Source organism: Mycobacterium sp. KBS0706 (assembly GCF_005938675.2).
Lineage (GTDB): Bacteria > Pseudomonadota > Alphaproteobacteria > DSM-16000 > Inquilinaceae > Inquilinus.
The window spans coordinates 1-45455 of record NZ_VCCH02000066.1 but is presented as its reverse complement, the minus strand read 5'-3'; the positions used below and the strand labels follow the sequence as shown (position 1 = coordinate 45455).

46 protein-coding genes and 1 tRNA gene are annotated in these 45455 nt (G+C 68.3%); 27 read left to right on the top strand and 20 right to left on the bottom strand.

Going from position 1 to position 45455, the window contains the following annotated elements:
- The 6 genes from FFK22_RS28790 to FFK22_RS28765 all read left to right on the top strand — a co-directional run.
- The coding region (locus FFK22_RS28790; protein WP_143956885.1) for an aldehyde dehydrogenase at positions 1-1326 on the top strand (1326 nt) is incomplete at its 5' end.
- Complete coding sequence (locus FFK22_RS28785) at positions 1323-1850, top strand: hypothetical protein (RefSeq protein ID WP_138891431.1); 528 nt, start codon at positions 1323-1325, stop codon at positions 1848-1850. The genes FFK22_RS28790 and FFK22_RS28785, both read left to right, overlap by 4 nt.
- Positions 1847-3469: a GMC family oxidoreductase gene (locus FFK22_RS28780; protein ID WP_138891430.1), complete on the top strand. Its 1623-nt coding sequence runs from the start codon at positions 1847-1849 to the stop codon at positions 3467-3469. The genes FFK22_RS28785 and FFK22_RS28780 overlap by 4 nt, the downstream gene beginning before the upstream one ends.
- A gap of 19 nt (positions 3470-3488) precedes the next feature.
- The gene (locus tag FFK22_RS28775) at positions 3489-4598 is read left to right on the top strand and encodes a DSD1 family PLP-dependent enzyme (protein WP_138891429.1); all 1110 of its coding nucleotides are present in this window, start codon (positions 3489-3491) and stop codon (positions 4596-4598) included.
- Positions 4599-4719: 121 nt separating this feature from the next.
- On the top strand, positions 4720-5010 hold the full coding sequence (locus FFK22_RS28770; RefSeq protein WP_138891428.1) for a DUF1778 domain-containing protein: 291 nt from the start codon (positions 4720-4722) through the stop codon (positions 5008-5010).
- A complete protein-coding gene (locus tag FFK22_RS28765; protein WP_138891427.1) occupies positions 5007-5513 on the top strand; it encodes a GNAT family N-acetyltransferase in 507 nt (168 codons plus the stop codon). Before FFK22_RS28770 ends, FFK22_RS28765 begins: the two co-directional genes overlap by 4 nt.
- A 384-nt stretch (positions 5514-5897) precedes the next feature.
- Here FFK22_RS28765 and FFK22_RS28760 read toward each other — a convergent pair whose 3' ends face one another.
- Together FFK22_RS28760 and FFK22_RS28755 are read right to left on the bottom strand one after the other, a co-directional pair.
- Positions 5898-6761 carry a class I SAM-dependent methyltransferase gene (locus FFK22_RS28760; protein WP_138891426.1) on the bottom strand — a complete coding sequence of 288 codons (864 nt, stop codon included), beginning with the start codon at positions 6759-6761 and terminating at the stop codon, positions 5898-5900.
- 194 nt (positions 6762-6955) lie between these two features.
- Positions 6956-7849, bottom strand: coding sequence for an NAD(P)/FAD-dependent oxidoreductase (locus tag FFK22_RS28755; protein WP_138891425.1), 894 nt, complete (start codon positions 7847-7849; stop codon positions 6956-6958).
- A gap of 287 nt (positions 7850-8136) precedes the next feature.
- Here FFK22_RS28755 and FFK22_RS28750 point away from each other — a divergent pair, with 287 nt between their 5' ends.
- A complete protein-coding gene (locus FFK22_RS28750) occupies positions 8137-8784 on the top strand; it encodes a TetR/AcrR family transcriptional regulator (RefSeq protein ID WP_138891424.1) in 648 nt (215 codons plus the stop codon).
- A gap of 282 nt (positions 8785-9066) precedes the next feature.
- Here FFK22_RS28750 and FFK22_RS28745 read toward each other — a convergent pair.
- A tRNA-Ser gene (locus FFK22_RS28745) sits at positions 9067-9156 on the bottom strand.
- 261 nt (positions 9157-9417) lie between these two features.
- Between FFK22_RS28745 and rplU the strand changes: the two genes are divergently transcribed.
- From rplU to FFK22_RS28725, 4 genes are all read left to right on the top strand, one after another.
- The gene (gene rplU / locus FFK22_RS28740) at positions 9418-9732 is read left to right on the top strand and encodes a 50S ribosomal protein L21 (RefSeq protein WP_138891423.1); all 315 of its coding nucleotides are present in this window, start codon (positions 9418-9420) and stop codon (positions 9730-9732) included.
- A 15-nt stretch (positions 9733-9747) separates the two neighbouring features.
- Positions 9748-10011 (top strand): 50S ribosomal protein L27, encoded by a 264-nt coding sequence (rpmA, locus tag FFK22_RS28735; protein ID WP_138891422.1) that lies wholly within the window; start codon positions 9748-9750, stop codon positions 10009-10011.
- Positions 10012-10154: 143 nt separating this feature from the next.
- Positions 10155-11219: a GTPase ObgE gene (obgE, locus tag FFK22_RS28730; protein ID WP_138891421.1), complete on the top strand. Its 1065-nt coding sequence runs from the start codon at positions 10155-10157 to the stop codon at positions 11217-11219.
- A gap of 31 nt (positions 11220-11250) precedes the next feature.
- Positions 11251-12057 carry a phytanoyl-CoA dioxygenase gene (locus tag FFK22_RS28725; RefSeq protein ID WP_138891420.1) on the top strand — a complete coding sequence of 269 codons (807 nt, stop codon included), beginning with the start codon at positions 11251-11253 and terminating at the stop codon, positions 12055-12057.
- A 3-nt stretch (positions 12058-12060) separates the two neighbouring features.
- On the opposite strand, the gene FFK22_RS28720 is transcribed toward FFK22_RS28725, so the two are convergent.
- A complete protein-coding gene (locus FFK22_RS28720; protein WP_138891419.1) occupies positions 12061-12399 on the bottom strand; it encodes a gamma-glutamylcyclotransferase family protein in 339 nt (112 codons plus the stop codon).
- A gap of 154 nt (positions 12400-12553) precedes the next feature.
- On the opposite strand from FFK22_RS28720, the gene proB reads away from it, so the two are divergent.
- Complete coding sequence (proB, locus tag FFK22_RS28715) at positions 12554-13669, top strand: glutamate 5-kinase (protein ID WP_138891418.1); 1116 nt, start codon at positions 12554-12556, stop codon at positions 13667-13669.
- An 11-nt stretch (positions 13670-13680) separates the two neighbouring features.
- On the opposite strand, the gene FFK22_RS28710 is transcribed toward proB, so the two are convergent.
- Positions 13681-15342, bottom strand: a complete 1662-nt coding sequence (locus FFK22_RS28710) for a long-chain-fatty-acid--CoA ligase (protein ID WP_306770186.1) — start codon at positions 15340-15342, stop codon at positions 13681-13683.
- A gap of 246 nt (positions 15343-15588) precedes the next feature.
- On the opposite strand from FFK22_RS28710, the gene FFK22_RS28705 reads away from it, so the two are divergent.
- From FFK22_RS28705 to FFK22_RS28680, 6 genes are all read left to right on the top strand, one after another.
- Positions 15589-16416 (top strand): transporter substrate-binding domain-containing protein, encoded by an 828-nt coding sequence (locus FFK22_RS28705; protein WP_138891417.1) that lies wholly within the window; start codon positions 15589-15591, stop codon positions 16414-16416.
- A gap of 23 nt (positions 16417-16439) precedes the next feature.
- Positions 16440-17093 (top strand): amino acid ABC transporter permease, encoded by a 654-nt coding sequence (locus tag FFK22_RS28700; protein WP_138891416.1) that lies wholly within the window; start codon positions 16440-16442, stop codon positions 17091-17093.
- Positions 17090-17758 carry an amino acid ABC transporter permease gene (locus FFK22_RS28695; RefSeq protein WP_138891415.1) on the top strand — a complete coding sequence of 223 codons (669 nt, stop codon included), beginning with the start codon at positions 17090-17092 and terminating at the stop codon, positions 17756-17758. The genes FFK22_RS28700 and FFK22_RS28695 overlap by 4 nt, the downstream gene beginning before the upstream one ends.
- Positions 17755-18570 carry an amino acid ABC transporter ATP-binding protein gene (locus FFK22_RS28690; RefSeq protein ID WP_138891414.1) on the top strand — a complete coding sequence of 272 codons (816 nt, stop codon included), beginning with the start codon at positions 17755-17757 and terminating at the stop codon, positions 18568-18570. The genes FFK22_RS28695 and FFK22_RS28690 overlap by 4 nt, the downstream gene beginning before the upstream one ends.
- 1 nt (position 18571) lies before the next feature.
- Positions 18572-19528 (top strand): isopenicillin N synthase family oxygenase, encoded by a 957-nt coding sequence (locus tag FFK22_RS28685; RefSeq protein WP_138891413.1) that lies wholly within the window; start codon positions 18572-18574, stop codon positions 19526-19528.
- 172 nt (positions 19529-19700) lie between these two features.
- Positions 19701-21446, top strand: coding sequence for a radical SAM protein (locus FFK22_RS28680; protein ID WP_138891412.1), 1746 nt, complete (start codon positions 19701-19703; stop codon positions 21444-21446).
- A 19-nt stretch (positions 21447-21465) separates the two neighbouring features.
- Here the strand turns inward: FFK22_RS28680 and FFK22_RS28675 are convergent, their stop codons facing one another.
- Positions 21466-21927, bottom strand: a complete 462-nt coding sequence (locus tag FFK22_RS28675) for a cysteine dioxygenase family protein (RefSeq protein WP_186002705.1) — start codon at positions 21925-21927, stop codon at positions 21466-21468.
- 257 nt (positions 21928-22184) lie between these two features.
- On the opposite strand from FFK22_RS28675, the gene FFK22_RS28670 reads away from it, so the two are divergent.
- Positions 22185-22673 carry an Lrp/AsnC family transcriptional regulator gene (locus tag FFK22_RS28670; RefSeq protein WP_138891410.1) on the top strand — a complete coding sequence of 163 codons (489 nt, stop codon included), beginning with the start codon at positions 22185-22187 and terminating at the stop codon, positions 22671-22673.
- 249 nt (positions 22674-22922) lie between these two features.
- Here FFK22_RS28670 and FFK22_RS28665 read toward each other — a convergent pair whose 3' ends face one another.
- Positions 22923-24131: a sensor histidine kinase gene (locus FFK22_RS28665; protein ID WP_138891409.1), complete on the bottom strand. Its 1209-nt coding sequence runs from the start codon at positions 24129-24131 to the stop codon at positions 22923-22925.
- Between the two features lie 40 nt (positions 24132-24171).
- Entirely contained in the window at positions 24172-24966 is a 795-nt protein-coding gene (locus tag FFK22_RS28660; RefSeq protein WP_138891408.1) for a response regulator, read from the bottom strand.
- A 194-nt stretch (positions 24967-25160) separates the two neighbouring features.
- On the opposite strand from FFK22_RS28660, the gene FFK22_RS28655 reads away from it, so the two are divergent.
- Entirely contained in the window at positions 25161-25400 is a 240-nt protein-coding gene (locus FFK22_RS28655) for a NepR family anti-sigma factor (RefSeq protein ID WP_138891407.1), read from the top strand.
- A 144-nt stretch (positions 25401-25544) separates the two neighbouring features.
- On the top strand, positions 25545-26147 hold the full coding sequence (locus FFK22_RS28650) for a sigma-70 family RNA polymerase sigma factor (RefSeq protein ID WP_221938935.1): 603 nt from the start codon (positions 25545-25547) through the stop codon (positions 26145-26147).
- A 77-nt stretch (positions 26148-26224) separates the two neighbouring features.
- On the opposite strand, the gene FFK22_RS28645 is transcribed toward FFK22_RS28650, so the two are convergent.
- A complete protein-coding gene (locus FFK22_RS28645) occupies positions 26225-27466 on the bottom strand; it encodes an MFS transporter (RefSeq protein WP_138891405.1) in 1242 nt (413 codons plus the stop codon).
- 167 nt (positions 27467-27633) lie between these two features.
- Between FFK22_RS28645 and FFK22_RS28640 the strand changes: the two genes are divergently transcribed.
- The gene (locus FFK22_RS28640) at positions 27634-29565 is read left to right on the top strand and encodes an adenylate/guanylate cyclase domain-containing protein (RefSeq protein ID WP_138891404.1); all 1932 of its coding nucleotides are present in this window, start codon (positions 27634-27636) and stop codon (positions 29563-29565) included.
- Here FFK22_RS28640 and FFK22_RS28635 read toward each other — a convergent pair.
- Positions 29556-30755 carry a citrate/2-methylcitrate synthase gene (locus FFK22_RS28635; protein ID WP_138891403.1) on the bottom strand — a complete coding sequence of 400 codons (1200 nt, stop codon included), beginning with the start codon at positions 30753-30755 and terminating at the stop codon, positions 29556-29558. The genes FFK22_RS28640 and FFK22_RS28635 overlap by 10 nt on opposite strands.
- A gap of 201 nt (positions 30756-30956) precedes the next feature.
- Between FFK22_RS28635 and FFK22_RS28630 the strand changes: the two genes are divergently transcribed.
- Positions 30957-32015 carry a citrate synthase/methylcitrate synthase gene (locus FFK22_RS28630; protein ID WP_138891402.1) on the top strand — a complete coding sequence of 353 codons (1059 nt, stop codon included), beginning with the start codon at positions 30957-30959 and terminating at the stop codon, positions 32013-32015.
- 3 nt (positions 32016-32018) lie between these two features.
- On the opposite strand, the gene FFK22_RS28625 is transcribed toward FFK22_RS28630, so the two are convergent.
- The 7 genes from FFK22_RS28625 to FFK22_RS28595 form a co-directional block, all read right to left on the bottom strand.
- A complete protein-coding gene (locus tag FFK22_RS28625; protein ID WP_138891401.1) occupies positions 32019-33707 on the bottom strand; it encodes a calcium-binding protein in 1689 nt (562 codons plus the stop codon).
- A gap of 27 nt (positions 33708-33734) precedes the next feature.
- Positions 33735-34646 (bottom strand): endonuclease III, encoded by a 912-nt coding sequence (gene nth, locus FFK22_RS28620; RefSeq protein WP_186002704.1) that lies wholly within the window; start codon positions 34644-34646, stop codon positions 33735-33737.
- A 193-nt stretch (positions 34647-34839) separates the two neighbouring features.
- A complete protein-coding gene (locus tag FFK22_RS28615) occupies positions 34840-35595 on the bottom strand; it encodes an SDR family NAD(P)-dependent oxidoreductase (RefSeq protein WP_138891399.1) in 756 nt (251 codons plus the stop codon).
- Positions 35596-35620: 25 nt separating this feature from the next.
- Positions 35621-37228: a GMC family oxidoreductase gene (locus FFK22_RS28610; protein ID WP_138891398.1), complete on the bottom strand. Its 1608-nt coding sequence runs from the start codon at positions 37226-37228 to the stop codon at positions 35621-35623.
- Complete coding sequence (locus FFK22_RS28605; RefSeq protein ID WP_138891397.1) at positions 37225-38052, bottom strand: carbohydrate ABC transporter permease; 828 nt, start codon at positions 38050-38052, stop codon at positions 37225-37227. Before FFK22_RS28605 ends, FFK22_RS28610 begins: the two co-directional genes overlap by 4 nt.
- 3 nt (positions 38053-38055) lie before the next feature.
- Positions 38056-38937: a carbohydrate ABC transporter permease gene (locus FFK22_RS28600; RefSeq protein ID WP_138891396.1), complete on the bottom strand. Its 882-nt coding sequence runs from the start codon at positions 38935-38937 to the stop codon at positions 38056-38058.
- Positions 38938-39138: 201 nt separating this feature from the next.
- The gene (locus FFK22_RS28595) at positions 39139-40458 is read right to left on the bottom strand and encodes a sugar ABC transporter substrate-binding protein (protein ID WP_138891395.1); all 1320 of its coding nucleotides are present in this window, start codon (positions 40456-40458) and stop codon (positions 39139-39141) included.
- 287 nt (positions 40459-40745) lie between these two features.
- Here FFK22_RS28595 and FFK22_RS28590 point away from each other — a divergent pair, with 287 nt between their 5' ends.
- Positions 40746-40985 carry a DUF2630 family protein gene (locus FFK22_RS28590; protein ID WP_138891394.1) on the top strand — a complete coding sequence of 80 codons (240 nt, stop codon included), beginning with the start codon at positions 40746-40748 and terminating at the stop codon, positions 40983-40985.
- A 98-nt stretch (positions 40986-41083) separates the two neighbouring features.
- Complete coding sequence (locus FFK22_RS28585) at positions 41084-41608, top strand: DUF3455 domain-containing protein (protein ID WP_138891393.1); 525 nt, start codon at positions 41084-41086, stop codon at positions 41606-41608.
- 435 nt (positions 41609-42043) lie between these two features.
- Here the strand turns inward: FFK22_RS28585 and FFK22_RS28580 are convergent, their stop codons facing one another.
- Positions 42044-42682: a TerC family protein gene (locus FFK22_RS28580; protein ID WP_138891392.1), complete on the bottom strand. Its 639-nt coding sequence runs from the start codon at positions 42680-42682 to the stop codon at positions 42044-42046.
- Positions 42683-42975: 293 nt separating this feature from the next.
- Here FFK22_RS28580 and FFK22_RS28575 point away from each other — a divergent pair, with 293 nt between their 5' ends.
- On the top strand, positions 42976-43623 hold the full coding sequence (locus tag FFK22_RS28575) for a Panacea domain-containing protein (protein WP_221938934.1): 648 nt from the start codon (positions 42976-42978) through the stop codon (positions 43621-43623).
- Positions 43601-44317 carry a hypothetical protein gene (locus FFK22_RS28570; protein ID WP_138891391.1) on the top strand — a complete coding sequence of 239 codons (717 nt, stop codon included), beginning with the start codon at positions 43601-43603 and terminating at the stop codon, positions 44315-44317. Before FFK22_RS28575 ends, FFK22_RS28570 begins: the two co-directional genes overlap by 23 nt.
- A gap of 211 nt (positions 44318-44528) precedes the next feature.
- On the opposite strand, the gene FFK22_RS28565 is transcribed toward FFK22_RS28570, so the two are convergent.
- Together FFK22_RS28565 and FFK22_RS28560 are read right to left on the bottom strand one after the other, a co-directional pair.
- Positions 44529-45179: a hypothetical protein gene (locus tag FFK22_RS28565; protein WP_138891390.1), complete on the bottom strand. Its 651-nt coding sequence runs from the start codon at positions 45177-45179 to the stop codon at positions 44529-44531.
- Positions 45172-45455: DarT ssDNA thymidine ADP-ribosyltransferase family protein (locus FFK22_RS28560; RefSeq protein WP_143956884.1), on the bottom strand; the 284-nt coding region annotated here is incomplete at its 5' end. The genes FFK22_RS28560 and FFK22_RS28565, both read right to left, overlap by 8 nt.

The window sequence follows — 45455 nt, the reverse complement described above, 5'->3', positions numbered from 1 at the left end:
GAGACGGCCCGGCGCGCCATCGCCGCCGCCCGCACGGCGCAGCCCGGCTGGGCCGCGACGCCGGTGTGGCAGCGGGCGAAGGCCTGCCTCGCCATCGCCGCCCAGATCGACGCCGCCCGCGACCGCATCGCCCGCACCCTGAGCCTGGAGCAGGGCAAGCCGTTCAAGGAGGCCCATGGCGAGGTCGGCAAGGCGGCGGACGGCTTCCGCCTGGCGGCCGAGCTGGTCAAGCAGCTGGGCGGCGAGACGCTGCCGGCCGAGGACCCGAGCAAGCTGGTGCTGACCCTGCGCCAGCCGCGCGGTATCTACGCCGTGATCACGCCCTGGAACTTCCCGGTCAACATCCCGGTCGAATACCTCGCGCCCGGCATCGCCACCGGCAACGCCATCGTCTGGGTGCCGGCGCCGACCACCTCGATGGCCGCGGTCGAGCTGATGCGGGCGATCGAGGAGGCGGGGCTGCCGCCCGGCGTGGTCAATCTGGTGATCGGGGAGGGGGCGGTGGTCGGCGACGAGATCGTCGCCCATCCCGGCACCAACGGCATCGGCTTCACCGGCAGCCCGGCCACCGGCCAGCGCATCGCCGAGCGCGGCGCCGGCAAGCCGATGCTGCTGGAGCTGGGCGGCAACGGGCCGGTGCTGGTGTTCGAGGACGCCGACCTCGACCGTGCGGCGGCGGCAGCAGCCGGCGGCGCCTTCTTCAACGCCGGCCAGGTCTGCGCCGCCACCGGCCGGGTGCTGGCCCATCGCAGCATTGTCGAGAAGCTGGCGCAGCGACTGGTCGAGATCGCCCGGTCGCACACGCTGGGCGACCCGCTGCAGCAGGGCACGACCATGGGGCCGCTGAACAACCCGAAGGTCGCGGCCAAGGTGCGCGAGCATGTCGAGGACGCCGTCGCCCGCGGCGCCACGGTGCTGGCCGGCGGCCGGCCGCGGCCGGATCTGGGCAGCGACCTGTTCTTCGAGCCGACCGTGATCACCGGCGTCACCCGCGACATGCGGGTCAACCGGGAGGAGACGTTCGGCCCGGTGGTGCCGGTGTTGGCCTTCGACGACGACGACGAGGCGCTGGACCTGGCGCTGGACACCGAGCACGGCCTCAGCGTCGGCCTGTTCACCGCCGACATGGACCGGGCGCTGCGCTTCGGCGAGGCGATCCCGGCCGGCATCGTCAACGTCAACGCCGGCAGCACGTATTGGGAGCTGCACCTGCCCTTCGGCGGCGGCTCCGGCACCAGGAGCGGCATCGGCCGGCTCGGCGGCCGCCACACGCTCGAGGCGATGACCGAACTCAAGATGATCTCGATCACCCGGACCCTTAGATGACCACAACCACACCTACTTCCGCCGTCGCGGCGCGGCTGCTGGCCGATCTCGTCGACCTGCTGCTGCCGGGCGAGGGCGACTGGCCCTCCGGCGCCACCATCGGCGTCCAGTCGACGCTGGCGATCCACCTGGTCGAGGAGCGCGGCGAGGCCGACCTCACGCGGCTGGCCCAGGCGATCCTGCAGGCCGGCGACCCCTTCGCCGGGCAGCCGGAGGAGCGGCGGATCGCCATCGTGCAGGCCCTGGAGGCGGCGGAGCCCGAACTGTTCGGCTGGGTCCGCGACGCCGCCTACTACGCCTATTACGAGAGCCCCTATGTGGTTGCGGTGATCAACGCCCAGGGCCATCCCTACCGGCTGCGGCCGCATGTGAAGGGCTATCCGCTGCAGCGCTTCGACCCGGCGCGCGACGCGCCGACGCACGGCCGCGGCCGCTGGCTGCCGACCGGGGACGTGCGCCCGGTCGACATCTCCGCCCTCGATCTCGACAGCGACCGCACGCAAGCCTGGGGCCTGAAGCGATGACCAAGCCATCCTGCGACATCCTGATCATCGGCGCCGGCGCCACCGGCTCGCTGGCCGCCGTGGTGCTGGCCCAGGCCGGGCTGAACGTGGTCTGCCTCGAGCAGGGCTCCTGGGTCGAGGCCGGCGACCATCCGCATTACAGCTCCGACTGGTCGTGGCAGCGCCGCACCCGGTGGAATGCCGATATCAACCGCCGCCACCATCCGGACGACTACCCGGTGGTCACCGACAGCTCGCAGGTGCTGATGTGGAACGGCGTCGGCGGGTCGACCAATGTCTATGGTGCGATCTGGCCGCGCTATCGTCCATCCGACTTCCGCAAGGGCGACGAGCACGGGCTGCAGCCGAACTGGCCGATCGCCTATGAGGACATCGCCCCGTTCTACGAGGCGGCGGACCGGATGATCGGCGTCAGCGGCCTGGCCGGCGACCCGGCGATGCCGCCGCGCGACACCTGCCCGACCGGGCCGCTGCCCTTCACCAAGGCGGCGCGCCGCCTGTCCCAGGCCTTCGACCATCTCGGCTGGCACTGGTGGCCGGCGGAGGCTGGGGTGATCTCCGAGGATTACGACGGCCGGCCGGGCTGCAATGGCTGCGGCATCTGCAACGGCTGCCCGCGCGGGTCGATGAGCAAGTATTCGCTGTCGATCTGGCCGAAGGCGCTGGCGGCCGGCACCGAGCTGCGCATCCACGCCCGGGTGCTGCGGATCGAGAAGGGCAGGGACGGGCGCGCCACCGGCGCCCACTACATCGACCGCGAGACCGGCCGCACCGAGTTCCAGCCGGCCGAGATCGTGGTCGTCGCCGCCAACGGCGTCGGCACGCCGCGGCTGCTGCTGGCGTCGGACAACCTCGCCAACCAGTCCGACCAGGTCGGCCGCAACCTGCTGCACCACACGCTGGTCGGGGCCGAGATCTGGGTCGATGAGCCGATCGACGGCCATATGGGCTATGTCGCCTCGCTGATCAGCCGGCAATTCGCCGAGACCGATGTCGGCCGCGGCTTCGTCAACGGCTTCAACTTCAACTGCCTGACCAGCACCTCGGCCGCCGCCGAGGTCGCCGCCGGCTGGATCACCGAGACCAAGGCGCCCTGGGGCCGCGACCACCATCGCTGGTTCGAGCGCCATTTCGGCCATGGCATCGGCGTCTATGCCATCGGCGACGACCTGCCGAACCCGGAGAACCGCGTCGCCCTCGACCCGGTCAAGCGCGACGCCGACGACATCCCGGTCGCGACCATGCATTACGCGCCGGGCGAGAACGACCGCCGGATGATGAACTACATGCTCGACCGGCTGGTCGATATCGGCACCGCGGCCGGCGCCTTCGAGGTGAAGCTGCAGGATTACCGGGACAAGGACGGCGTGTACCGCACCCCGGCCTGGCACATGATCGGCACCTGCCGCATGGGCAGCGACCCAGAGAATTCTGTGGTGAACAAATGGCAGCAGAGCTGGGACGTGCCGAACCTGTTCATCGTCGACGGCAGCGTCCTGGCCACCGGCGGCGTGGTCAACCCGACGCCAACGATCTCGGCCCTGGCCTTGCGGGCGGCGACCCATATCCGCGACAATTTCCGCGAGCTGAAGGGTGCGACCCGGCCGATGGCGGCCTAGGCCCGAGGGAGTCCGATCGATGCTGCAGCCGCCGCCGGCCGAGCCCGGCATGCGCGAGGAGGAGGTCGACACCCCGGCCCTGATCCTCGACCTCGACGCCTTCGAGGCCAATCTCGACCACATGGCCGGGCTGGCCGCGGCGGCCGGGGTCAAGCTGCGGCCGCACGCCAAGACCCATAAATCGCCGGTGATCGCCTATCGGCAGCTGGCGCGCGGCGCGGTCGGCCAATGCACCCAGAAGGTGGCGGAGGCCGAGATCCTGGCCTGGGGCGGCGTGCCGGACATCCTGGTCAGCAACGAGGTGGTCGGCCCCCGCAAGCTGGCCCGGCTGGCGGCGCTGACCCGGATCGCGCGGGTCGCGGTCTGCGCCGACCATCCCGACGGCGTGGCGGCGGTCGAGGCCGCGGCTGAGGCGGCCGGCACGCGGCTGGCCGTGCTGGTCGAGATCGATGTCGGCACCGGCCGCTGCGGCGTGGCGCCGGGGGAGGCGGCGGTGGCGCTGGCCCGCCGCATCGCCGCCAGCCGGCACCTCGTCTTCGGCGGGCTGCAGGCCTATCACGGCCGCGCCCAGCACCGTCGGTCGCCGGAGGAGCGCGCCGCCGCCATCGCCGAGGCGGCTGGGGCGGCGGGGCGGACGGTCGACGCGCTGCGCCGGGCCGGCCTCGACTGCCCGATCGTCGGCGGCGCCGGCACCGGCACCTTCGCGCTGGAGGCGGCGAGCGGCGTGTTCACCGAGCTGCAGGTCGGCTCTTACGCCTTCATGGATGCGGACTATGCCCGCAACGACCCGCCGCCCCCCTTCCGCCAGGCGCTGTTCGTGCTGGCGACGGTGATGAGCGTGCCGCGCGACGGCGCCGCCGTGGTCGATGCCGGCCACAAGGCGCTGCCGACCGACAGCGGCATGCCGCTGGTCTGGCGCCGCGACGGCATCCGCTACGAGGGCCCGTCGGACGAGCATGGCCGGCTGGTGCTCGAACCCGGCGCCGACCGGCCGAAGCTCGGCGAGCGCCTGCGCCTGGTGCCGGGCCATTGCGACCCGACGGTCGACCGCTACGACTGGTATGTCGGGGTCAGGGCAGGCCGGGTTGAATGCCTATGGCCAGTGACCGCCCGCGGCGCGATGGCCTGAGGGGCGGGTCGCCAGCAGGCATCAATTGGGCTTCAGCCTTGGCGGCTGATCGGGCTCCGGTTGCGAAGCGCCTTGAGGATACGGCAATTTGCCGTATATGATTGGCTCAAAGGAGGCGCCCATGCCCAAGCTCGAAGGTGAAGCCGGGACCGCCCGATTGGAAGCGCGCATCCCGGTCCAAGTCTACGACCAGATGCAGCGCGCCGCCCGGCTGCGCGGCATGACCCTGACCGGTTATCTCATCGCCACCGCTGGCGAGGACGCAAGGCGCGTCGTCGAGGAAGCCGACATCATGCGCCTCGCGCGCGAGGATCAAATCCGCTTCGCCGAGGCGCTGATCGATCCGCCCAAGCCGAACGCGCGGTTGGCCCGTGCGGCGAAGCGCCATGCCGAGCTGATCGAGCGCCGGTGAGCGTCCGCTTCGCCATTGGGCCGCTGGCGAAGGCGCACAGGCGGGCGGACTTCACCTGCGGTAACGACCGGATCGACAGCTATTTCCGCGAGACCGTCTGGCAGGATGTGAAGCGCAGATACGCCACCTGTTTCGTCGCAAGGGAGATCGCGACGGACCGGGTGGCGGGCTTCTACACCCTTTCCTCCAGCAACGTGCCATTGACCGAGGTTCCCGAGCCGATCGCGAAGAAGCTGCCGCGCTACCCGACCGTCCCGGCGGTGCTGATCGGCTGGCTCGGGCGACACAGCGATTTCGCCGGGCAAGGGCGCGGAGAAGCCTTGCTGTTCGATGCGATCAAGACCGTTGCCACCGCGCCGATCGGCGCCCACGCCATCTTTGCCGACGCTATCGACGACTGCGCGGCGGCGTTCTATGCGGCCTTCGGCTTCACGCCCTTGGTCCGGCGCCCCGGCACGCTGTATCTGCCGGTCGCGACGGCGTTGAGCGTGTTGTCGCCATGAACCGCCGAAGCAAGATCACGCTGGGCCCCGCTTGCTGCCGCCGCGTGCGACAAACGGTGCAGCGCTGCCGAGCTGACTGTGCCGTAAGCGGCTGATTTCGCTGTATTGCGGGATAATCGCTTTGAGGCAATGGCGGTCAGTGCCCGACGAAGATGAGAACTATGAGATCGTTATAACCTTTTGGTGAATATAGAGATACTCCGTATTAGACGGCTATCGGCGGGCTTCGGCGGCATTCGAGTAGCTAACGGCAGCAAATACGGACATTTGACGAGACATTTCCGTGCCGCTGATTACCACGAGGCAAATACGCCCTCATCTGTCCCGCTGACCGGCCAAAGACGCCCCATCCACCGAGCGGGGCGTCTCCGCTGCCAATCCCTGTCAGCTTGCCGGATTGCGCGCGGTGACGATCCACGTCGCGCCGTCGATCATCACCGACCGCTCGCCGGGGCGGCCCGCGAAGACGGCACGAACCGCGGCGTAGGCGCGGGCGCGGATGTCGTCGGGCTGATCAGCGAGCGCGCGCGACAGCGGGCCGACCTCGAACGTCATCTCCACCGCGTCGTCGATCGCCGCGTCCCGCGTCGCGCCCTCGCCAAACGGGATGGAAGCATCGAAGGGCGCGATAGCGATATCGGTGAAGCCAGCCGCCGTTAGGATACGCGCCACCCGTCCCTGGTCGCCGAACGAGAATGGGCCGGGCGCTTCGGGATCGGGCGGCGTGGTCGGCGGGACGATACCCTTGATCGCGCCCATCGGCAGGCGCACCCAATCGTTCTCGGCCATGCCGCGCCAGCAGACGAAAGCGACCCGTCCGCCCGGCTTGAGCGCACGGCGCATATGAGCGAACGCCACGGTAGGATCGTCAAAGAACATCACTCCGAAGCGCGAGAACAGGATGTCGAACGCCCCCTCGGGCAGCTCGGCGCTGCTGGCGTCGGCAACCTCGAATAGGGCCGGCGTATCCTGCGGCGCTAGCGCGCGCGCCCTGCCGATCAGCGGTTCGGATATGTCCACGCCTAGCACATGGCCCCCCGCGCCGACGCGGGCGGCCAGATCCAGACTGGACGCCCCCGCGCCGCAGCCGACGTCCAGCACGCGCTCGCCCGCGGTGGGCGCGGCGGCTTCGATCGCGGCCTGGCCGAACTCTGCCATCATGGCATCGAGCCGGGCTTGGTAAGCGACCCAGCGCTCCCCGCTTTGGCCATTCCAGTCGGCGACCTGATCGGCATTGTGCTGTGCCATGACATGTCCTTGTTCTGATTCGTTCTAAGCTGACCGATGCCAAAGCGGGCATCGTCTCCAGCGAATCCGCCTCCGCCAGCGATTAGGCGCCAGACCTGCGTGTGATCGTCTCATGCATCGAGATCGGTGCCGCCTAGCGCCGGACTTCGAAGGACAGCCGTGCCTGCGGCAACCGGAGAAGGGAACCTGTGCTCTCAAACCAGCATCGACTGCTGGGCGGAGATACCCGCCGTCGCGCCGTGCGATATTGCCGTGGTGACCGAGGCCATGAGGGGGTTTGCGAGGTCGCCGGCAGCGTAGATGCCGGGTGTGCTGGTTTCGCGGCGCTCGTCGACCTTGAGGACGATGCCGAAGGGCGAATTGACCGTGGCGAGGCCTAGTGAGTCATGCAGGCTTGCGGACGGTTTGTTGCGCGGATGCGCGAACAGGATGTCGACCGCGACATTGGGGGCGGTATCGAGCTTGACGGTGGCATCATGGCCACCGTGATGGGCGATTTCCGTGATCCGACCATCAACGATAGGTATGTTGCGGCGCGTCAGATCCGCCCGGATATCACGTGCAATGTCGTGACCATCTGCGAAGACCGTCAACGTGTCGGTCCAATCGTGGTACAGCCTGACATAATTGTGCGACGGCGGGCCGGACCATACGAGGCCCCAATGCTGGCCGGCGACTTCAAAGCCATCGCAATAGGGGCAAGGCACGATGGCCGTGCCCCAGCTTTCGGCATAGCCCGGAACATCGGGCATCTGGTCGGTGACGCCATAGCTCAGGATCAGGCGGCGCGCCCCAAATCTTTCGCCATCGCCAGTGAGGACGGAGAAATCATCGATGGCGCCGGAGATGCTGTCGGCCCGAGCATTGACCAGCCTGACCGTGGGATAACGCGCCAGTTGCTGCCGGGCCTCGGCCAGGATGTCCGGCGGTGGCTTGTGATCGTGGCCGAGCAGACCATGCGAGTGGCCGGCGAAGCGATTGCGCGGCAGGCCGGTATCGAGAACGGTGACCTTGCGGCGGGCACGGCCGAGCTGCAGGGCGGCGGCGAGGCCTGCAAAGCTGCCGCCGATGATGATGACGTCATCCATAGTGATGGGCTCCGTGTTGTGGTTGGAGGGGGGTGGGCTGGGCTTGGCGCGAAATAGCGTCCGGCGATACGCGCTCGAGACGGGCATCGAGCGGGGCTTCGTCATCGACGAGAAAGTCGCCCATCACTGTGTTGACCGACCGGACGATGCCCAAGTCGATAGCGCCGGGCGGCCCGGGAAATTTGACTTGGAGGACATGGTCGACACCCGCCTATTGGCTTGCCTATTCAGATACTATGCGGTATCGTATTCCAGAAATTATGATACTGTCAAGTACTGGAACTGTCGTGACCGGGAACAGCCAGGGCCGCCGCGGCCGGCCCGCCAACGAGGCGCTTGGCCAAACGATAATCGACGCCGCGTGCGAACTCTTTGTGGAATTGGGTTTTCAAGCGACGACATTGGACAAGGTCGCCCAGCGGGCAAAGATATCCAAGCTCAGCATCTATCGGCACTTCGAGAACAAGGAGGCGCTGTTCAGCGCGGCCATCGTGGCCCGCTGTCATCAATTTGCACCACAGGCCCTTTTTGAAGGCCTCGACGGTTCGGCCGAAGTTCAACTCATGGCGGTGGGATCATCCCTGCTTCGCACGCTGATAAGCCCGGACGTCCGCAGTGTTGAAGCCATGATCATGGCCGACAAGACCAATCAAAAGTCGTTAAGCAAGCTCCATTACGAAGCCGGCCCCGCCCATGTCATCGCCCAAATCGAAGCCTTCTTGCGTCAGTTGCACGCGAAGGCGGTTCTGAACGTGCCCGATCCTCTTCGGTCCGCCCGCTTGTTTGCCGCGCTTTTCAAAGGATCCGATCTCCTGATTATCGCACGCTTCGATGAGGCGAGAGCAGAGGACGACAACGAAATCGAATCCTATTGCCGGTCGGCCGTCGCCATGTTCATCGCCGCGCACGGTGGCAACGACCACACGGACGGATAAGCATTTGATTGCTCCGGGCAGCTTGGCCGCGACCGTGGTCCAGGCGCTTCGCCATATTGGGCCGGCGCGCGGCCGGGCTACACCGCAAGCGGCAAGTTTACGCATGGCCGCGTTTGGGATCCCGATTTTCCCTGCGAATAGCTGGCTCTGTCGAAAAAAACCGCATTGCCGGCCCAGGCAGGCAAGTATCGGGCAATAGCGTGGAAACGGCGGTTCGCTATGCCGCATGGTATGGGCGGTGATCGGCGGCGATATCGGATCATAGAGGGATATCGGCGGGATTGGCGGAGAGGGAGGGATTCGAACCCTCGGTGCCCTTGCGGACACAACGGTTTTCGAGACCGTCCTATTCAACCACTCTAGCACCTCTCCGCAGAGGCATGGCGGGCGGTCTCGAAGACCCCCTCCGCGTGGCCGGCGCGGACCATAGTGGAGAGCGTTCGGCCATGCAAGCGTCGTTTGCGGGGGTGGAAACCCGGGCGCCGCATTCCGCCGTTGACACGCCGGCGCGCCTGACTATAGTGCCGCGTTCACGGACACGGGTGCTGGTTCCGGCTGGCACCCGTGCTCGTTTTTGATCACCTGAGGACCGGCCGGTTACGGGCCATCCTCCTAGTCGACGGCAGCTTGACCATGTTCGCAGTCATCCGCACCGGTGGGAAACAGTACCGGGTCGCCCAGGACCAGCTTGTCACCGTCGAGCGTCTCGACGTCGAGCCGGGCGCGTCCGTCACCCTGGACCAGGTGCTGATGCTCGGCGGCGACGGTGCCGTCCAGATCGGCACCCCGGTGCTGGTCGGCGCCTCGGTCACCGCCGAGGTGGTCGAGCAGACCCGCGGCCCGAAGATCATCATCTTCAAGAAGAAGCGCCGCCAGAACTACCGGCGGAAGAAGGGCCACCGTCAGGACCTGACGGTGCTCAAGATCACCGCCATCGCCGGCGCGTAAAGAGGAGATCGACAGATGGCACATAAGAAGGCCGGTGGTTCGTCGCGCAACGGCCGCGATTCGGCGGGTCAGCGCCTCGGCGTCAAGATTTTCGGCGGCCAGGCCGTCGTTCCGGGCAACATCATCGTGCGTCAGCGCGGCACCAAGTTCCATCCCGGCGTCAATGTCGGCATGGGCAAGGACCACACGCTGTTCGCGCTGGTTCCCGGCAGCGTCCAGTTCAAGTCGGCCGGCGGCCGCACCACGGTGACGATCGCCCAGGCGGACGCCGCCGAGTAACGCCTCGTCCCGACCTGACAAGGTTGGGGCTTGCAGGCACCGAGACTGGTGAAGCGGGGGAATGGGCGACCATTCCCCCGTTTGCTATTTGATGCGACAAGAAAGAGCCGGCCCCGGGGCCGGCGGCACGGGGCGATTCGGCCATGAAGTTCCTCGACGAAGCCAAGATCTTCCTGAAGAGCGGCGACGGCGGGAATGGCTGTGTCGCCTTCCGGCGTGAGAAGTTCATCGAGTTCGGCGGCCCCAGCGGCGGCGACGGCGGCCGCGGCGGCGACGTCTGGATCGAGGCGGTGGACGGGCTCAACACCCTGATCGACTACCGCTACCAGCAGCATTTCAAGGCCGATCGCGGCCATCACGGCATGGGCTCGGACCGGTTCGGCGCCGCCGGGGGCGATGCGGTGCTGCGCGTCCCGGTCGGCACCCAGGTGCTGGACGAGGAGAAGGAGGAGGTGCTGGCCGACCTGACCGAGGTCGGCCAGCGTCTCCGGCTGCTCAAGGGCGGCGACGGCGGCTTCGGCAACGCCCATTTCAAGACCTCGACCAACCGCGCCCCGCGCCGTTTCGATCCCGGCTGGCCGGGGGAGGAGCGCTGGGTCTGGCTGCGGCTGAAGCTGATTGCCGATGCCGGGCTGGTGGGCCTGCCCAATGCCGGCAAATCGACCTTCCTGGCGGCCACCACCGCGGCCAAGCCGAAGATCGCCGACTATCCCTTCACCACGCTGCATCCGAATCTCGGCGTCGTCCGCAGCGACGACCACGAATTCGTGCTGGCCGACATCCCCGGCCTGATCGAGGGCGCGCATGAGGGCGCCGGGCTGGGCGACCGCTTCCTTGGCCATGTCGAGCGCTGCAACGTGCTGCTGCATCTGGTCGACGGCACGAGCGAGGATGTGGCCGAGGCCTACCACGTGGTCCGCGGCGAGCTCGAGGCCTATGGCGGCGGCCTCGCCGGAAAGCCCGAGATCGTCGGGCTGAACAAGACAGACGCGCTGGACAAGGAGACGGTCACGGCCCGGCTGAAGGCGCTGAAGACGGCGGCCGGCCGCAAGGCCAAGGTCGTGACCCTGTCCGGCGCCACCGGCGGCGGGGTGCAGGATGTGCTGCGCCTGCTCTGGGCCCGCATCGCCGAGAGCCGCCCGGCCCGCGTCGAGGAGGAGGCGGCGCCGGCCGACATCACGCCCTGGGCGTCGACCGACTCCGACTGATCGTCCGGCCGGGCCATAACGGGAGAACCCCATGGCCTTCGAAGCTTCTTCGCCCATGCTCGACGACGCAGCAGTGGAACGCTTCATCGCGGACGGATTCGTCCGCATCGACCGCGCCTTTTCCCGCGACCTGGCCGAGCAGGGGCGCGCCATCCTGTGGCGAGACCTGCCCTGCGACCCGCTGGACCGCAAGACCTGGACGCAGCCGGTCGTCCGGCTCGGCTGGTACGGGCAGGAGCCGTTCCGGCAGGCGGCGAACACGCCGGTCCTGCGCGCCGCCATCGACCGGCTGGTCGGAAAGGGGCGCTGGCAGCCGCGCGCGGATCTCGGCACCTTCCCGGTGCGCTTCCCGGCGCGGGCGGCGCCCAATGACGATGGCTGGCATGTCGATGTCAGCTTCCCCGGCGACAGCAGCGACCCGAACGAGCGGAGCGACTACTCGTCCTGGCGGGTGAATGTCGGCTCGCGGGGCCGGGCGCTGGTGATGCTGTTCCTGTTCTCCGACATCGGCCCGGACGACGCGCCGACGCGGCTCCGGGTCGGTTCCCATCTCGACATGGCGCGGTTCCTCGAGCCGGCGGGGGAGGCGGGGCTGGCCAGCCCGCGGGTCGACCGGGTCGGCGCCAGCCGGCCGGAGGTCCTGGCGACGGGCCAGGCCGGCACCGTCTATCTGTGCCATCCCTTCATGATTCATGCGGCGCAGAAGCACTGCGGGACGGAGCCGCGCTTCCTGGCGCAGCCGTCGCTCGGCCTGGCCGAGCCCTACCGGCTGGAGCGGCCGGACGGGGCCTATTCCCCGGTCGAGACCGCGATTCGCCGGGCGCTCGGCCGGGCCTGACCGTCAGGCCCGGACATAGACCCAGGCCTCCAGGCCGGAGCGCAGCCGGACCTCGATCCGCTTGTAGTCCGACACCTCATAGGCGTCGGCGGCGGCGAGCTCGGCCGCGGTGATGCGGAACACCGTGCCCGCCACCTCGTCCGCCGCGTCGCCGGGCTCGACGATCGGGTGGAAGCGCTTGCCGCTGGTGCGGATCACCTCGGGGTCGGTGATCTCGATCTCGCCGCGCCGCCAGCCCGGCATGGCGTCGGGCGTCCCCTCCAGCCGGCGGCCGAAGGAGGACAGCTGGACATTCTCCTGCTGCAGCGTGCCGTAGGAGAACAGCAAGGCGTCCGCGGTCATGGTCTTCCTCTGAATCGGGTGTCGCGCCGGATCATAGCGGCCGTGCCGCGGCGAGGGGAGGGCGGGTCGCGGAACGGCTTTGCCCGCGGCGGGCCGAAGGGCTAGGAAGAAGCCTCTCTTTCGACCGTCGCCCGCCCTTCTCTTGAATGCCGTCATGACCGCTTCCCTCGCTCAGGCCCGCCGCATCGTCGTCAAGGTCGGTTCCGCCCTGCTGGTCGACCCGCGCACAGGGCAGCTGCGCCGCACCTGGCTCGACGCGCTGGCCGATGACGTCGCCCGCTGCCGCGCGCGCGGGCAGGAGGTGGTGATCGTTTCCTCCGGCTCGATCGCGGCGGGGCGCGAGCATCTCGGCCTCAAGGGCCGGGCGCTCAGGCTGGAGGAGAAGCAGGCGGCCGCGGCCACCGGCCAGATCCGGCTGGCGCACGCCTATCAGGAGACGCTGGCCCGGCACGACATCACTGTGGCCCAGATCCTCTTGACCCTGCAGGACACCGAGGACCGCCGCCGCCACCTGAACGGTCGGGCCACGATCGAGACGCTGCTGCGGCTCGGCGCGGTGCCGGTGATCAACGAGAACGACACGGTGGCCACGGCCGAGATCCGCTTCGGCGACAATGACCGGCTGGCGGCGCGGGTGTCGCAGATGATCTCGGCCGACACGCTGGTGCTGCTGTCCGACATCGACGGGCTCTACACCGCCGACCCGAAGCGCGACCCGTCGGCGACACTGATTCCTGAGGTGGGCGAGCTGACGCCGGAGATCGAGGCGATGGCCGGCGAGGCGCTGCCCGGCTATTCCTCCGGCGGCATGGTCACCAAGCTGGTGGCCGCCCGCATCGCCATGGGCGCCGGCTGCCGTATGGTCATCGCCATGGGCAAGGAGGCGGCGCCGCTCAAGCGCATCGAATCCGGCGCGCCCTGCACCTGGTTCGTGCCGGGGGCGGAGCCGCGCACCGCCCGCAAGCGCTGGATCGCCGGGTCGCTGAAGCCGGTCGGGTCGGTGGTGATCGACGCCGGCGCGGCAAAGGCCCTGGCGGATGGCCGCAGCTTGCTGCCGGCCGGCGTCACCGCGGTCGAGGGCAGCTTCCGCCGCGGCGACCCGATCGCGGTCAAGGACGGCGAGGGCCGGGTGCTGGCCCGCGGCCTCTCGGCTTATGATTCCGACGACGCCGACCGCATCCGCGGCCACAAGAGCCGCGAGATCGAAGCCATCCTCGGCTATCGCGGCCGCGACGAGATGATCCATCGCGACGATCTGGTGCTGGGGTAGGGCCGGCCGGCCTACGCGTCCTTCGCCAGATGGTCCCGATACCGCTTGCGCAGCTCGCTCTTCAGCAGCTTGCCGGTGGCGGTGTGGGGCAGTTCGTCGACGAACACCACGTCGTCCGGCCGCCACCATTTCGCGACCTTGCCGTCGAACCAGGCCAGGATCTCGTCCCGGGTCGGGGCCGCGCCCTCGGCCGGCACCGCGATCAGCACCGGCCGCTCGTCCCATTTCGGGTGGCTGGCGCCGATCACCGCGGCCTCGCGCAGCTTCGGGTGGCCGACGGCGATGTTCTCCAGCGCGATCGAGCTGATCCATTCGCCGCCCGACTTGATCACATCCTTGGCCCGGTCGACGATCTCGACATAGCCGCTGCCGTCGATGGTGGCGACGTCGCCGGTGCGGAACCAGCCGTCCGGGGTGAAGGCGGGGTCGTCGTCGCGGCCGAAATAGGCGGCGGCAACCCAGGGGCCGCGCACCAGGATCTCGCCGAAGGCGACGCCGTCCGCCGGCACGTCGCTTCCCTCGGCATCGGCGATGCGCAGCCGGATGCCGGGGATCGGCCGACCCTGCTTGCGCTTCAGCGCGCGCTGCTCGGCTTCGCTCCAGCCGGCCGTCTCCGGCTTCGGCGCGTTGAAGACGCCGATCGGGCTGGTCTCGGTCATGCCCCAGGCATGGCCGATCTCGACGCCGTAGTCGCGCTCGAACGCCTCGATCAGCGGCAGCGGGCAGGCCGAGCCGCCGATCACCAGCCGCGGCGGGCGGGTGAAGCGCTGGCCGCTTTCGCGCAGATGGGCCAGCAGGCCGAGCCAGATCGTCGGCACGCCGGCGGACGCGGTGACGCCGGTCGCCTCGATCAGCCGGAACAGCGAGGCGCCGTCCAGCCGCGGCCCTGGCAGCACCAGGGATGCGCCGGCGAGCGGCGCCTTGAAGGGGATGCCCCAGGCGTTGACGTGGAACATCGACACCACCGGCATGGCGGTGTCGGTGGCGCGCAGCCCGAAGGCGTCCGGCTGGTTGGCCGCATAGGCGTGCAGCCGGGTCGAGCGATGCGAGGACAGCACGCCTTTCGGTTCGCCGGTGGTGCCGGAGGAATAGCAGAGGAAGGCGGCCGTGTTCTCGTCCAGCACCGGCCAGTCGAAGGCGTCGGGATGGCCGGCGAGGAGATCCTCATAGTCCAGGATCTCGACGCGGGCGGCCAGGGCGGGCGCTGGCGGCTCGGCCGGCGGCTCCAGCAGCACCAGGGTCTTCAGGGCCGGCGGCAGCCGGTCGCCGATTCCGGCCAGGATGGGCAGGAACATCGGGTCGAGGAACAGATGGGTGTCGCCGGCATCGGCCAGGATGTAGGCGATCTGGTCCGGGAACAGCCGCGGATTGACCGTGTGGCACACCGCGCCGATGCCGCTGACGCCGTAATACAGCTCGAGATGCCGGTGGTCGTTCCAGGCCAGCGTCGCCAGCCGCTCGCCCTGCGCCACGCCGCGCCCGGCCAGGGCATGGGCCAGCCGGGCGGTGCGGGCGGCGATCTCGGGGTAGGAATGGGTGACGATGCTGCCATCACGGCGCTGGGTGACGACCCGCGCGCTCCGATGGAAGCGGGCCGCATGCTCCAGCAACTCGCCGATCAGCAAGGGTTCGTGCTGCATCCGCCCGAGCATCGCGTCCTCCCTGTCTGTCACGGCGCCCTCTGTCGCTGCGGGCGCCGCCTTTCACAGAGGATAAGGGGAAAGCCGGTCGCAGCCACAGGGAAAACCGGGGGAAAGCTGCCGCTTGACAGGCATGGACAGGTCCGGACACCGTTGCCGAAACCGCGGCGGCACGGACCGCGCGGTTGTCTCCGGGGAGGGCAAAGTCTAAGACCGCAGGAGCCGCGCGGCGCTCGACGCCGTGCGGTCGACAAAGAACAGGGATGGTGGAGGCATTTGATGCGGGTTCTGGGAGCGTTCGTTGCCGGCCTGATGGCCGTGGGAAGCCTGGCCGCGGCGCCGCAGGGGCATGCGGCCGATCTGCTGAGCCAGGTGAAGTCGTCCGGCGAGCTGGTGATCGGCACCGAGATGCAGTTCGCGCCGTTCGACTTCTCCGAGGATGGCGAGCACAAGGGGCTGAACGTCGAGGTCTTCGATGCGATCGGCAAGGAGCTCGGGGTCAAGATCAGCTTCGTCGACCTGCCCTGGGACAGCGTCCTGCCGGGGCTCGAAGCCGGCAAGTTCCAGATCGTCGCCGGGCCGGTGACGATCACCAAGGCGCGGATGGAGCGCTACCGCTTCACCTCGCCGATCGCCGACGCCTCGGTCGCCCTGCTCAAGCGGGCCGGCGACACCTCCGTGGCGAAGCCCGAGGACATCGCCGGCAAGGTGGTCGGCGCCGGCAAGGCCTCGTCGCAGCTGGAGCAGCTCAAGGCCTATGTCGCGACCCTGCCGGGCAAGACCGAGGTGCGCGAATATGTCGACAACAATCAGGCCTATGCCGATCTCGCGGCCGGCCGCATCGTCGCCGTCGGCAACTCGCTGCCGAACATCGCCTATGTCGCGCAGCAGCGGTCGGAGACCTTCGAGGTCGTGATGCCGCCCTTCGGCAAGAAGGTCTATTTCGGCTATCTCGGCCGCAAGGATGCGGACAGCGCGCCGCTGCTCGACGCGATCGACGCCGCCCTGGCCAAGATGAAGGCCGACGGCCGTCTCGCCGCGATCCAGAAGAAGTGGTTCGGGGTCGAGATGGACGTGCCCGCCACGGTGACCGACCCGAACGTCTGAGACCGGTTGCCTGAGAGGGTCCGGTGTTCAGCACGGCCGTCATCCTGAAGAGCCTGCCGCTGCTGCTGAAGGGCGCGGTCACGACCCTCTGGGTCTCGGCCGTGTCGCTCGGCATCGGCTTCCTGCTCGCGGTCGGCATCTGCCTGCTGCGGCTGTCGCACCGGCCCGGGCCGCGCCGGGCCGGCACGCTCTATGTCAGCTTCTTCCGCGGCGTGCCGCTGCTGGTGCAGCTGCTGCTGGTGTTCTACCTGCTGCCCTTCATCGGCATCGACGTGCCGCCGCTGGTCGCGGCGATCGCGGCGCTGGCGCTGTGCACCGCGGCCTATATGGCGGAGATCCTGCGCGGCGGCTTCCTCGGCGTTGCCAGCGGACAGCTGGAGGCGGCGCGGCTGCTCGGCTTCCGGCCGTCCCAGGTGCTCTGGCGCATCCGGGTGCCGCTGGCGCTGCGCCTGACCATGCCGGCGCTGGTCAATGAGTGCACCATGATCCTGAAGGCGTCGTCGCTGATCTCGGTGGTCGGGGTGGCGGAGCTGACCCGGGTCAGCCAGAACATCGTCGCCACCAGCTACCGGCCGCTCGAGATCTACCTCGCCGGCGGCGTGCTGTACCTGGTGCTGAACCTCGTTCTGTCCGGCCTCGGCCTGTGGCTGCAGCGGCGGCTGGGGGCCGGGCGATGAGCTTCGATCCCGCCATCATCCTCGACCGCTGGGACGAAGTGCTGTCCGGCCTCGGCGTCACTCTCGGCACCTGGATCGCCGGCGTCGTCATCGGCCTCGTCCTCGGCTTCGTCCTGGCGCTGATGCAGCGCGGCCTCGGCCGGGTGGTCCGCGCCGCGGTGCGGGTGGTGATCGAGGTCGTCCGCGGCACGCCCTTCCTGGTGCAGCTCTTCATCCTCTATTACGGCGGCCCCGGCTTCGGCCTGGTGCTCGACCCGATCGAGGCCGGGCTGCTGGGACTCGGCCTCTATGCCGGCGCCTATTTCGCCGAGATCTTCCGCGCCGGCTTCGAATCCGTGCCGAAGGGCCAGATCGAGGCCGCCGCCTGCCTCGGCATGGGCCGCGCCACTATCCTGATGCGGATCGTGCTGCCGCAGATGCTGGTGGTGATCCTGCCGGCGCTGGTCAACATGGTCATCCTCCTCAGCAAGGAGACTGCCATTCTGTCGATCGTCACCATTCCCGAGCTGACCTTCGTCATCCGCGGCATCGGCGCCGAGACCTTCGCCTTCGTCGAGACGACTTTGGCCCTGGCGCTGATCTATTGGGGCCTGGTCGAGGTCGCCGCCGGCTTCGGCCGCTGGGCCGAGCGCCGGGTCGGCCGCTTCCTGGTGCCGGCGTCATGACCCGGCGGGCCCTGATCCAGCTGACCGGCGTCACCAAGCAGTTCGGGGCGACTCGGGTGCTCAAGGGTGTCGATCTTGAGATCGACCAGTCCGAGGTGGTCTGCATCGTCGGCCCCTCCGGCTCGGGCAAGAGCACGCTGCTGCGCTGCATGGTCTTCCTCGAGGAGCACGATGCCGGCGAGATCCGCATCGACGGCGAGCCGATCGGCTTCGTCACGAAGAACGGCAAGCGCCAACGCATGGGCGAGGCCGGGATCCGCAAGGCGCGGCGCAATGTCGGCATGGTGTTCCAGCAGTTCAACCTGTGGCCGCACATGACCGCGCTGGGCAATGTCGCCGAGGCGCTGATCCGGGTCCGCCGGCTGCCCCGCGCCGAGGCCGCGCAGAAGGCCCAGGCCGCGCTCGACCGGGTCGGGCTGGCCGGCAAGGGCGGGTCCTACCCCTCGCAGCTCTCCGGCGGCCAGCAACAGCGCGTGGCGATCGCCCGGGCGCTGGCGATGGAGCCGGAGATCATGCTGTTCGACGAGCCGACCTCATCGCTCGACCCCGAGCTGGTCGGAGAGGTGCTGGAGGTGATGCGAGCTTTGGCCCGCGACGGCATGACCATGGTGGTGGTGACGCATGAGATGGGCTTCGCCGCCCAGGTCGCGACCTCAGTGGTGTTCGTCGACGAGGGCCGGATCCTGGCCAAGGGGCCGCCGCGGCAGATCTTCCTCGAGGACGGGCATGCGCGGATCCGCCAGTTCCTGGACAATTACCGCCGGCGCAACGCCTTCTGGCAGGACGCGCCGGCCGAAGCAGTGGGAGGATGAGATGACCGAGACCCTTCCGATCATCGATTTCGCGCCCGTGGTCGCCGGCGACCCGGCGGGCACGGCGGTGGCGGCGGCACAGATCCATGCGGCCTGCACCCAGGTCGGCTTCTTCTACATCCGCAACCACGGCGTGAAGCAGGATGTGATCGAGGCGGCGGTCGCCACCATGCGGCGCTTCTTCGACCTGCCGGTCGAGACCAAGCGCCAGGTCAAGGTCAACCAGCGCCACCGCGGCTTCCACGAGATCGGCGGGGCGCTGATGTACGGGGCCAAGAAGCCCGACTACAAGGAGTTCTTCTCGACCGGGCTGGAGCTGCCGGAGGACGACCCCGACGTGCTGGCCGGCCAGGCGCTGCGCGGGCCGAACAACTGGCCGGCCTTCATGCCGGAGGTGCAGCGCGACTTCTACCGCTACTACGAGGCGATCGGCGTCTGCGGCGCCCACCTGCTGCGGGCCGTGGCGCTTAGCCTCGGCATCGCGCCGGACTTCTTCGCCGAACGCTATACGAAGCGCATGCAGCGCACCCAGGCGGTGTTCTACCCGCCGCAGCCGCCCGATCTCGGCGCCGAGCAGTTCGGCGTGGCGCCGCACACCGACTATGGCTGCATCACCCTGCTGTGGCAGGACCAGACCGGCGGGCTGGAGGTCCAGCGCAAGGACGGCCAGTGGATCGACGCCGTGCCGGTCGACGGCACCTTCGTGATCAATGTCGGCGACCTGCTGGCGCGCTGGTCGAACGACCGCTTCGCCTCGACCCCGCATCGGGTGGTGAACCGCAGCGGCCGCAAGCGCCTGTCGATCGCCACCTTCTACGATCCGACCTATACCGCCGCGGTCGATCCGCGCGACCTGAACCTCGGGGCAGGGGAGGAGGCGCACTATCCGCCGGTCGACGCCGGCGACTATATCGTCGGACGAATCAATGATTCCTTCAAATACCGGCAAAAGTCCTGACATAGGCTATTACGCCGCGAACGGAATTGCGGTGACAGACTCACAATGATCGTGCATCAATTACAAAAATTGCGATGAGTCAATTGGGCGGCGTTCGGGTGTGATCGGGGGGCCGTATCGGCCCGGATGCCGGAGTTCCATTGCGACCACCAACGTGTGGAGAGTGAACGCCATGGGGGCAAGGGCGTTTCGGATCGTTCTGGTCAAGCCGTCGCATTACGACGACGACGGCTATGTCATCCAATGGCGGCGGTCGACCATCCCGTCCAACAGCCTCGCCAGCGTCCACGGCCTGCTGACGGAATGCGCCGCGGAGCGGGTGCTCGGGCCGGATGTCGACATCGCCATCGAGGCCTATGACGAGTGCAACACCGTCGTCGATGTCGGCGCCGTCACGCGCCGCATCCGCGAGGCGGGGGCCGGCTTCGTGGCGCTGGTCGGCGTGCAGTCGAACCAGTATCCCCGCGCGCTCGATCTCGGACGCCAGTTCCGCGCCGCCGGCCTGCCGGTGGTGATCGGCGGCTTCCATGTCAGCGGCTGCATCTCGATGCTGCCGGAGCTGCCGGCCGACCTGCAGCAGGCGCTCGATCTCGGCATCAGCCTGTATGCCGGCGAGGGCGAGGGCCGCCTCGGCGCCCTGCTGCGCGACATCGCTGCCGGGCAGCTCAAGCCGATCTACAACTATCTCGCCGACATGCCCGAGATGGAGGCGGCGACGCTGCCGATCCTGCCGCGCGACGTGGTGCGGCGGATCGCCGGCCACTACACCAGCTTCGATGCCGGGCGCGGCTGCCCGTTCCAATGCTCGTTCTGCACCATCATCAATGTGCAGGGTCGGAAGTCGCGCTACCGCACCGCGGACGACGTCGAGGCGATCGTGCGTGCCAACCAGGCGCAAGGCGTGACCCGCTTCTTCGTCACCGACGACAACTTCGCCCGCAACCGCAACTGGGAGCCGATCCTCGACCGGCTGATCGAGCTGCGCGAGCAGCACCGCTTCCGGATCCGTCTGGTGCTGCAGGTCGATACGCTGTGCCACCGCATCCCGGGCTTCATCGAGAAGGCGGCGCGCGCCGGCTGCAACGCCGTCTTCATCGGGCTTGAGAACATCAACCCGGAATCGCTGCTCAACACCAAGAAGCGCCAGAACAAGATCTGGGAATATCGGGAGATGCTGCAGGCCTGGCGCCATCAGAAGGTGATGACCTGGGCCGGCTACATCCTCGGCTTCCCGACCGACACGCCGCAGAGCATCGCCCGCGACATCGAGATCATCAAGCGCGAGCTGCCGATCGACATTCTCGAATTCTTCTGCCTGACGCCGCTGCCCGGCTCGGAGGACCACAAGAACCTGTATCTCAAGCAGGTGCCGATGGACCCGGACATGAACAAATACGACCTCGAGCATGTCTGCACCGGGCATGCGATGATGTCGAAGGAGGAGTGGGACGGCGTCTATCGCGATGCCTGGGCCCGCTACTACACCGACGACCATGTCGAGACGGTGCTGCGGCGCGCCGCGGTCAGCGGCCTCAGCCTCAAGAAGATCGCCGACATCCTCACCGTGTTCTCCGGCGCGTCGCGGATCGAGGGCGTGCATCCGCTCCAGTTCGGCTATGCCCGCCGCAAGCTGCGGACCCAGCGGCGGCACGGCCTGCCGATCGAGAACCCGCTGATCTTCTATCCCCGCCGCGCCGCCGAGTTCGTCAAGGTGGCCGCGCAGTGGCTCACCCTGCTCCGGCGCTACCGCGTGATCATGAAGCGGGTGCAGGCCGACCCGGCGGCTGCGGCCTACACGGACGAGGCGCTGCGGCCGCCCGCGCCGGACCATGCGGTGGACGATTTCGTCAAGGTGTTCGCCGACAAGATCCCGCACACCCACGGCGCCCCGGTGCTGCAGGCGAGCGCAGGGGGCTGATCCCGGACGGGAAGGACCCTCAGATCCGCGCGGCCACGTATTCCCGGTCGACCGAGGAGTCGTGCACGCGGGGATCGAAGCCGTAGATGTGCAGCGAGATCGCGATCGCGCCGCTGTCATTGACCATCTGATGGATGTTGGGCTGGGTCGTCGCCAGGCAGGCGATGTCGCCCGGCCGGTGCGCGGTTTCCCAGGACCTTGCCACCCGCACCTTGTCCAGCGCCCGGAAGCGGAACTCGGTCAGGCGGCCGCTGACGATGCCGAAGGCGCAGGAGCAGTGATGGTCGTGGATCGCCGTCCGGGCGCCGCTGTCCCACACGATGGCCCAGATGCTGGTCTCGGCATCGCTCCACAGCAGGGTGCGGGCATAGCTGCCGGGATTGCGCTGCAGGTCGAGATCGCAGATCAGCTCGGGATGGGCCGCGAAATGCTCCAGCATCGCCTGCGGCGATCCGCCGAAATCCGGCAGGGTCGCCGGCATCCGCCACCGCGCGGCGGGCCGGAAGGCATCTGACATTGCCGTGTGATTCATGACCGACCTGCCTCTCGACGTATGAGGGACAGGATAGGGCCGATCGGCCGGAACGGGTTTGCGTTGTTGGCGGAAACAGGGCCGGCAGAGGGAAATGGCTTTCGCGGTCGGCCGGTTTGACGGATTCTGCTTCTATCATTGGCTTCCCGAGCGGCGTCCTCTACTCAAGGCGGAGATCGCTGCCGCCACAGACAGGAGCCCATGCCATGGCCCCGCCGACATCGCTCAAGCTCGACGAGATCGACCTCAGGATCCTGAAGGCGCTGCAGGCGGATGCGACGATCGCGCTGGCCGACCTCGCGGCCAAGGCCGGCATCTCCGCCACGCCGTGCTGGCGCCGCGTGCAGAAGCTGGAGCAGGCGGGCATCGTCCGCAAGCGCGTGGCGCTGCTCGACAAGGCGGCCCTCAATGTCGGCGTGACGGTGTTCATCGCCGTCCGCACGAACCAGCACACGGTCGAGTGGCTCGAGCGCTTCAGCAGCGCCGTGCGCGACCTGCCGGAGGTCGTCGACGTCTACCGCATGAGCGGCGAGATCGACTACCTGCTCAAGGCCTATGTCGCGGATATCGGCAGCTACGACGCGCTCTACCGGAAGATCATCGCGCGCATCGAGCTGGCGGACGTCACCTCGATGTTCGCCATGGAGGAAATCAAGTCGACGACCGAGATCCCGCTCACCTTCGTTGTCCCCTGAATCCGCCCGCCATCCACATAAAAACAAGCCGCGGGGGACCGCGGCTTGGTTGAGGTCGTTAGGAAGCGGAAGGGTGCAGAAGGTACTGCACGAAGGACTATACCATAGATTCAGCAAGTGTGGAGTGTTTTTCTAAAGGACCGGCGCAAGGTCATTGATCAGGCAAAGAAAATCGCCGTACAATTCAGCTTGTATTTCGTGATCAATACTATAGATGCCGAAGTTGAAGTTGTGCGACGGGTTTTCTTCCTAAGATCCTGATTCGGAACGAATTTGCGGGGCGGATTTCGGCGCCGGCACGGTCAGGGTGGTGCGGGTGCCGCCGTTCCGGACGATGGTCAGGGTGCCGTCCAGCCGGCGGACCATGGCCTCGACCAGGGTCATGCCGAAGCCGCGCCGGCTGCCGTCGTCGGGCCGGCCGTCATCGACGATGGTCAGGGTCAGGCTGTCGTCGTTCGTGCGCTGCAGCGACACGGCGATGCGGCCGCCGCGGCCGTCGCGGAAGCCGTGCTTCAGGCTGTTGGTCACCAGCTCGTTGACGATCAGGCCGAGATGGATGGCGTTGTCGAGCGGGATCTGCTGCCGCGGCGCCTCGACCGTCAGCGCCACCGGGCCGGTGCCGGCGGCGAAGGCGGATTGCAGATGGGCGCACAGGTCCTGGACATAGCCGCCGGCGTCGATATGGGACAGGTCGTCCGAATGGTACAGCTTCTGATGCACCAGGCTCAGCGACTGGATGCGGTGGCCGACCACCGCCAGCTCCTCCCGCACCGCCGGCTCGGTGGCGCGCGAGGCCTGCAGGTTGAGCAGGCTGGAGATGATCTGCAGGTTGTTGTTGACGCGGTGATGCACCTCCCGCATCAGCACGTCCTTCTCCTCCAGGCTGGCGCGCAGCGCCCGCTCGACCTCGCGCAGCTGGGCGTTGGCGGCGATCAACTGCTCCTCGCGCTGGCGCAGCTCGGTCAGGCTGGCGATCTGCTCCACGGTCTGCCGGTGCACCTCCTCGAAGGGATCGACGCCGGTCTCGTCCGCCAGCGCCGCCATGGTCCGGTGGGCCAGCGCCGTCGGGTCGCTGCCGGCGTTGGCGGGCAGCTCCTTGCGCATCACCAGGCGGACCACGCCGCGGGCGTGGCGCAGCTCGACCCAGTCCATCAGGGTCCGCACCGCCGCGGTATCCATGCGGGGCCGTTGCGGCTGCCCCTGGACCGCCGGCCGGCGCGGCGCAGCCAGCACGATCTCCAGCGCCATCGGCGGGCCGGCGGTGACCAGCAGCGACAGGTTGGCCTGCTCGAAGCGGGCCAGGAAGCTGCGGGTCATGGCCGAGGCGGCGGCGACGATCCGCACCCGGTCGCGGCCGTCGAAGCCCAGCTCGGTCGCCACCAGCCGGACACGCTGCCGGGCCGCGATCACGTCGCGCTCCTCGCGGGTGTCGATGGCGGTGATCAGGGCGGTGGTCATGGAGGAGCCGCCGCCGCTCGATCCGGTCGCCATCCCGGCGTCAGGCCGGCGCGAACGGCGGATGCATCGCCAGGGCCTGGCCGATCACCGAGACCAGCGCCTCGGGCTTGAACGGCTTGGTGACGACGAAGGTCGGCTCCAGCCGCTCGCCGGTCAGCAGCCGCTCGGGGAAGCCGGTGACGAAGACCACCGGCACCGAGATGCCGTTGAGGATGTCCTGCACCGCCGCGATGCCGCTGTCGCCGCCCTTGAGCTGGATGTCGGCCAGCACGATGTGCGGCGATGCGCGCTTCGCCACGGCCACCGCCTCGGCATGGTCGGCCGCGGTGCCGCAGACGGTGTGGCCCATCTCCTCGACGATGCGGGCGATGTCCATGGCGATCAGCGGCTCGTCCTCGACGATCAGGATGCGGGCCGGGTGCTGGCGCTGCATCTCCTTGCGGGCGGCGTCCAGCTGGTCGCGCACCTCCGACTCGGGCAGGTGCAGGATGAAGCCGACATCCTCGAACGAGAAGCCCTCGAGCGAGACCAGCAGCAGCACCTGGCGCTGCGTCGAGGTCAGCTGCGACAGCCGGGTCTCGACCGGCACAAGCCCCTCCAGCGGCGCCGCGTCGTCTCCGTCGGTGGCGTGCAGCAGGGTGCAGACGTCATGGAACACGGCAAACAGCTGGACCCGCAGGTTGCCGTCCGCCGGGACGCGCTGGGGGTCTTCCAGGATCGCCTCCAGGAAGATCCGCATGTACTGGTCGCCCCGCTCCTGCGACCCGACCAGGGCCCGGGCATAGCGCCGCAGGTAGGGCAGGTGCTTCAGGATCTCTTGCGAAGTGCCGGTCATTGCGTCCACCTTCGAATACGGAAGGGCTTGCCCGTCCAGCGCTATGCTTAGCGGCCGCCGCCCCGGATCGCAATCCGTTCCATTGCCGCAGAACCGGCCTGCGGGCAAGAGGTGGCACAGGAACTTCCATCTTGGTCGGGGATTGGTAATGTAGCGTGCCACCACTGGCCGAAGCAGAGCGGGATCGAGCGTTGATGAATCGACGGCGCGGCGAGAAGACGCGGAGGCGGGAAGCGGGGCCGCGGACAGCCGATCCCGGCCGGCCGGCACCGGACCGCCTGAAGCGGCCGCCGCAATTCGACAATTGGCTTTCGCAGCAGCTGCGGTCGCTGTACGACCCGGTGCTGGAGGAGCCGCTGCCGGACGATCTGATGCGGATGCTCGAGGACGGCGCCAAGCACCCCGACAAACCGAAGGAGGACGAGGATCGCTGATCCAATCAGGCCGGGCGGATGGCGGAAAGGCCGAATTTCTGCCTTATTCAGTGCCGACAGTTCCGGCCGTACCGCCATCGATCCCGTGCGGGCGGCCCAGCCATCGGCGTCAACCCAGCCGCCGGCGTCAACAAGGAGGGGAATGTGCCATTCGACTTTCACGCTGAGCTGACCCGGGCGATCCCGCATCTGCGGGCCTTCGCGCGTTCGCTCAGCGGTGATGCGGATCGCGCCGATGATCTGGTCCAGGACGCGATCCTTCGCGCGCTCCGGGCCGAGACCCAGTTCACGCCGGGCACCAACTTCCGGGCCTGGATCTTCACGATCCTGCGCAACCAGTATGTCAACCAGCTGCGGCGCCGGAAATTCGTGGCCGAGCCGAAGGACGGGGTCGATCTCGACCTTCTCTGGGTGCCGCCGTCGCAGGACTCCAAGCTGGAGTTCCAGGACTTCCGCCGGGCGCTGATGCTGCTGACGCCCGACCAGCGCGAGATCCTGCTGATGGTCGGCGCCTCGGGCTTCAGCTACGAGGAAGCGGCGGAGATCTGCAACTGCGCCGTCGGCACGGTGAAGAGCCGACTGTCCCGGGCCCGGCGCGAGCTGTCGAGGCTGCTCGGCGCGGGGCGAGGATTGGCGAGACGAGGCGACTTCGCAGGCGAGCGGCGCGGACGCGGAACCGCCGCGGCGCCGGCGAAAATGACGGCCCCTCGTCTCGCCGTGCAGCCCGCGTCGCGGCGGTTGGCGTAGCGGCCGTCGCGGAGTCGTTCTTGTTGCGGTGAAGCGGGCGGCCTCCGGGCCGCCCGTTCCGTTTCAGCCGCGCCGTTTCAGCCCGTCGTCTTCGTCTCCGGCCGCGCGGTCATCTCGCCGACGATCGGGCTGGTCGCCGGGCGGTTGACGAAGGGCTCGCGCGCCTCCGCCGGCAGGGCCTGGCGGCGGGTCATGCGCCAGGCGGTGAAGATCGCGGTGACGGTGGCGATGGCGGCGCCATGCAGGAACAGCCCCTGCGGCCCGACCCAGCCCATCACGGTCGACGCCACCAGCGGCCCGGCGCAGGCGCCGACGCCCCAGCACAGCAGCAGGCTGCTCGACAGCGCCACGGCGGTGCCGCGCGGCGCCAGGTCGTTGGCGTGGGCGACGCAGATGCCGTAGGTCGAGATCGAGGCCGCGCCCCACAGGCCGAACAGCACGGCCAGCAGCCAGTCGGACTCCGGCCGCGCCAGGGCCAGCGCCAGCGACACCAGGATGGTGACGACGCTGGCGCCCAGCATGACGCTGCGCCGGTCGATCCGGTCCGACAGCCGGCCCAGCGGCCATTGCGCCAGCAGGTTGCCGACCTGGGACATGGCCGGGATGGCGCCGGCCAGGCCGACGCCGAGCCCGACCTGCAGCCCCCAGATCGGGCCGATCGAGGCAACGGCGCTGTTGATCAGCCCGCTGGAGACGCAGCCGATCACCGCGGCCGGCGCGATCCGGTACAGCTGGCGCAGCGGCAGGGTGCGGATGGCGGCGATCGACGGCGTCGGCGCCCGGGTCATCGCCACCGGGATCAGCGACATCGAGTAGAAGGCCGAGGCGATCATGAACAGCCCCAGCACCACCGGCCCGCCGGTCATCAGCAGCACGAACTGGCCGCCGACCAGCGCCACCTTCTGGACGATGGTGTAGACCGAGAACACCCGGCCGCGATGGGCGTTCGGCGTCATCTCGTTCAGCCAGCTCTCGGCCACGGTGAACAGCCCGGCGGAGCAGAAGCCGGTGACCAGGCGCAGCGCCATCCACCAGGCCGGGTCGGCGGCGATGGTGAAGCTCAGCGCCGTCACCGAGGTCGCGGCGGCATAGGCGGCGAAGGCGCGGATGTGCCCGACCGCGCCGATGATCCGGGTCGACAGCACGCAGCCCAGCAGGAAGCTCAGCGAATGCGCTGTCGCCACCGCGCTGAAGGCCTGGATCGAATAGCCGGCCTGGGTCAGCGAGATCGGCAGGATGGTGACCAGGATGCCGTTGGCGATCTGCAGGACGGAGATGCCGAGGATGATGGCGGCGACGGGCAGGTAGAGTGCGGGCATGATCCAGGCGGCGCGGGGCGTTTCTTGCAGGCAAGCGCGGCCCGGCGAGGCCTGTCAAACGGCGTGATCGAAGGGCAGCCCCGATGTGTCCGGCATGGCCCGATCGGGGAGGTTCCGGCCGGCGCGCCATCGGGCTAGGGTGGCGGGGCACAACCCTGGGAGAGGGCATGCGGGGGGCGGTTGCAACCGGATTCGGGCCGTGGAAGCTGCAGGTCGTGGTGGCGGCGGTGTTCGCCGTCATCGTCCTGGCGATCGCCGGCGGCCTGATCTGGTACAACAACGGCGAGGTGAGGAGGCTCGTCCGCGCCGATGCCAGCACGCGCTTCGACCGGGTGGTCGACCGGGTGCGGGACGAGTTCAAGAAGGGGCTGCAACTGGCCGAGGTGGTGCTGGACACCTCCACCCTGACGGTCGAGACCGACGTGCCGGAAGACCATCTGGGCGCGGTTATGGTCGGCACCCTGCGCGACCTGGAGAAGGTGCTGCCGGCCGCCTCCTCCTTCTTCGTCGCCTGGAACGACGGCCGCTTCGTCATGGCGCAGTCGATGGCAACGGCGCGGTTGCCGGAGGTGGAGGCTGCCGGGCTGCCCGGGGCGACCTATGTGCTCGAATTCGTCGACCGCCGCCCGGCCGGCGCGGTCGTGCGCCGGGTCGTGACCGATGCCCGGGGCGGACCGATGGGTGCGCCCGCCACGGCGTCGACCGATTTCGACCCCCGCACCCGGCCCTGGTACAGACAGGCCTCCGCCACCACCGGGGCGATCGTCACCGAGCCCTATCGCTTCGCCAACATGAACCAGGTGGGTCTCACCCTGGCGCGGAAGTCCCGGCTGACCGGCGACGTGGTGTTCGGGATCGACATCGGCCTGGCCAGCGTCGACCACACCCTGGATGATCTGCGCCGGGAGCACGGCCTCGATCTGGTGGTGTTCAGCCGGACTGGAGAGCTGATCGCCCATCCCGATGGCGTCCGCTTCCGCACCGAATTCCGGGAGGCGCGGGCGGAACATCTGCCGCTGCTGACCCAGCTGGGATCGCCGCTGCTGGCCGAACTCTACAGCAGCTTCAAGTCCATCGGCACCGGCCGGAACTTCACCGGCCAGCTCGGCGACGAATCCTATCTCGAACGCTTCGAGCTGATCGCCTCCAACATGCCCGACGTGGTGCTCGGCATTGCCTATCCCTACGACCTGGTGGTCGGGCCGGCCGATCGCATCCGCTACATCTCGCTCCTGATCGGCGTCGGCGCCACCATCCTGGCGCTCGGCATCGTCCTGGCCGCGGCGCGGGCCCTGGCGCGACCGCTGCGCCGGGTGACGGGGGATCTGGGCCGGATCATGCGGTTCGATTTCCATGGCGGCGCCCAGGCCCAATCGCGGATCGAGGAGATCCGGTCACTGTCCTCGGCGATCGACGTGCTCGGCCTCACACTGCGGACCTTCGCCGCCTACGTCCCGGGCCAGATCGTCCGCGGCATCCTCGGCCAGACGCTGGTGCCCGCGCTGGGCGGGCGGCGCCAGCCGGTCACCGTGCTGTTCTCCGATGTCGCCGGCTTCACCGCGCTGGCCGAAGGCCTGCCGCCGGAGGAGCTGATGGAGCGCACCTCGCGCTATTTCAGCGCGCTGGGGGAGGAGCTGATCGCCGGCGGCGCCACCATCGACAAATATATCGGCGACAGCGTCATGGCGTTCTGGAACGCGCCCGAGGAACAGCCCGACCATGTCCGCCTGGCCTGTCTCGGAGCGCTCAGGGCGGCGGCGCGGGTCGACCGGCTGAACGCCGAGTTCGAGGCCGAGGGCGGCGTGCCGATGCCGACCCGCTTCGGCCTGCACACCGGCGAGGCGGTGGTCGGCAATGTCGGCTCGGTCGACCGGATGAACTACACCGCGCTCGGCCACACCGTGAACGTGGCGGCGCGGCTCGAGGCGCTGGGCAAGATCCACGGCACCACCATCCTGGTCAGCGAGGCGGTGCGGCAGCAAGCGGGCGAGGGGTTCGAGTTCCGCTTCGTCGGCAACGAGGTGCCGCGCGGCGCCCGCGAACCGGTGCCGATCTACAGCCTGGTCGGTCTGCGCGAGGAGACGGACCCTCAGGGCTGAGGGCCGACATAGCGGGCGCGCGGGCGGATCAGCCGGGCGGCGGCGTACTGCTCCATCACATGCGCCATCCAGCCGACGCTGCGGCCGAGGGCGAAGACCGCCAGCGGCGCCTCCGGCGGCAGGCCGATCAGCCGGGCTGCCAGCACCAGGGCGAAATCCATGGTCGGGCGCTCGCCGGTCAGGTCGAACACGGTCTCGACCAAGGTCGCGGCGACCGCCAGCTCCGGCCCGTCCGGCAGGGTGGCGACGATGCGGTCCAGCAGGTGCTGGCCGCGCGGATCGCCGTCGGGATAGAGGGGGTGGCCGAAGCCGGGCAGGTCCTCGCCGTGCTGCAGCCGCTCCACCACCAGGCGGCGGGCGTCGGCGGCGCTCAGCACCAGCTCCAGGAAGGTGCCGGTGCGGGCGCTCAGGCCGCCGTGCAGCGGGCCGTTCAGCGCCGCCAGGCCGGCGGCGACCGCGGCATGCGGCGAGGCGCCGGTCGAGGCGGCGATGCGGGCGGCGAAGGTCGAGGCGGTCAACTCGTGGTCGGCGCACAGCACCAGGGCCCGGCGCAGCAGGTCGGCGCCGCCAATGGCTCCTTTGGACCCAGCCCCCCAGGCCTCGGCCAGATCCTCATGCGCCGGCGCGGCCGAGGCTGGGCGCCGCAGCATCACCGCGGTCAGCCAGCGCAGCAGCCGCACCCCGGTGCGCTGCAGCCCGGCGGTGGAGCGGGCGAGGGCGCGATCGTCCTCGACACCGAGCGCCGGCAGCACCGCCATGGCCCGCTCCAGCGGCGGCAGCCCCGCCGCCTGCTCGGTGATGCGCGCGGCGACGGGCGGCAGGGGCGCCACGGGCGCGGCGAAGGGGTCGTCGGCGGCGACCGACCACAGCAGCCCGGCGACGCTTTCCAGCGTCGCGCTCTCGGCCAGCCGCACCGCGTCCCGGCCGCGATAGTAGAGCCGCCCGCCGGCCACCAGGGTGATCGCCGATTCCAGCACCGGCTCGCCCCAGTAGAGCGGTGGCGGTGCGGTTTCGGGCTCGGATTTGCGGGCCAGGCGGCGGATGTCGGCGGCGGCATAGCGGCGCTGGCGGCGGCCGGGCTCGGCGATCGAGCGGATCATGCCGCGGCTGACATAGGCGTACAGCGTCGCCAGGCTGACCCCCAGCTCCGCCGCCGCCTCGCTCGCCGACAGAGTGGGTTCCTGGATCATGGGCGGGGCAGGGCGGGGCGGCCCCAACGAGTCCCCCCTCCCCTTGCGGGAGGGGGGTAGGGGGAGGGGGTTCTCTCCAAATCGACCCGACCGCTCATGTTCCCTCTCGCTCCAAAGTCTATATATTGATCGCATCTATCAAGATTGACAACCCATCGCCTCGGTTCGACCTTTTGTGCACCTGCGAAGAAGGAGGTCGAGATGACGACAGGACTGGACGGAATCATCGCCGCCGAGACGGTGATGAGCCTGGTGGACGGGCAACGCGGCGTGCTGGTGATCCGCGGCCTCCCGGTCGAGGAGGCGGCGCGGACGCTCGATTTCGAGGGCGTGCTGGCGCTGCTGTGGGACGGCTTCGCCGACACCGCCGACCTCAAGGCCCGGCTCGGCGCGGCCCGCGCCGCCGCCTTCCGCCATGTGCCGCGACTGCTGCCGGCGGCGGCCGGGCTGCCGCCGATCGACGGTCTGCGGGCGATGATCGCCGGCCTGGCCGACGACGAAGACGGCACCCCGCTCGGCCTGGTCGCCGCCATGCCGGTGTTCCTGGCGGCGCTGGTGCGTCAGGCCCAGGGCAAGGCCCCGGTCGCCCCCGACCCGAAGGCCGGCCATGCCGCCGACCTGCTGCGCATGCTGGCGGGCAAGCCGGCCGCCCCGGATCTGGCGCGGGCGCTCGACGCCTATCTCGTCACCGTGTCCGACCACGGCCTGAACGCCTCGACCTTCGCCGCCCGCGTCGTGGCCTCGACCCTGGCCGGCACCGTGGCCTCGGTCACCGCCGCGCTCTGCGCCCTCAAGGGCCCGCTGCATGGCGGCGCGCCAGGGCCGGTGCTGGACATGCTAGACGCCATCGGTACTGCCAAGGCCGCGCCCGGCTGGATCGATGCGGAGCTCACGGCCGGCCGCCGGCTGATGGGCTTCGGCCACCGCATCTACCGCACCCGCGACCCGCGCGCCGACGTGCTGAAATCGGTGGTGGCGCGCCTGTCCAGCCCGCGCATCGCTTTGGCCGAGGCGGTCGAGAAGGCGGCGCTGGCGGCGCTGCACAAGCACAAGCCGGACCGGCCGCTCGACATCAATGTCGAGTTCTACACCGCTTTGGTGCTCGACGCCGTCGGGCTCGACCGGTCGCTGTTCACCCCGGCCTTCGCCATCGGCCGCGTCGCCGGCTGGACCGCCCATATCCTGGAGCAGGAGCAGACCGGCCGGCTGCTGCGGCCCGACAGCCGCTATGTCGGCCCGCAGCCCAGCCTGGCGGCGTAGCGGCTAGACGAACGCGAAGTCGCTGGCCACCAGCGAGGCGCGGTCGACGCCGAGCAGGATCAGCTTGTCGTCGGCGTCGAGCGTGATCACGGTGCCGTCCGTGCCGTAATCGGCGGCATGGGCCATGACCTCGGCGAAGCTGGCGAACACATCGCGGTCGAACAGGACCACGTCGCCGCCCGCATGGTCGAAATCGGTGATCACGTCGCGGCCGAAGCCGGGCTGGATCACAAAGGTATCCGCGCCGTCGCCGCCGGTGATGCGATCGCCCCCGGCACCGCCATAGATCCGGTCGTCGCCGCTGCCGCCGGAGATGATGTCGGCGCCGTCGCCGCCGACCAGCCGGTCGTCGCCGGCCAGCCCGCCGAGCCGGTCGTTGCCGGCGCCGCCGCGCAGGGCGTTGGCGCCGGCATCGCCTTCGAGCCGGTCGGCGAAGGCGCTGCCCAGCAGGTTCTCGATGCCGGCATAGCTGTCCCCGGCCGCGGCGCCGGTGTTGCCGGCCGGCCGGTCGAGGCTGGCCTGCACCCCGGCAAGGCTGGTGGCGTAGCCCGCCGCGTCGATGCCGTCGCCGCCGTTCAGGCTGTCCGCCCCGGCACCACCCTCCAGCAGGTCGTCGCCGGCGCCGCCGCTCAAGGAATCGTCGCCGAGGCCGCCGGCCAGGTAGTCCTTGCCGGCGCCGCCATCGGCGATGTCGTTCGCCGCGCCCAGCAGCAGCACGTCTGGCGCGGCGGTGCCGTCATGGATCGGGGCGCCGTTCTCCTGCAGGTAGACGTCGGAGCCGTTGTTGGTGTCGCTCGCCGCCAGGGCGTCGTCGGTGGCGATGACGGTGACGCTGCCATCGGCCGTGGTGTCGGTGGCCAGCGCGCCGCTGACCGAATGCTGCCCGGTGGTGTCATCGTCGACCGTCAGCTGGCCGTCGACGGCATGCACATGGTAGCGCGGGCCGTCATATTCGGAATCGCCGCCGAGGAAGGTGTTAGTGCCGCCGTCGAGGTCGCGCAGATACCAGCCGTCGCCCATGCCGTCGGTGCTGTCCTGCCGCCACACGGCGTATTTCGCATCGTCGGTCAGGGTGACGTCGTAGGCGTCCTGCAGCACGGTGCGGTCGCCGGCCTCGGTCCGGTACAGCACCACCGGGTGGAAGGTGTAGCCCTCGGCGCCGTAATACACTTCGGAGAACCAGGCGGCCGCGCCGTTCGCCAGCATGACCGGACCGCCGTCGAACTCATAGGCGTCGCCATGGGTGCTGCCGACGCTGACGCTGGTGCCGTCGGCCAGGTTCTTCAGCGTGATGCCGTCGGCGCTGTAGATGCCGTTATAGGCATCGGCCCAGACCACCCATTGGCCGTCGCTGGAGATCAGCGGGCCTTCCCGCTCGATCGCCGGGTCGGCCGGATCGCCGGAGACGCGGCTGTAGGATTCATCCGCGCCGACCACCAGGTTCAGGGTGGTGCGGTCGTCCGGCACGCCGGGGCCGCCGGCACGCAGCACGATGGTGCCCAGCGTGGGGTCGGCATAGGCGTGCGACAGGTGGATCGAGCTGCTTCCCGGCTCGACCTGGTAGAGCTGCAGCGGCGAGCCGTCGCCCCAGTTGACCACGAGCCTCGTCGCCCCGTTCAGGGCGACGTCGAGGCCCAGATCCTGGCCGTCGGTCGGGTCTGGCGCATAGGCGACATTGGTGATGAGCGGCATTTGAACCCTCCGGAATGGGAATCGGGTTCACGTCCTCGCAGACGGGCGAACCTCCAATCTCTCCCTTTTTGGGAAAGTTATCAGATCGCCGCGGGATCGGACATCCGGGGTGGAGGTTCCGATCGAAAAAGAAGGTTTCGTTCGCTTGTGACGAAGAGCGGGCGAAGATTCCATTGCGACCCCGGACGTGAAGCCTGGCTGCACCTGGACATCGATGCCGGGGAAGGGCAGGGGAAGCTGGCGGATGCGGTGCTCCGGCGTGGGGCGGATGCGGCCGCGGCCCGGGCACAGCGCCCGCACCGGGCAGCTGCCGCAGCGCGGCCGCCGGTCGGTGCAATGGTCGTGGCCCAGGCGCTTGACCAGCCAGTGATGCCGTTCGATCCGGTCATTGTCCCAGTCCGGCGGCAGCATCGCCAGCAGCGGCTCATGTGCCGCCTCGGCGCTGGCGCGGCGCGAGATCAGGCCGAGCCGCTTGGCGATGCGGTGATGGCCGGTCGACACCGGCAGGGCACGCAGCCGCAGCCGGCTGAACAGCAGCACGCACGCGGCCGTCTTCGGCCCGACGCCCGGCAGCGTCCGCAGCCAGGTGGTCGCGTCCTCGACGCCGAGCCCGGCCAGGAAGTCCAGCTCCAGCCCGCCGCGCGCGGCCTGCAGCGCCCGCAACGCCTCCTGCAGGGTCTGCGCCTTGCGGTCGGGCCAGGTGGTGCGGCCGATCAGCCGCTCGACCACCGCCGGGTCGGCGTCGAGCAAGTCCTGCCAGCGGGGGAAGCGGATGCGCAGCACCCGATGGGCGGCCAGCGCCACCTCGTCCCGGGTGCGGGCGGACAAGAGGGCCAGCACCAGCACCTCGACCGGGTCCGGATACAGCCAGCGCGGCGGCGGCCCGAAGGCGGCGGCCAGGGCAGCATCGATCCGGATCAGCCGGGCGGTGGCAGGCATGGGTTCGACCATGCCAGTAAGTTAGAACAAATCGGGAACCAGAGCGAGTCGAATCACGGGATGGACAGGGTCTCTCAATCCAAAACCGTCATGGCGAGCCCCGCGGGGGCGTGGCCATCCCAGCGGCACAGGCCTCTGGATGGCCACGTCGCTTCGCTCCTCGCCATGACGGCTTGGGGGCAGCCGTATCAGCTCACCACGCCGTATACCCGCCATCCGGCCCCAGGATCGCGCCGGTGAAGAAGCCGGAGGCGTCGGCGGCCAGGAACAAGGCGGTGGCGGCGATCTCCCAGGGCTCGCCGCAGCGGGCCATCGGCGTCATCTCGATCCACTGGTCGTACCATTCCTTCTTGGTGCGGCCGGCCAGGGTCATGTCGGTGGCGATGTAGCCGGGGGCGATGGCGTTGACCCGCACCCCGTGCGGCGCCCATTCGCAGGCCAGCGACTTGGTCAGCAGGTGCACCGCCGCCTTGCTGGCGTTGTAATGCGCCTGGCCCTGCGGCTTGTTGACGATGATGCCGGACATCGAGCCGATATTGACCACGCTGCCGCGCTTCGCCGCCACCATGTGCTTGCCGAAGGCGCGGGCGCACCAGAAGACGGCGTTGACGTTCAGGTCCATGACCTTGCGCCATTCCTCGTCGCTGGTCGCCAGCGCGTCGCTGTTGCGGGCCATGCCGGCGTTGTTGACCAGCACGTCGACCCGGCCGAGCCGGGCCTGGACGTCGTCGGCCGCCTTGGTCACGGCGTCGGGGTCGGTGACGTCCAGCTTGATGAACTCGCCGCCCACGGCCTTGGCGGTGTCGGCGCCGATATCCGCCAGGATCTCGGCCACCACCACCTTGGCGCCGGCCTCGGCCAGCGCCTCGCAGGTGGCCCGGCCGATGCCGCGGCCGCCGCCGGTCACCACCGCCACGCGTCCGGAAAGGTCGAATTTCTCGCGGTACATGGTCCTCTCCATCACATCGAAAAAGCTAATTCGGAATCAGATCGACCGCCCGGTCGGCGACCGCCAGCACCGGGGCGTTGGTGTTGCCGCTGGTCACCCGCGGCAGGATCGAGGCGTCGATGACGCGCAGCCGCTCGACCCCGCGGACGTTGAGCACGCGGTCGACCACCGCCATCGGGTCGCCCTCCGGCCCCATGCGGCAGGTGCCGACCGGGTGGTAGTTGGTCTTGACCGTGCGCCGGCAATGCGCCGCCAGGTCCTCGTCGCTCACAGTGGCGTCGCCCGGAAAAATCTCGCCGGTCACCATCCGCCCCACCGGGTCGGCCGCCAGCACCCGGCGGGCGAAGCGCAGCCCAGCGACCGACAGGCGCAGATCCTCCGGGTCGCCGAAGAAGGCGCAGTCGATCAGCGGCGGGTCGGTCGGGTCGGCCGAGCGCAGCGCCACCGATCCGCGCGCCTTCGGCCGCATCAGGCAGGCGTTCAGCGTCACCCCGTCGGTCGGCGCCACGCCGGTGACGTCGCGGTCGAGATAGACGGTCGGCACGCAGTACAGCTGCAGCTTCGGATCGCTCTGGTCGTCGCCATCCGGGTCGATGAAGGCGCAGGCCTCGACGCCCGTCGTGGTCACCGGCCCGGTCTTGAACAGCAGATATTGCAGCCCGGCCAGGACCATCGGCAGGCCGCGGTCCTGGCCGAAATAGCCATAGGCGCCGTTGGTGGCGGCCACCACCGGCACCTCGTGATGGTCCTGCAGGTTGGCACCGACGCCGGGCAGGTCGGCCTTGACCTGGATGCCGTGCCGGGCCAGCGACGCGGCCGGGCCGATGCCGCTGAGCATCAAGAGCTTGGGCGAGGCATAGGCGCCGGCGGCCAGGATCACCTCGGCCCCCGTCGCGCGGCGGGTCTGGCCGTCCTGGATGTAGTCGACGCCGGTGGCCCGGCCGCCCTCGACCAGGATGCGGGTGACGACGGCGCCGGTCTCGACCGTCAGCTTCGGGTCGCGCAGCACCGGGGCCAGGAAGGCGGCGACGGCGCTGCAGCGGGTGCGGGTGGCGGCGTCGATGGTGTGCTGCATGAAGCCGACGCCGGCCTGCTCGCCGCCGTTGAAGTCCGGCCGGTAGGGCACGCCCATGCCCTGCAGCGCCTGGACGAAGGCGCGGCTCATCGCGCAATGCTGGCCGAGATGCGAGACCTTCAGCGGCCCCTCGGTACCGTGGAACGGCGCGCCGAGATGGTCGTTGCCCTCCTGCTTGACGAAGTACGGCAGCAGGTCGGCCCAGCCCCAGCCGGAGCCGCCGCCGAGCTCGGCGTCCCAGCCGTCATAGTCCTGCGGCCGGCCGCGCATATAGACCATGGCGTTGACCGCGCTGCCGCCGCCCAGGAGCTTGCCGGTCGGGATGATCGGCGCGCGGCCGCCCAGCTGCTCCTGCGGCACGGTCTGGTTCAGGGTCAGATAGGTGTCCTGGTTCAGGAACTTCATGTAGCCGGCGGGCATGTCGAGCAGGCGGCTGCCGCGCCGCCCCCCGGCCTCCAGCAGCAGCACCCGGGCCCGCCGCTCGGTCACCAGCCGGCTGGCGACGACGCAGCCCGCGCTGCCGCCGCCGACGACGATGAAGTCGTAGCCTGGATTCACTTCACCGCCCCGAAGGTCAGGCCGCGCACCAGCTGCCGCTGCGACAGCCAGCCCAGCACCAGGATTGGCGCGATGGCCAGCGTCGAGGCGGCGGAGAGCTTGGCCCAGAACAGCCCCTCCGGGCTGGAGAACGAGGCGATGAAGGCGGTCAGCGGCCCGGAATCCGGCCCGGTCAGGTTGATGCTCCAGAACGCCTCGTTCCAGGCCAGGATGATGGTCAGGAGCGAGGTCGAGACGATGCCGGGCAGGGTGGTGGGCAAGAGGATGTACAGCATCTCCTGCCACGAGGTGGCGCCATCCACCCGCGCCGCCTCCAGGATCTCGCGCGGATAGTCGCGGAAATAGGTGTACAGCATCCACACCACGATCGGCAGGTTGACCAGGGTCATCAGCAGGACCATGCCGACGACCGAGTTCAAGAGGCCGAGGTCGCGGAAGCCCATATACATCGGCACCAGCACGCCGACCGCGGGCATCATCTTGGTCGACAGCATCCACAACAGCGTGCCTTCGGTCCGCTTGGTCGGGAAGAAGGCCATCGAATAGGCCGCCATGCCGCCGATCACCAGGCACAGCAGGGTCGAGCCGAAGGAGATGTACACCGAGTTCAGGGCATAGCTGAAATAGTCGATGCGCGAATTGACGGCGGCGTAGTTCTCCAAGGTCGGGGTGAAGAAGATCGACGGCGGGGTGGTGAAGGCGTCGATCTCGGTCTTGAAGCTGGTCAGCACCATCCAGCCGATCGGGAAGAACAGGATCAGCCCGACTGCCCAGCCCAGGATGGTGACGCCGACCGCCTGCCGCGCGCTGCGTTGAATGGCCATGGCTCAGCCCCCCTTGCGCAGGGTGCGGGCCAAGGCGCGCACCAGGAAGAAGGCGACGATGTTGGCCAGGATCACGGCGATCACGCCGCCGGCCGAGGCGCCGCCGACATTGAACTGCTGCAGCCCGTTCCGGTAGACGAGATAGGTCAGGGTGGTGCTGGCGGTGCCTGGCCCGCCATTGGTGGTGACCAGGATCTCGGCGAAGATCGACAGCAGGAAGATGGTCATCACCATGATGACGACGCCGATGGCGTGCATCAGATGCGGCAGCACGATGAAGAAGAACATCGCGATCGGCCCGGCGCCGTCGATCCGCGCCGCCTCGCGCTGCTCATGGTCCAGCGACTGCAGCGCGGTCAGCAGGATCAGGATGGCGAAGGGCAGCCATTGCCAGGCGACGATGATGATGATCGCGGCTAGCGGCGCCTGGCTCAGCCAGTCGATCGGCTCGAGCCCGACCGAGCGCGCCACCCAGGTCAGCACGCCGGAGACCGGATGCAGCATCATGTTCTTCCAGACCAGGGCGCTGACCGTCGGCATGACGAAGAACGGCGCGATCACCAGGACGCGGACGATGCCACGGCCGGGGAAGGGCTGGTCCAGCAAGAGCGCGATCAGGGTGCCCAGCACCACGGTGATCGCCAGCACGGCGCCGACCAGGATCAGCGTGTTCTGGATCGCGTCCCAGAACGCCGGGTCGCCGACCAGGTAGATGTAGTTGTTCAGCCCCGCGAATCCGCGCCGCGCGGGATTCATCAGGTTGTAGCGCAGGGTCGAGAAGTAGATCGTCGCCGCCAGCGGCACGAAGGTCCACAACAGCAGGACCGTGACCGATGGGGCGAGGAGCAGCTGCGCCTTGCGCCGGGTCGAGGCGATGGCGGCCATGGCGTGCGTCCTTTCTCTTGACGATGCGCAACAGGCGCGGGGGTGGGGAGTCTAGACCCAATCCTCCCCCGTCATCCCCACGAAAGCGGGGATCTCGTCACGGAGGAACCGGCGGGAGAGTCCCGCTTTCGCGGGAATGACGGTGGGGGGAAGGGAAGCCCGGAGACCCCGCAGGATCTCCGGGCGACAAGTCTGAGGCCCCTACTTATACCCGCCCTGGGTCACCGCCCGGTCGGCGGCTTCCTGCGAGGCCTTCAGCGCCGCGTCGACCGTGACCGAGCCGGCGAGGGCGGCGGCGATCTGCTGGCCGACCTCGGTGCCGATGGCCTGGAACTCCGGGATGCCAACGAACTGCACCCCGGTGTACGGCACCTTCTCGACCGTGGCGTCGTTCGGGTCCGCGGTCTCGATCGCCTTCAGCACGAAGGACGCGAAGGGCGCGGCCTTCTGGTACTCGGGGTTGGCGTAGGTCGAGCTGCGCGTGCCCGGCGGGACCACGGTCCAGCCGTCGCTCTTCGCCACCGCCTCGATATAGGGCTTCGACGTGGCCCAGGTGATGAACTTCTTGGCGGCGTCCGGCGACTTGGTCGATTTCGGCACGGCCAGGGCCCAGGACCACAGCCAGTGGTTGCCCTTCGGCGACTTGGCGATCGGCGCCTGGGCGAAGGCGACCTTGTCGGCCACCGTCGAGTCCTTCGGGTTGTACAGGTAGCCGGCGGCCGAGGTGGCGTCGATCCACATCGCGCATTTGCCGCTGGCGAACAGCGCCCGGTTCTCGTTGTGGCCGTTCGACGGCGCGCCCGGGGGGCCGTAGTTCTTCAGCAGGTCGACATAGAAGGTGATGGCTTCCTTCCACGCCGGGGTGTCGATGGTCGGGTTCCAGTTCATGTCGAACCAGGCGCCGCCGAAGGTGTTCACCAGCGGGTCGACGAAGGCCATGTTCTCGCCCCAGCCCGGCTTGCCGCGCAGGCAGATGCCGTAGATCTCGTGCGAGGGGTCGTGCAGCTTGGCCGCGAACTCCTTGATCTGCTCATAGGTCGGCTGGTCCGGCATCTTCAGCCCGGCCTTCTCGAACAGGTCCTTGCGGTAGAAGGTCATCGAGCTTTCGGCATAGAAGGGCAGGGCGTACAGCTTGCCCTCATGCGAAAGCCCGTCGCGCACCGGCTTCAGCACGTCGTCGAGCGCGTAGTCGGCCGGCAGGTTGTCGATCGGCAGCAGCCAGTCCTGGCCGCCCCAGATCGGCACCTCATAGGTGCCGATGGTCAGCACGTCGAACTGGCCGCCATTGGTGGCGATGTCGGTGGTGACGCGCTGGCGCAGCACGTTCTCCTCCAGCACCACCCAGTTCAGCGCGATGCCGCTCTCCTTCTCGAAGTCCTTCGACAGGCGCTGCATGATGATCATGTCGGCGTTGTTGACCGTGGCGATGGTCAGCTTCTGCTGCGCCATCGCCGAACCGGACGCGAGCAGCAGCGCCAGCGCGCCGGCTCCGGCCAGGGCCTTGCACATCTTCCAGGGCATGGGGGCCTCCTCGGGTTGTTCCTCCAAAGCCGCGTCTGTCGCGGTCTCGCTCTCTTCCGGCGGGAAGCCTACGCCGATTTTGCGGCGGGCGCCTGACGGTCGATCGGACAGTTTGTGATTCTGCTCAACCGATGAACAGATGTTCATGCCGCAGCCGCCCGGAGTCAAGCGGAGAGGTACGGGGCGGTGCGCGAAGGCGCGCAGCGGCGACCGGTCGCGCTCCCCTGGCGCGGCCCGTGCTTTGCGCTACTCTCGGTTCGGGAGCGACCGAGGGGAGTGTGCCTGGAATGACGACCGACCAATCCGTGCTGAACCGGATCGAGAAGCTGGTGGCGGAGGAGGAGCGGCTGTGGTCCGGCGGCCGTCCGAGCGACCCCGAGCTGAGGCGGCTGAAGGAGATCCAGGTCGAGCTCGACCGCGCCTGGGACCTGCTGCGCCAGCGCCGCGCCCGCCGCGAATTCGGCCAGGACCCCGACGACGCCCATCTCCGCCCCGCCGGCATCGTCCGCACCTACCGCGACGAGTAGGGGCGCGAGGGCGGTCGCGGCGAGCGGGCGGACCGCAACGAGGGGCGGGGCCGCGGCGAACCGGGGACAGGAGAACCGGGAGGGTGAAGGAGAACCCGATGCGGAGATGGGTCCTGGCCGCCTGGCTGCTGCTGGGCGCGGTGCCGGCTGTCGTGCCCCCGGCGGTCGCGGCCGAGGCGCCGCCGGCGCTGCAGCCGCCGGGCGCGCGGCTGCTGTTCACCGCCGAGGCCTCGGGCGTACAGATCTACAAGAGCGTCGCCGAGCCCGGCGGCGCGCCGCATTGGGTGCTGCAGGCGCCGCTGGCCCGGTTGACCGGCGACGGCGGCCGGATCGCGATCTTCCACTATGCCGGCCCGTCCTGGGAGGCGGCGGACGGCAGCAAGGTGGCGCACGACCCGGCGGTGCCGGTGGTCTCGGCGCCGGCGCCCGATCCGGCCGACATTCCCTGGCTGCTGGTGGCGGTGACGGACGACCCGGCGCCGGGCCTGCTGGCGCGGGTGACCTATGTGCAGCGCCTCGCCACCCATGGCGGCGCCGCCCCCGCCGCCCTGCCGGTGCGGCCGGACACGCTGGTCGGCGTGCCCTACACCGCCACCTACGCCTTCCTGGCCCGGGCCCCGTAGACCCGCCTCCGCCCCGCCGGCATCGCCCGCACCCGACGAGTGAGCCGGCGCCACCCCCTCACCCGAAATCGCAGCGCGATTTCGACCTCTCCCCAAGGAGAGGTGCAGGAAGCGCGGCCCCTTGTTCCCTCTCCTCGGGGAGAGGGAGGGGCCCGTCGCGTTGGCGACGGGAGGGTGAGGGGGCGGCCCCGCCGTCAGACGACCAGAGCGGCTGGAATGCACCGGCAGTTGTTCCCCTCTCCTCGGGGAGAGGGAGGGGCCCGTCGCGTTGGCGACGGGAGGGTGAGGGGCGGTCCCGCCGTCAGACGATCAGAACGGCTGGAATTCGCTGGCGTGAGTCGGATGGCGGTGGCGTCGAGACCCGGCGCGCAGCGGACGTTGGTCCGTGAGCACCGGAAGCGGAGACGCCGCCGTCAGGCGGCCACGCCAGGTGAATTATGAAGCGGGCCGGGCCGCAGCCCAGATCTCGTGCGCGCCATCCCACATCATGACGACGGCGACATACAGGATGATCAGCAGCCCGACATAGGCGATCCAGCGGTGGCGGTGCAGCAGCCGGGCGACGAAGTTGGCGGCCAGGCCCATCAGCGCGACGGAGAGGGCGAGGCCGACGATCAGCACCTCGAGGTGGTCGCGCGCGGTGCCGGCCACGGCCAGCACGTTGTCGAGCGACATCGACACGTCGGCCAGCACGATCTGGGTGACGGCCTGGCGGAAGGTCTTGGCCGGGGGCAGGCCGGGCTCGGTGTCGCTGTTCTGCGCCAGCGCCGCGGCCTCGGCGGCGTGGTCGGCGCGGATCTCGCGCCACAGCTTCCAGCACACCCACAGCAGCAGGATGCCGCCGGCGAACAGCAGGCCGACGATCTGCAGCAGCTGGGTGGTGAACAGGGCGAAGACGATGCGCAGGCCGGTGGCGGCGACGATGCCCCACAGGATGGCGCGGCGCCGCTCCTCGGCGGCCAGCCCGGCCGCGGCCATGCCGACGACGATGGCGTTGTCGCCCGCCAGCGCCACGTCGATGATCACGACCTGGACGAGGGCGGTGAGCTCGGCGAGCGATAACCAGTCGGGCATGGCGGGGTCCGATGCAGAGGAAGTCCGGAGCGGCCGAGGGCCGATGCCGATTTAACGCAGGATGGAGGGGGAGGGAACCCAGGACAGTGAAGCGCAGCCTGTAGGATGGCCAGCGCAGCTGGACTGCTTAACCCGGCTGGCCGCCGGCACCTCGGGTAAGGCGATCAAAGGTGCCCTCGACCTGTCGGTAACTATATGCCCCAGTCGGCGTCCCCCAAGCTGCGTGTGAACAGCCACACCAAGGCGGTGGTAACGGCTTATGCGCTGAGGCCGATCGGGGATGGAGGGGGGCATTGGGTGTTGGTCTGTGGTGCGAATCCATTCATGGTGCTACTAGAAAGCTTCGTGTGATCACGAAGGGCCAGATCCGGGAAAGCATCAGTTTCACCATGAGCGAAGCGCCGCACGATTCAAGAAGTATCGGTAATCTCATGCTTGACGAAGCGGATCGTGTGGGGATCAGCGTTACTAACCTTGCTCTTCAGAAGCTTCTCTACTTCGCTCACGGTATCTTTTTAAATGAAACAAAGAAGCCTCTGGTCAGCGGTTACTTTGAAGCATGGCAATATGGTCCGGTTCACCCTGCCGCCTACAAGGCATATCGGTTGGCAGGCAGTGAGGCAATTCTATTTCGCGCACGAAGCCAGGATGTGCTGACGGGCGAATCAAAGCCCATTTTGGAGCCCGACAGCCCGGCCGTGAGGCGACTCGTCCAGCAGGTTCTAAACTCATATGGCAAGCTGTCTCCAGGCAGACTCGTCGATATTTCGCACGCAAAAAACTCACCCTGGGACTTCATAGTGGACAAAGGGCGAACATCTGTTGCGCTCGGGCTTCGGATACCAGATACTGTTATCCTCGACCGCTTCAAGTACCATAAGGTGTCTATCGGAGCCGTCCCAGTCGCTGGAGAACCGAGTGAAGATACGCCCTTTACCTGACATCGACCTTGCCCGCATCGCCCCTCTGCCCGAAGTGATGCAGCGAAAGCAGCTTGAGCAGATTCGATACGGGCGGCCGCCGTTCTCGTACGGGCCGTTGCGCAGCTGCTTCCATGATATCTTCAACGTGCAACCTGAAATGTTTGGCCGGGTCGCAGCCACTGAGTGGTCTGTGATCGAGGCGCTGTTAGGACGGAAATGCACGTCGGAAGAGGAATTGCAGGCGAACCTTTGTGTCGCCAGAGGCCTATATGAGTTTGCGACGGCATCGAAGCTACTTGGGCGTGCCCAGGAGTTCTTCTCTCTCGCCATGGGCACAGGACGGAAGGTCGTCTACTGGCTCCCGATGGTTCTGTCCCTTGACGGTCGCCCTACCGTGCCATTCATTGATCCGCGCCGATCACGCGGCCTAACTCGGGAGGCGCGGCGTTTTGCTTTCTCGATGATGCACGAACGCATCCGCGCTGCGGATCCTGACTATGAAACCGTTCGTTTTGCGATCTTTCAGTTTGGGGACGTGAACGGCGGTCAGCGTGATCCCATCCTTCATACCGATGACGGACTTGAGCTTTTCTCTCTCGATCAAATGGAATCGATGGTCAACGTGACCTACGAGCTTTGGCGCGAAGTATGCGAGGAACGGGATATGGATGCGCGTCGGAAAGCCACGGGGACACGCGGGCCGTTAATCTAGGCGACGCTCAACCTAATGCGAATTAGGCTAACAGAGCAGTTTTGGTACGCTCCCGCTTTCACTCACCTCGGAGCGATGGTGCGGTGTCCCGCTTAATCCATGTGCCTCTGTCGCAGTATTCTTAGGACTGTGTCAAACGTGATCCACAGACGACCGAGTGATTGCAAATGGGGGGCTCGTGATGAATCTTACAATTGAGAATTCTGAAGAGTTACAGATCCGATGCCGTCAGGATATCTTTGAAGGATTCGAATGAGGTAATTGCTTCGTCAAGTAGTCCTCTAGATTCCAGAGAAACAAATAAGGCGCAAGATCTGGCCTGACAATTTACAGATTTCTCCGGATTGAATTCTATATCTGTAAATCCGTCGATTTTGGATAGTCGCCTTAGCCAATTACGCTCCGGATATATCGCATTAATATAAAGCCAATCGTAAAATATGGTTGGCGGTGTGAGTGGAAATATTTCCTCTTCAAAGGAGAAGTGCAGAAGTTTTCCAGATTCACGAAGTCGTAAATCGCGCTTGGCGCTGCGCGGGTCCAAATGAAATATATCAGTAAATGGTCCTCCTTTTTCAAACACCTTGCTACCTTGAAATGCGGATTCTAGTGAAACAAGGTATCCAGAAACTTCAATTTTTTGATGAAAGGCGCTAAGTCTCCGACCGATTTCTCTTTCAGATTTGCTGGAAATTTCTAGAATATACTGCAAGCCACGATCGGACGCTGCCTGATGTAAGGCAGAAATATTTTTGCGTTTTTGGGATGGCGCCATTCCGGGTTGCCAGCGAAACGCAATTGATACCTCTGAGACCAAGCGCCTTCCACTTTTGAGCGGCACAAAAACTGGTCGTTCAGCCATTTGGAATATTCAAAATCATATTAATCGGGACAATCTTCGGCACCAGTATCTCGTATAGTTTGGCGGAATTCAGACGTGCCTTCACTTCGCTATTTTTCCAGTCGGTACGGGTGTAAATAACGTCGAGATCGATCTTGTCGAGCATTGTCGAAGGCGGTTCTCTAATCGCGCCGCTCTTGTTGGAGACTTCACTAGTCACTAGGACGCCTGTGGCCTTGATAACGCAAGGGTTAATCCTCAGGAAGACCGTATCAGATACCCGTTGTTCCTTTCTAG

What these genes read in the sequence shown, in the direction of transcription:
- FFK22_RS28785 (WP_138891431.1), top strand. Translation starts at nt 1,323, where the DNA reads ATGACCACAACCACACCTACTTCCGCCGTCGCGGCGCGGCTGCTGGCC.
- FFK22_RS28780 (WP_138891430.1), top strand. Translation starts at nt 1,847, where the DNA reads ATGACCAAGCCATCCTGCGACATCCTGATCATCGGCGCCGGCGCCACC.
- FFK22_RS28775 (WP_138891429.1), top strand. Translation starts at nt 3,489, where the DNA reads ATGCTGCAGCCGCCGCCGGCCGAGCCCGGCATGCGCGAGGAGGAGGTC.
- FFK22_RS28770 (WP_138891428.1), top strand. Translation starts at nt 4,720, where the DNA reads ATGCCCAAGCTCGAAGGTGAAGCCGGGACCGCCCGATTGGAAGCGCGC.
- FFK22_RS28760 (WP_138891426.1), bottom strand. Translation starts at nt 6,761, where the DNA reads ATGGCACAGCACAATGCCGATCAGGTCGCCGACTGGAATGGCCAAAGC.
- FFK22_RS28755 (WP_138891425.1), bottom strand. Translation starts at nt 7,849, where the DNA reads ATGGATGACGTCATCATCATCGGCGGCAGCTTTGCAGGCCTCGCCGCC.
- rplU (WP_138891423.1), top strand. Translation starts at nt 9,418, where the DNA reads ATGTTCGCAGTCATCCGCACCGGTGGGAAACAGTACCGGGTCGCCCAG.
- rpmA (WP_138891422.1), top strand. Translation starts at nt 9,748, where the DNA reads ATGGCACATAAGAAGGCCGGTGGTTCGTCGCGCAACGGCCGCGATTCG.
- obgE (WP_138891421.1), top strand. Translation starts at nt 10,155, where the DNA reads ATGAAGTTCCTCGACGAAGCCAAGATCTTCCTGAAGAGCGGCGACGGC.
- FFK22_RS28725 (WP_138891420.1), top strand. Translation starts at nt 11,251, where the DNA reads ATGGCCTTCGAAGCTTCTTCGCCCATGCTCGACGACGCAGCAGTGGAA.
- FFK22_RS28720 (WP_138891419.1), bottom strand. Translation starts at nt 12,399, where the DNA reads ATGACCGCGGACGCCTTGCTGTTCTCCTACGGCACGCTGCAGCAGGAG.
- proB (WP_138891418.1), top strand. Translation starts at nt 12,554, where the DNA reads ATGACCGCTTCCCTCGCTCAGGCCCGCCGCATCGTCGTCAAGGTCGGT.
- FFK22_RS28705 (WP_138891417.1), top strand. Translation starts at nt 15,589, where the DNA reads ATGCGGGTTCTGGGAGCGTTCGTTGCCGGCCTGATGGCCGTGGGAAGC.
- FFK22_RS28695 (WP_138891415.1), top strand. Translation starts at nt 17,090, where the DNA reads ATGAGCTTCGATCCCGCCATCATCCTCGACCGCTGGGACGAAGTGCTG.
- FFK22_RS28690 (WP_138891414.1), top strand. Translation starts at nt 17,755, where the DNA reads ATGACCCGGCGGGCCCTGATCCAGCTGACCGGCGTCACCAAGCAGTTC.
- FFK22_RS28685 (WP_138891413.1), top strand. Translation starts at nt 18,572, where the DNA reads ATGACCGAGACCCTTCCGATCATCGATTTCGCGCCCGTGGTCGCCGGC.
- FFK22_RS28680 (WP_138891412.1), top strand. Translation starts at nt 19,701, where the DNA reads ATGGGGGCAAGGGCGTTTCGGATCGTTCTGGTCAAGCCGTCGCATTAC.
- FFK22_RS28675 (WP_186002705.1), bottom strand. Translation starts at nt 21,927, where the DNA reads ATGCCGGCGACCCTGCCGGATTTCGGCGGATCGCCGCAGGCGATGCTG.
- FFK22_RS28670 (WP_138891410.1), top strand. Translation starts at nt 22,185, where the DNA reads ATGGCCCCGCCGACATCGCTCAAGCTCGACGAGATCGACCTCAGGATC.
- FFK22_RS28665 (WP_138891409.1), bottom strand. Translation starts at nt 24,131, where the DNA reads ATGACCACCGCCCTGATCACCGCCATCGACACCCGCGAGGAGCGCGAC.
- FFK22_RS28660 (WP_138891408.1), bottom strand. Translation starts at nt 24,966, where the DNA reads ATGACCGGCACTTCGCAAGAGATCCTGAAGCACCTGCCCTACCTGCGG.
- FFK22_RS28655 (WP_138891407.1), top strand. Translation starts at nt 25,161, where the DNA reads ATGAATCGACGGCGCGGCGAGAAGACGCGGAGGCGGGAAGCGGGGCCG.
- FFK22_RS28645 (WP_138891405.1), bottom strand. Translation starts at nt 27,466, where the DNA reads ATGCCCGCACTCTACCTGCCCGTCGCCGCCATCATCCTCGGCATCTCC.
- FFK22_RS28640 (WP_138891404.1), top strand. Translation starts at nt 27,634, where the DNA reads ATGCGGGGGGCGGTTGCAACCGGATTCGGGCCGTGGAAGCTGCAGGTC.
- FFK22_RS28635 (WP_138891403.1), bottom strand. Translation starts at nt 30,755, where the DNA reads ATGATCCAGGAACCCACTCTGTCGGCGAGCGAGGCGGCGGCGGAGCTG.
- FFK22_RS28630 (WP_138891402.1), top strand. Translation starts at nt 30,957, where the DNA reads ATGACGACAGGACTGGACGGAATCATCGCCGCCGAGACGGTGATGAGC.
- FFK22_RS28625 (WP_138891401.1), bottom strand. Translation starts at nt 33,707, where the DNA reads ATGCCGCTCATCACCAATGTCGCCTATGCGCCAGACCCGACCGACGGC.
- nth (WP_186002704.1), bottom strand. Translation starts at nt 34,646, where the DNA reads ATGCCTGCCACCGCCCGGCTGATCCGGATCGATGCTGCCCTGGCCGCC.
- FFK22_RS28615 (WP_138891399.1), bottom strand. Translation starts at nt 35,595, where the DNA reads ATGTACCGCGAGAAATTCGACCTTTCCGGACGCGTGGCGGTGGTGACC.
- FFK22_RS28605 (WP_138891397.1), bottom strand. Translation starts at nt 38,052, where the DNA reads ATGGCCATTCAACGCAGCGCGCGGCAGGCGGTCGGCGTCACCATCCTG.
- FFK22_RS28600 (WP_138891396.1), bottom strand. Translation starts at nt 38,937, where the DNA reads ATGGCCGCCATCGCCTCGACCCGGCGCAAGGCGCAGCTGCTCCTCGCC.
- FFK22_RS28595 (WP_138891395.1), bottom strand. Translation starts at nt 40,458, where the DNA reads ATGCCCTGGAAGATGTGCAAGGCCCTGGCCGGAGCCGGCGCGCTGGCG.
- FFK22_RS28590 (WP_138891394.1), top strand. Translation starts at nt 40,746, where the DNA reads ATGACGACCGACCAATCCGTGCTGAACCGGATCGAGAAGCTGGTGGCG.
- FFK22_RS28585 (WP_138891393.1), top strand. Translation starts at nt 41,084, where the DNA reads ATGCGGAGATGGGTCCTGGCCGCCTGGCTGCTGCTGGGCGCGGTGCCG.
- FFK22_RS28580 (WP_138891392.1), bottom strand. Translation starts at nt 42,682, where the DNA reads ATGCCCGACTGGTTATCGCTCGCCGAGCTCACCGCCCTCGTCCAGGTC.
- FFK22_RS28565 (WP_138891390.1), bottom strand. Translation starts at nt 45,179, where the DNA reads ATGGCTGAACGACCAGTTTTTGTGCCGCTCAAAAGTGGAAGGCGCTTG.